The sequence below is a fragment of the Streptococcus caprae genome (assembly GCF_042649745.1).
Lineage (GTDB): Bacteria > Bacillota > Bacilli > Lactobacillales > Streptococcaceae > Streptococcus > Streptococcus caprae.
This window is the reverse complement of record NZ_JBHRZV010000004.1, coordinates 1-50,463: the sequence shown is the minus strand read 5'-3', so window position 1 is coordinate 50,463 and position 50,463 is coordinate 1. Positions and strand designations below refer to the sequence as shown.

The following is a 50,463-nucleotide window of genomic DNA, read 5'->3' as shown; positions in this document are numbered from 1 at the left end:
TCAGAACCTTCCCCTTGAAAGCGTCAAATCCTCCAAGTTATGTTATATTATAAGTATATTAGACGGCTAGTATCTTTATAAGATGACATAAGGAGGTCCCCATGACAAAGCAGAAATTCCTCAACCTATCCATATTAAGTCTTCTGGTTCTAGCCTTGCTAGGCGGATGCAGTATTTTAGGAGGAAAAAAAGCGATGGAAGCCAAACGTGAAGCAGAAAAGCAGGAAATGATTGAGATTGTCGAGAGTGAGGAGGTCCAAGCTCTTATTCAGAAAAAAATTGACTACTACAATAATCTCGTGGAAGGTGAGGAAAAACCTATAACGAGCTATGAAGTTGATTATGACAGTCTAGAATATCATCCAATGGGAGGGATTATCATTAAGATAATTATGAATGATATTCCTGAACAATATGTAAGCATAGATGTCTATATAGACAAAGATGGGAATTATCATCATTCAGGGTCGGTGGTTTCAGAAGGCTTACGAAAGCTTCTATTATCTTATTCACAAGAGGAAACTGATGAAAGTAAACAGTGATAAAATTAATGTAGAAATTATAAGAAAAGAATATCACATTTATGATTTAAACCAATACATTGGTTTAGAAGAAATTCCAGGCTCTCCCTACATCGGCACGGTTTCCCATATCTATGAAAATTCAGGAGCCGGTGAGCAGATTTATGTCCTGACCAATCAAACGGGCGATACAACAATCAAAGAATCAGATGTGTTAGCAGACCCCGTTCCCTACACCGCCTCTGAGTCAGAATCTTCCCCTCTAAAGTGTCAAATCCTCCAAGTTATGTTATATTATAAGTATATTAGACGCCTAGTATCTTTATAAGATGACATAAGGAGGTCCACATGACAAAGCAGAAATTCCTCAACCTATCCATATTAAGTCTTCTGGTCCTAGCCTTGCTAGGCGGATGCAGTATTTTAGGAGGAAAAAAAGCGATGGCAGCAAAACGCGAAGCTGAGAAGCAGGAAATGATTGAGATTGTCGAGAGCGAGGAAGCGAAGGCAATTTTTGAAGATAATTTGAGGGGGCTAGAAGAGGGAGCTTTATCGAATGGCGCAAAAATTCAGAACTATGAAATTGATTATGATAGTTTAGAGTTTATTCCTTCAGGAGGTCTGGCTGTGGAATTAAAAGTGAATAACTCTAAAGATTTAAAAATGTCGATTATTTTAGTAAAAGACAGTGATTCAAGCTTGCGAGGTAGTAGTAGTATGACGTCTAGAGCCCTTATTGATTATATAAGAGGAGAGTAGTCGATGTATACCGATAAAGAAATTATAGATATTATTGATGCTGAATACAATAAAAATATTGGATTGGGTGAAGTGACTAGAATCAATAATAAGTCATACATCGGCACGGTTTCCCATATCTATGAAAATTCAGGGGCCGGTGAGCAGATTTATGTCCTGACCAATCAAACGGACGATACAACAATCAAAGAATCAGATGTGTTAGCAGACCCCGTTCCCTACACCGCCTCTGAGTCTGAGAGAGGAGCCGTGGAAGAGGTTACTGTCTTGATGCGGGGTTCCACAGCCCCTATGGCCGGGGACGATTGGATGCTGGACTGGTTTCAAAATGATATCCCTGCAGCTATTGATACCTTAGGGGTAGATTTGACGACCTTTGTAGGGAAACAGTTGGCCTATCAAGCCTCCAAGGAGACCAAGGTTCAACTTGGTCGTAAGGTCGAAAAAGAGATGGGCAAGCACTTCAGTCCAACTGTCGCAAAAATCTCAGGAAACATGGCTGGAACAGGTGTTGGATCCCTGAGTTATGGGTTGTCCACTCTTGCCTATTATGGCACACCAACTAATGAGATTGTAGGTGCGATTGGAGTTATCGGTGACGAACATATTGATATTCCAACCCCTCAAATGAAAGAAGCCTCTCGGAGTCTGAAAGAAACCATCGCCATGTATCCCAATGCTCCGATTGATATCTACGCTCACTCGCTAGGTTCTATGGATGTTCAGTATGCCTTTGCCAGCCTGACTGAAGAAGAAATGGCCAATATCCGTTCGGTCCATGTCGCAAACGGCCCTAATATCACATCGGCCCTGCCTGCAGACATGCGAGCCCTAGCTTCCAAGTATGGTTATAAAGTAACCCATTACGTTGACCATAAGGACTTGATCAGTCTAGGCTATCCCAAGGAGGGAAGCGAGGGCGTCATAGGAGTGGTCCGCCACCTTAAGACCTCAGAGGTTAGTTTTGTGGACCAGCATATGATGGACGGCTACCAGTACCAGGGGGATCGACTCCTTGAGGAGGACCCTAGTCGTGCCATCAAGGACAGGATGGCGGCCTATAAAACCTATTATGAATACCTTAAGGTTCAAAGGCAAACTGATGGTAAAGGCTTATCATCCACTGAAATCTTCTTTTTGGACAGTGTGCAAGCCAGTATGCTAGCAGATACCCTTGTGGCTACGGCGCAACTAGCCTATAATGAGATTGAAGTTGAGCATGCCAAAGCTCTTGAAATAGCAGAGAACCTCCATCAGATGACCAATCAAATCCCTTGGGGAATTGTGGAACTGAGTGCTGATGAAGTTCGCGCCACCTATCAAGAGGGGGGAGTCGATTACCAGACCATAGTGGGCGATATGACTCTTCATTTTGACGGAAAACTTTCCAAGGCTAAGATAGCCCTAGAGAAATTTCAAACCTTACAAACCCAAATCGAGTCTGGGATTTCACAGGCCTTGGAAGCGGATAGTCAACTAGCAAGGAACTTTGGCTTATGGATGAGTTAGAAAGACTAGAGGATACCATCTTCCAGCAAAGGCTAGAATTAGAATGGCTGGAAGACGACTTTAACCGAGAAAAACGGCAGTATGAGGACGACTGTAATCAGCTTGATGGTAGACAAAGGGATTTATCTTTTTTGGTAGATGAATTTTCAGAGCTCGTTTTTTATCAACAACGTCAGAATCCGTCCAGTGAGGTAAGAGCGTTTACGAACCTGTTGACGGACTATAATCAGGTAACTGAGATTAGCTTTAAAGAAGAGTTGGATCGTCTGGATGCTGCCTTTGAGGAAAAGGAAGCTAATTTTCGGAAAAAATATCGCCAGTTGGATCAGGCCATTGAGGATAATGACCAGCTCAAGCGTCAGCTTTATAACAAGAAGTAGGAGATAGGACATGGATATCTATAGCAGCATTGGAAGTTACCTCTCGGGGGATATGGATCTTCGAGAAATTCGGCGTGACCTTGAAAAACAGATGATCCTTCTCTACTATGCTCCCGTGATTAAGATGAGTAAGAAGACGGCCAAGGAAAAGCATACAAAGGCTATAGATAGTCTAGGAAAAACTGCTCACGCCGACTTGCTTGGTTTTCTTGGTCAGTTAGATAGTACTATAAAGGGGAAATCAAGCGATGTTATAAAAGGTAGTGTTGAAGGCTATTCGAAAATTTTTGATGACCTATAGTCATCGGCATAAGATAAGTTAGGTAGCTGGCGAACCCTGATTTTCTTCGCTTTATTAACACTCTCCCCAAATCTCATAAGAGGGACATAGGTCTATCACCCCCCTAAAAAAAGATCGATAGTTTGATTGTGGAAGAGTATTAACAGATAAGACAAAACCAGCCTTGATTTGGCTGGCTTTTTCTATATCTGAGTTTAGGGATGCTGGGTAGCTGATCGCTGTCATCTATTTGGCTCTGCTATCTTTCCAAAAGAGGATGAGGGCAAGGATCAAGCTGAGGGTGGCATAAAACCCAAGGGCACCAAGCGTGGTTGGTAGGAGTTGGTCTAGCCAGTTGGGAAGGAGGGATGAGGTGCCACCACCCAGGTTACAGCCGATGAGGACGATGGTGGTAACGGTGTTAAGGAGAGCTGCAGGAGTGCGTTCGGATGCTGTGCTGAAGACTAGATTGAGCATGAGGCTATAGAAAAAGCCTGACAGCAAGCCTCCCAGGGCCAGCGTCCAGATGCTAGTGGCGATGTGGACTAGGAAAATAGCCAGAGCAAAAATCAGCAGGGAAGCCGGCAATAATTTTCCCTTGAGCTTGGCCAGCAAGGGACCAAAGAACACACCGGAGACGATTCCCATCAGCTGCATGGCACTGAGGACATAGCTGGCCTGGCTGGCTGACCCCAAGCTGTGGTTGACCACGATTTGAGGAATCCGCAGGGTGATGGCGGAGTTGACATTGATCACGAAGAAGGCAACCAGGGCTAGACCTAAGCTATAGTAAACTTGGGTTCTGGTCAGGGATGGCTTGGTCTCCTTGGAATCAGCTGTGGCTGAAACTGCCTCTGGCGTATCGGGAACAAAGAGCAAGAAGACCAGGAGGATGACCAGTCCACAGAGGTAGACCAGAAAGGCAGCCTGCCAACCCAGCGGCAAGAGAAGTCCGACAATAGCTGTCATGATAGCTGACCCCAGAACCTCAGCAGATCCCCGCAAGCCCAGGGTCTGAATCCGTTCCTTGCCCTGATAGTGGGCAGAAATGATGTTAATCGCTCGGGCGTTGATCATCCCCAGACCAAATCCCAGCCCCAGACGCAGCAGGAAAATGATGGGATAAGCATGAAGAAAGGCTGGACCAGCTCCGCAGAGACTGATCAATATGAGCCCAAGCACGATAATTTGACGTTCGCTCAGAAAACGACTATACCAAGCGTTGAGCAGGAGGCTGGCCATGATGGTAAAGGAGGGCAGGGTCGCTAAAAGTTCGACTTGACTAGCAGAGATTCCCTGGCCAGCAAAGTGGTCAATCATGTCTGGCATGGCCGACGAGATGGCAAAGGCCGAGACTAGGATAAGCGAGAGCGACAGGATGGCGATTTTTTCGAGTAAGGCTTTCATAGGGTCTTTCTATCAGGGTGACGAGGGGCAAGGGTTACCGTTTCATTGTAAAGGTTTTGCGGTTGACCGTCAACTCTGGCGGACCTCCAATCTTGCGGCAGGCCTTGTTTGGGTTAGCTTTGCTATGGACCATAGCAGAGCAGGCCAGAGGACCAGTGCTTCCAAGGCTGATAGCCCAGGGTTATCAAGTTTGGGTTGTCCGCCCCAGGTCTAAGTCTCAGCCAGAGTCTTTGCCCACATTCTGCCCCTCTAGCTTTAAATGTTGTCGGGTTTGTGATAAGATGGAGAGTGATAAAACTGACTTAGAAAAGAGTGTATTCCCAATGTCTGTACAAGAACGTTTGATTAAACCAGCCCATCTGATTGATATGGATGACATTATCCGTGAGGGCAACCCAACCCTGCGTGAGGTGGCTGAAGAAGTGACCCTTCCCCTGTCTGATGAAGACATCATTCTAGGTGAAAAAATGTTGCAGTTCCTCAAGAACTCCCAGGATCCTGTCATGGCTGAAAAGCTGGGTCTTCGTGGTGGTGTCGGTCTAGCAGCTCCGCAATTGGACATCAAAAAACGCATCATTGCTGTCCTGGTGCCTAATCCTGAGGACGCCGAGGGCAATCCTCCGACTGAGGCCTATAGCATCCAAGAGATTATGTACAACCCCAAAATCGTTGCCCACTCTGTGCAAAATGCGGCCCTGGCTGACGGTGAGGGCTGCCTATCGGTTGACCGTCCTGTCGAAGGCTATGTTATCCGCCACTCGCGCGTGACTGTGGAATACTTTGATAAGAATGGCCAAGCCCAAAAAATCAAGCTCAAGGGCTACAATTCAATCGTTGTTCAACATGAAATCGACCACATCAACGGTGTCATGTTCTACGACCGCATCAACATCGCCGAGCCTTTTAAGGTCGAAGATGGACTGATTTTGTTGGATTAGTCCATAGAATAAGTAGCGCTGTTTACATTTAGGATACCTTTAAATTCGCTTTAGTTTTCTTTAAGGAAAGCTCGTTATACTATAATCATCCTAAAACTTTTACCGACTTTGTCGGTGTTGTCCTCCTTTTTGGAAGGCAAATCTTTTTCATAAATCTCCTGAGAAGACCTAGCTTGATGCTAGGTCTTTTCGCTTGGCCATGCAGTTGTGTTTAAAATGAAAATTTCAAAGATGTATCGATTTTTTTAGCTTTAAACGCTTGTCGTTATTTCGTTTGAAAAATCAGGTAAAATTGACTAACTGGCAATTTCTGATATACTTAAAGTATGCTTTTTGAGGCTGGATTACCGTCTGGCCTTGTGAAATGATTTGGTCGGAAAAGTACTTGCCCTTGCTTGGGGAGGTGACTTTTATAGTTGTTGGACTAATCTGAACAGAGGTTCCTAGCTCTGCTATGACTTCAAATCAAAAAATGCCCCTGCTTTTGTAGGGAATAATAAGGAGTTCATCGTGAACGAAACGCAAGAAATTCATAACGTGCAAGTTGAGGAGACAAGTGTTACTTCCTCCTTGAGTCGGTTGCATCGCGAACATGAGGTCGCAGATAATGGGACAGAGTTCCCTGGTGAGAAATTCAAGTTGGTAGTTCCTTGGTTTCATAAGCTCTACCTTGTCCTTTTTAGTATTATTCTAGCAGGCTTGAGTGTAACTGTTCCTACTTTCTTTGACTTTGCAAGTCCTTTACAGATGCAAGGGCTTTATATGGGACAGGCATTTTTGAATGGACAGGTTCCCTATGCGGATTTATTCGCCTCTGGGGGGATACTCTATTATGCTGCACTTGCCTTGGCGACGTTCTTAGGCTCTTCTATGTGGCTAATTTTCCTAGAGTTTGTCTTCTATTTCATCTCTGGAATCTACTTTTTCAAGCTGGTCTACTTCCTGACAAATAGGGTTGAGACGGCTGCAGCCTTTACTCCTGTCTTTTACCTTTTGAATTTTGGGCTTGGTTTAGGTGGGTTATACGCTATCCAATGGGCAAATGCTTTCGTCCTTATGGGGCTATGGTTGTTGTTGACCTACTTTATGGGATTCCGTAAGGATGAATGGTTCATCGCCTATGGCTTTGTAGCAGCTGTCGCTATCTTTATCGATGTAAGGACCTTGGTTTTCTGGGTCCTGGCCTTTCTCGTTTTATCGCTTCATAATATTGCTAAAAAACGGTGGAAACGCGGATTTTACCAAAATCTTTGTATCCTATGGGGCTTGATAATTGTTATCTTTACGGTAGGATACTTTGCCCTCAATTTGCAGTTGATTAAACCTTATATCGAGCAGACAATTGTTTACGGATTGACGCATTTCACGGTCGATAATCAGAATCTGACTTATGGGTTAGGGGCTCAGTTGGTCCTTCTGCTGGGTTCAGGCTTGGCCTACGGGATTATTTTCTTCTTTGGCCATCTTGGAGATGATAAGGAATTGCAGAGCTTCAAGTGGTTACTTTTGCTAACTAGTTTAGTTTATGCGGTTATGGCAGTTCTTTCACAGACCTTCCAAACCTATCCACTCCTGATCTTATTGCCGTTCGGCTTGATCTTGACTGCCCTAGCGACGAATCATGGATATGATAAGAAGCTCCGAAAATCGGAAAAGGTATTTGAAGAACCGATCAGTCGAGACATTTGGGGATTCTTTATTAAACGTCATATCTTCCTACCCTTCTTAGTGGTAATTGCAGGAGTGGGTCTGGCGACCTATCGCTATGTCACCCATTTGGGTCTTGACTCTGAGCGCTCTGTTATTGCTCAATACATTGAGGAAAACTCGAGCACATCTGACAAAATCTACGTTTGGGATACCAGTACGGCTCTCTACTTAGAGACGGGGCGTCTATCTGCTACTCAGTTTGTTTTGCCTGTAGAAGGGACTAGTTCGACCACCAACCAACAGTTACTGGAAGATCAACTCTTACAAAATAGTGCAACTTTTATCGTCGTCAACAAGAGTCTCAGTTTACCGGCAACAGTTCAAGCTAACCTAGACAGTCACTATGAAGAAATTGTGTCCGAGAGTGTCTCACACTTTAAAATTTATCACTTAAATTAACAAGAAAAAGTCAGTTTTCCTGGCTTTTTTGTACTTTATAGAGGATTTATAAGGATTTGTTAATTTTTTCAAAAAAACAATAAAACCCAATATATTGTGCTCGATTAAAAAAATGCACACAAGATATTGATTTTTGAGATTTGAGTGCTATAATGGAATGTGTTGATGACAGAAAAATAAAAAAAGAGGTCAGTCAGATGAATGTAGTCGAAAAAGAAGAGGTTAGAACGAAGAGACAGCCGATGTGGGTCATTAAGCGTGACGGTCGTCAGGTGGCCTTTAATCGTGAAAAAATTGTTCAGGCTATTCGCAAAGCCAATCAAGAGGTAGTCGAAACCGATCGTATGACGGAGACAGAGATTGATGATTTAGTCGCTCGCGTACTCGCAGAAGTCATCGACCGCTTTCACGAGAATATCAAAATCTATGAAATCCAAAGCATTGTAGAGCATGAGCTGATGGAATCGGGCCATTCTACTGTTGCCAAGGCCTATATTTATTACCGCACTCAACGGGATTTGGAGCGGGCCCAGGCCGTGGACATTAACGTGACCATTGACAAGCTCTTGTCCAAGGACCAGGCTGTGGTTCATGAAAATGCCAATAAGGATAGTGAGGTGTTCAACACCCAGCGAGATCTAACAGCGGGAATTGTTGGCAAGTCGATTGGGCTTAAAATGTTACCACCTCATGTTGCTAATGCCCATCAAAAAGGGGACATCCACTACCATGATTTGGATTATAGCCCCTATACACCTATGACCAACTGTTGTCTGATTGACTTTGAGGGCATGTTGTCCAAGGGATTTAAGATTGGCAATGCCGAGGTTGAGAGTCCCAAGTCGATTCAGACAGCAACAGCTCAGATTTCACAGATTATTGCTAATGTGGCCTCCAGCCAGTACGGTGGCTGTACTGCAGACCGTATCGACGAGGTCTTGGCTCCTTATGCCAAATTAAACTACGAGAAACATTTACGCGATGCCCAGGAATGGGTTCTTGAAGATAAGCGGGAAGATTATGCACGACAAAAAACGCAAAAAGACATCTACGACGCCATGCAATCCTTGGAATACGAAATCAACACCCTCTTTACCTCGAATGGTCAAACCCCCTTTACCTCACTTGGTTTTGGGTTGGGAACCGACTGGTTCGAGCGGGAAATCCAAAAGGCCATTTTAAATATCCGGATCAAGGGCCTTGGAAGCGAAGAGCGGACAGCGATTTTTCCGAAATTGATTTTCACCCTCAAGCGAGGGCTTAACTTGGAGCCCGGTACGCCAAACTATGATATTAAGGAACTGGCGCTAGAGTGCGCGACGAAACGGATGTACCCTGATGTCTTGTCCTACGATAAGATTATCGCCTTGACAGGTTCCTTCAAGGCACCGATGGGCTGTCGCTCCTTCCTACAGGGCTGGAAAAATGCGGATGGAGAAGAAGTGAATTCTGGCCGGATGAACCTGGGTGTGGTCACCGTTAATCTCCCGCGGATTGCTCTGGAGAGCCGAGGTGACGTGGGCAAATTCTGGGACCTCTTTGCTGAACGGATGGCAATTGTAAAGGATGCTCTGGTTTACCGAATCAATCGTGTTAAGGAAGCGACTCCTGCCAATGCTCCTATTCTTTATCAGTATGGGGCTTTTGGGGAGCGCTTGGCCAAGGATGCGGCTGTCGATAGGCTCTTCAACAATCGCAGAGCGACTATTTCGCTGGGTTATATCGGCCTTTATGAGGTGGCGACCGTCTTTTACGGTCCTGACTGGGAGACCAATCCTGTTGCCAAGGATTTTACCATTGACATCATTCGTCAGATGAAAGCCCTTTGTGAGGACTGGTCAGAGGCCTACGGCTACCATTTCTCTGTTTACTCAACGCCATCCGAGAGCCTGACTGATCGTTTTTGTCGCATGGACAAGGAGAAATTTGGCTCAGTCACAGATATCACAGACAAGGACTACTACACCAATTCCTTCCATTACGATGTGCGCAAGAATCCGACGCCGTTTGAGAAGTTGGATTTCGAGAAGATTTATCCCGAAGCGGGTGCCAGTGGCGGCTTTATCCACTACTGTGAATACCCTGTCCTCCAGCAAAATCCCAAGGCGCTTGAAGCGGTCTGGGACTATGCCTATGACCGTGTCGGTTATCTGGGGACCAATACACCGATTGACAGATGCTATGAGTGTCAGTTTGAGGGGGATTTTGAGCCGACAGAGCGAGGCTTTAAGTGTCCAAACTGTGGCAACCAAGACCCCAAAACCGTTGATGTGGTCAAACGGACCTGTGGATATCTAGGCAATCCGCAAGCTCGGCCTATGGTCCACGGTCGTCACCAGGAAATCGCTGCCCGTGTCAAGCATATGAATGGCTCTGCTATTGCCTTTCAAGGTCTATCCCATTAGCCAAATGGCCTAAAATAGGGTAAAATAGAACTTCACAGACGACAGAAAGGACGTAGACATGGGTAAATATCAACTAGACTACAAGGGCATGCAGCAAGTGGAGAAATTCCACGAGAAACACTCGACGGCAAAAAATGACAAAAAAGCACGCGTGCAGGCTTTGCTGAAACAGGCCAAGACTAAGAAGAAATAAGGGTGAGACAAAAATCGACAGCAGCTGCCGTCGGTTTTTGACTAATACTCACTTAAAACCTTACTAGACGAGGTCTAGTCAAATAAAATAGCTTTGAGAAAAGGCGTTGAGACGCAGACAGTACTTTAGTTCGGCAAGTCGAAAATAAGGATGTATCAAGGTTAATTCAAATGACTATGGCTCGACGCAGACCTAAGAGGGTTAAGCAAGGCAACCTAACGGCGTGTCGTTTTGGTTTTTGAAGAGTACAAGGAGACAGTATGAAACACATTGCAATCGTAGGTATCGGAGGCATCAGTCAGAAGGCCTACCTGCCCTACCTCCGTCAGCTGACGGGGATTCAGTGGCACCTGTTTACCCGAAATCAGGCGGTGCTGGAAGAAACAGCCAGCCTCTTTCACAGGGTGACGACTTACCAGAGTATGGAAGATTTACTTGTTGCACCGCTCGATGGGGTGCTCATTCATGCAGCGACGGTGGCCCATGTGGAATTGGCTATTCATTTTCTGTCCCGTGGCATTCCTGTTTACATGGACAAGCCCCTGGCGGAGACCTATACCGAGGCCAAGAGCCTGTACGACCTGGCTGCGGCACACGACACCTTTCTCATGACTGGCTTTAACCGCCGCTTTGCCCCACGAGTGGCTGAGCTGAAAGCCGTCGCTGACAAGACTAAGATTCGTGTTGAGAAAAACGATACCAATCGCACGGGTGACAAGACCTTCAAGCTATTTGACTTCTTCATTCATCCGCTGGATACGGCTCTCTTTTTGGCCAATGGCAGAGCGGTGGAGGGAGACTTCCGTTACCAGTTGACAGCGGATGGACAACTCCGTCAGGTTGCGGTTACCCTCACGACAGACCAAGATGAACTGGTACAGGTGGGGATGAATTTCCAATCAGGCTCCCGCTATGAAATCATGGAAGTCCAAAGTCCGTCAGGCACCTACCAGCTGGAAAATCTAGATAGCCTGCGGATTTGGCAGGGAGAAGATGTGTTGAATAAGAACTTTGGCTCCTGGGACACAACCCTTTACAAACGTGGATTTGAAACGACTGTAGACCAGTTCTTGCAGGCCCTTGAGACAGGACAAAATCCTGTAGACCCTACTAGCAGCCTGCTCAGCCATTTTTTCATCGACCAAATCAACCAAAGCACAACCACCAGCGGCAAGCTCGTGGTGACCTTACCAGAATAGGAGAAAGCGATGCAGCTACGACGACCAACCCTGGCCGACCAAGCAGCCGTTGAGGACATGATGGCGGAATTTATCGCCACAGGTTCGGCAACTGATGGCGGTTTCTGGGAACCCGAAAATTTTAACTATGCCGACTGGCTTCAGTACAATGCCGATGCGGAGATGGGGCTCAATATTCCAGACGAGTTTGTCCCGGCTGTCCAGTTCATGTCCTTTGACGAGGAGGGGCGGGCTCTGGGCTTCTTGCACCTGCGTTTGCGGCTCAATGACTTTTTGCTCAACAAGGGTGGGCATATTGGGTACTCCATTCGCCCGAGCGAGCGGGGCAAGGGCTACGCCAAGGAGCAGCTGCGTCTCGGATTATTGGAATGCCCGCAGAAAAACATCACCAAAGCCCTGATTACCTGCTCCACCGAAAACCTAGCCAGTCGGGCGACCATTGTCGCCAATGGCGGTGTGCTGGAAGACATTCGAGAGGGTGTCGAGCGGTATTGGGTAGAAGTGGGGCAATAAGATGGAGTTGCGTCAACCCCAAGCGGGAGATGAACAAGTTTTTTTGGAGATGGCTCAGGAATTTGAACAAGCAGGTTCTCGCATGAGTGGTGCGATTGCCATTTGGTCCGCTGCGAAAGGCGATTTTCAAAGGATGCTGGCTCTGTTGGAGTTGCAAGCTGACCAAGACACCATCGCAAGTGGCTTGGGTCCTTTTCGTATCTTTCTCTCTTGGGAAGACGAAAAACTAACAGGACTACTCGCTCTTCGGACCGCGACAACGCCAGCTGTCTTGAGAGAATATGGACATATTGGTTATTGCCTTCGTCCTAGTCAGCGTGGTAAGGGGCTGGCCAAAGAACAACTGCGCTTAGGTTTGTTAGAGGCTAAAGAACTGGGCATGGACCGCCTGTTAGTAACCTGCCACCAGGAAAACGAGGCCAGCAGACGCACCATTTTGGCTAATGGCGGACAGTATGAAAAAACCGTTGACACGGATGAATTTTACTGGATAAGAGTAAATGAGAGATAGACAGACGAAAGGAGGCCACCATGAACAATCCCAAACCCCAAGAATGGAAGGCAGAAGAGCTGAGTTGTGGGCGAATTATGGACTACAAGGCCTTCAATTTTGTGGATGGCGAGGGCGTGCGGTGCTCGCTCTACGTCAGCGGCTGTCTCTTTCACTGCGAAGGTTGTTACAATGTTGCTACTTGGAACTTTCGGGCAGGCATTCCCTACACAGTGGAGCTGGAGGAGCAAATCATGGCTGACTTAGCCCAGCCCTATGTGCAGGGCCTGACCTTGCTGGGCGGCGAGCCCTTTCTCAATACGGGCATTCTCATTCCTCTGGTCAAGCGGATTCGCAAGGAGTTGCCAGACAAGGACATCTGGTCCTGGACGGGCTATACCTGGGAGGAAATGCTACTAGAAACCGAGGACAAGCTGGAATTGCTGTCCATGATTGATATCCTGGTAGATGGGCGTTTTGACCGAACCAAACGCAATCTTATGCTCCAATTTCGTGGGTCGTCCAACCAACGCATCATCGATGTCCAGCAATCCCTTGCCCAGGGCAAGGTCGTCATATGGGAGAAACTCAATGACGGCAAGGCTGTCTATGAGCCAGTTGACCGTAGAAAAAAGATATAAGTATAGCCTGTGGAAAACTTTACCACAGGCTTTTTTCTATTAGGAGAGAGGTTGGCAGTGGAATTTATTGTCGTAGAAACGAGCTCATCCACAGAAATACACAAAGTTATCCACAGGATGTGGAAAGCTGTGGATGTTTACACAAAAGAAACTTGTGGAATGGCAGGATACATTTTTGGATTTTAACAGGTGCAATAGATTTTTTGAGGTTGGACATCTAACGAACGCTCTTAGTTTCACTGGATCCTTTGTTCTATGGCGTTGGAGGAGGGGATTGGCTTTGTTGAGTATATTCCCCCGAACCTCAGTAGCTAGGTATATCTGTTTCGCTCTCTAAATATTGGATAACTTATAATACCTAAATATAAGAGCCCTGTAGAGGAGAATTCTATTATTAGTCTTCTTTGCTCCTTATACTCTTCCGCAATCAAAACTATAGGTCGTTAGATTTCCTTGCCTAACTTTCTTATATCTGCGTCAACCTGCCTCATCTATTAAGACTTTGGTGAGTTTTAAATCTTAAAAAGCTAAAGAATGCCCTAAATTTTATGTTATACTTTAAGGGAATAGTACTCTTTCAAAATCAAAACTACAGGTCGTTAGGTTTCCTTGCTGAGTTCTCTTATGTCTATGTCAACCTGCCTTGGCTATTGAGATTTTGAGTGATTATAAGACAATAAAGGAGTGGTCAGATGAGTAAGATGATTTTTTCAGATATTGATGGGACTTTGATTACCAGTGAGTTGATCATTAGCGAAAAGACGCAGCAGGCTATTCGTAGGCGTGTGCAAGCGGGAGACTGGTTTGTGCCTATTTCGGCTCGGATGCCGGAGGCAATCCATCCCATTCTCGATGGCTTAGCGCTTGCCTACCCTCTTGTGTCTTTTAACGGGGCCCTGGTTCAAGACCATGAAGGCAAGGTGCTTTTTTCTCATCCTTTTTCTGCTGACCTGGCTCATGATATTTGCGTTTATATTGAGGGAGAATGGCAGAGCATTGCTTGGAATGCCTACAGTTATGGCCACTGGTATTCTCAGAATCGAGAAAATTACTGGGTCAATCGCGAGGAAGAGGTCGTGGGACTGGAATCAAGGACTTTAGCTCTGTCCGATCTGCCTAAAATCAAGGAAGTACACAAGTTATTAATCATGGGAGAACCCAGTGAGATTGATCAGCTGGAACAGGTTTTGGTAGAACGCTATCCTGCCCTGTCGATTGCCAAGTCCTTCCCTTCTTATATTGAAATCATGGCCCAGGGAATTGACAAGGGTCAAGCAGTCGGTCTACTAGCTGACCATTATGGAATACCGATTGAGGAGACGCTAGCTTTTGGGGATAATTTCAACGACCTGCCCATGCTCCTAGCTGTTGGCCAAGGTTACGCTATGGGTAACGCTCCTGAAGCTGTCAAGGCTCAGGTGGGCCTGGTAACAGCAGACCATAATCACAATGGGATTGCCCAGGTGCTGGAGAAACTGTCATAAGTCTAGGGAGTTGAAATGATTGGTTTTAAGAAATTAGCATTGGGATCTGTGCTTCTGATTATACTAATTTTGGGAGTAGTCTATAGCTTTAATGAGCATCTCGTTGGCCTAGATGATCAGCGCTTTAAGGTCGGCACAACCTATATGACCATGAACAATCGCTTTTATCAAGCTCTGCATGCGGAGATTGAAAAGAAGGTCAACGCAGAAGATGGGGTCCTCTATACGCGTGATCCAGCCCTAGATATTGATAAACAGATTGAACAAATCAACAGCTTCATTGCTAAGGGAGTTGATGTTATTATCCTTAATCCTGTCGATAGCAGAGACCAAGGCCTCATTGAGGTTGTTCAGAAGGCCAAACATCAGGGTATTGCCATTATTGTTGTGGACAGTGAACTGAAAGATTCCTCCATGGTGGATTCGACCATTGTGTCGGACAATTATCAGGCGGGGGTTTTAGCAGCAGAAGACATGATGGCGACCAAAGAGAGTGCTCGTATTTTGTTGCTGGAGCATAGTGATACCCAATCTGGAACGCAGAGAATTCAGGGGTTTGTGGACACCATTTCAGGCCATGACTCTTATCAGGTAGTTGCTAGACGAGAGAGTTTGGGACAAACCGAGGTCGCCATGCCCCAGGTTGAAGAATTACTGAGTGGGGGCCTTAATTTTGATGTCATCATGGCCTTGAATGACCAGGCTGCAATTGGCGCCTTGGCAGCCCTGAAAAAACATCAGGTAACAAGTCCTGTTTTAATCTACGGTGTCGATGGGTCACCTGATATGAAGCAGATTTTAGCCTCTTCATCAGACGTTCAGGGAACCGTCGCTCAATCACCGATTGCTATGGGGCAAAAGGCAGTAGAGATTGCGAACAAGCTCCACCAAGGACAAATAGTGGACAAGCATATCACCATACCTGTTCAACTATTGACCAAGAGTATGGCAGACCAAATTGATAAGAATGGGTGGCAGTGATGAAGACCTTACGGACAGTTCAATACACCAAGTACGCCCTTCTCTTGATTAATTTTGTGGCCATTGTCTTTTATGCTTCTGTGTATCTTTTTTCAGCGCGCTATGTGAGTAATCAGGATCTAGGCTACGCTCTCCTAGAGAAAATCAATACCCTGCCTTTGTCGCCTAATACCATGTTTTTCAGCAGTATCGGCCTTTTTCTGCTCCTCTTTATCATCATGATTTTTAGCGACCAAATTACGCATGATCCGGACGGGTCAGTCATGGAAAATATGACAGCCTTCAAGTTTATCATCATGGTGCTGATTTTGTTGTCCTTGCAGTTTTCCTTCAATGGGATTATTCTCTTGGTTTTTGCGGATGTTTTCTATAGTTCAAGAAAGGCCTACTTATTCACGGAAAAGCACTATTGGTTTACCTTTATATTCCTGAGTTTTGGTATTATGTTGGTGTCTAATTATGATTGGCTTTCCCTGCTTTTCAAGATTCCGCTGATGGATACCTATGTGTCCTTCTATCCGAGTTATATCCAGATTGGGATTCGTTTTGTCAAGAATCTATTGGTCTCACTCAATAACGTCGTCTTTATTGTTTCTCTGGTCAATTATGTCATGTATGCCATCAAGGAGCACCACAATATTGAGACAGAATTGCAGATGGTCTCTCGGGTCAATGTCGAGCTCAACAGTTACATTCAGCTGACTGAAAAAATTGTCGAAGACCGAGAACGCAAGCGGATTGCGCGTGAGATTCATGATACCTTGGGCCATGCCTTGACGGGGATTTCGGCTGGGATTGATGCGGTTAAAGTCTTGGTTGACCTTGATGCTAACCGGGCCAAGTTCCAGCTCAATAAGATGTCAGAAGTGGTGCGTGAGGGTATTGTGGATGTCAGACGCTCCTTGGAAAAATTAAGGCCTGATGCCCTGGAGAATCAGACCTTGCGGGATGCCCTTCAAAAAATGATTGATGAGTACCAGGCCATTTCCCCTGTTCAAATTGAGTTTGATTATCAATGGGATGTGGACCTCAAAAATACAACAGAGGACATCATCTTTCGGGTGGTTCAGGAATCTATTACCAATTCCATTAGGCATGGACATGCCCGACACCTCAGCATTCAGATGGTGGAGCAGGAGGCTTATGTTCTTCGCATTCAAGACGATGGTGTTGGTTGCGAGGAAATCCACTATGGGTATGGACTCAAGCAGATGCAGGAACGCCTGGCCATGATTGGTGGACGGATTCGTTTTGAAGGGACCAACGGCTTCTTAACTGAAATGACCTTACCTAAGTTAGAAAGGACAATGTGATGGTAAAAGTATTGATTGCAGATGATCAGGCTCTAATTCGGGAGTCCTTGCAGATTATCCTCTCCTCCCGACCTGATATTGAGATTACCGGCTCTGTGGAGGATGGTTTTGCCGTCCTTGAGGCGATTGCGGCTGAGAAACCTGATGTGATTCTGATGGACATCCGCATGCCTAGGATGGATGGTGTGATGTGCACCAAGCGGGTCAAGGAAAGCCACCCCGAGATTAAGATTATTATTTTAACGACCTTCGATGATGATGAATTCATCTTTTCGGCCCTCAAATTCGGGGCATCGGGCTATCTCCTCAAGGGGGTTTCGATGGATGAACTCCACCAAGCTATCTTAACGGTCCACAATGGCGGAGCTATGATTAACCCAGACATTGCTACCAAGGTCTTCAAGCTCTTTTCACAGATTGCCCAGTCAGACTATCGGATTCCAGTTGATCAAGATCAGGCCCAGGATTTCTCCAAGGTGGAATGGCGGTTGATTCAATGTGTTGGCTTTGGCCTATCCAATAAAGAAATTGCCCAGAAGCTCTTTTTGTCAGAGGGGACCGTTCGCAATTACCTGTCGGCTATTTTGAGCAAGTTAGAACTGCGCGATCGGACGCAGTTGGCGATTTGGGCGGTTCAAACAGGTGTTACCACACGAGATTTTGAGGGTGATGATGCTTAAGCTATTTAAAAATCATATGGCTCCTGTAGGCCTGGTTCTAATCATTGTAGCCTTACTTGGCTCTGCCTATTTTGCCGATACGCGGGAGCATGTTGTCTTGGAGCTTGGGCTCTATGCGGACAGTAGTTGGGATGTTCCCCAGGGTCAGCAGTATCAGTGGATTGACCGCGTAATTGCGGATTTTGAAAACCAGCATCCTGGTGTTGAGGTGGTCTACGAGAGTGGTATCCTCAAGAAAGACTATTCGAATTGGCTGGCCAACAAGATTGTGTCGGGGAAGGCTCCGGATGCCTTTATGATTTTGGAAAAGGATTTTAACGTCCTGGCTTCCACAGATGCCCTCGTTAATTTGAACAACAGGGTGGCCAGCGATTTAGACACGTCCCTCTTCTTCCCAGTAGCCTTAGAAGCAGGACGTTTTGGATCTCAACAATTTGGGCTACCTGTCGAGAGCAATCCTGTTATGATTTGTGTCAATACCGATTTATTGGCCAAAGAGGGCATCTCCGTTCCTCAATCTGGTTGGACTCTGCAGGAATTTTACAAGATTTGTCAGCAAGTTACCAAGGATACCGATGGTAATGGGGTTCTAGACCAGTTTGGGTTTACAGATTATACCTGGCAGCAGGCCTTGCTGGCCTACGGACAACCGCTCTTTGACCGTTCCGGACAATCAGTCTTTCTCAATACGGACCAGTCCAAAGAAGCCTTAGATTTTATGACCAAGTTGCAGGAGCTGAATGGGAATTACAAGGTGACGACCGAGGATTTCGATGCTGGTAAGGTAGCCTTCTTCCCGATGACCTTGGCCCAGTACCGAACCTATCGGCCCTACCCCTATCATATCTCTAAGTATTCCAGTTTTGCTTGGACCTGCATCAAGATGCCAGCTCAGACCAGCAATATCAATGCGACACCTGTAGAGACCTCTCTGGTCGGCATATCTTCTAAAACCAGTCACCGCCAGTTGGCTTGGGAGTTGATGATGCTCTTGTCAAGCAATACAAAAAGTCAGCAAACCTTGGTCCAACAGTCTCAGGGCATTTCAGTCCTTCAGTCTGTCATGGCTAGCGATGAAACTGCTCAGATTTTAAATACGGATAATGTTGTCTCAGAAGCCTTGACGACAGCGACTATCCAATCCATGATGGCAGATGCAGTTGCAGAACCTAGGTTCAAAAATTACCAGGCCTTACTGAAAAAGGCAGATTATCTTATTAGCCAAAGTCTGGAACAAGGAACAATCGAAACCGACCTTATCCGTATCCAAAAAGAATTAGAACAAGAATAAAAAAGCCAGGTAACCTTGGCTTTTTTGCATTTACATAGGTAAATCCAAGGAATGCTCACTCATACTCACTCAAAATCTCAATAGACAAAGCAGGTTGACGTAGACATAAGAGAGTTAGAGAGAAGACCTCCCTTGACATAAGATCCGATTAATGACATTTTTAACCTCAAAATTTTCCCCAAACCTTTTGAGCTGTAGGCTGCCAGTCAAGTACGGTTAAGGCCGATTATGGCAGGTTTGAATTCTGCTAAAACGGCTAGATTTCTGGGGATAATACGAATATTACTCTGTATCTGTTAGTCTAGACTAGCTCTATTTGACGGACTCTCAACTGAAGGGTTTGGCAAGTAAGATTTTTGGAGAAGGGAATATGACATTTGTCATCTAAGACTTCACATTTGTCACCTGGCATCTATGACAAATTGCCATTTTGTAAGGGCTTTTATTCTGATAAAATAGCGGTAACAAGTAAGGAGGACTATATGAAATATGTGTTATTAGTCAGCCATGGTGGCCTGTCTCAGGGTTTGAAATCAACCCTGTCCATGTTTGCTGGTGACAAGATTGCGGAAGTCAGGGCCCTGTCCCTAGAGCCAGACCAGTCAGTCGATGAGTTTGGTAAGGTTTGTCGAGAAAGTTTGGCAGACCTAGGAGTAGACGATTCCGTAGTAGTTTTGGCAGATATTGTTGGTGGAAGTCCCTTGACGACGCTTTGCGGAGTCTTGGATGACCTAGGTAAGCTGGATACAGCAACGGTTTTGGGAGGAATGAACCTGCCAATGGCCTTAACAACCCTGGTGATGAAGGATGCCCTCCAAGGTTCCGACTTGGCGTCAGCAGTACTTGCTGAGGCAGGCAGTGCCCTTCAGGAATTTGTAATTGAATCGTCTGATGCAGACGATGAAGATGATGATATTTAATAAAGGAGATTCGAAATGACAGTATCATTTGTTCGTATTGATGACCGTATGATTCACGGTCAAACCGTAACGCGTTGGGCTAAGGAATACCCTTGTGATGGCTTGATTGCCGTTAATGATGCCGCAGCCAGCAACAAGGTCCTCATCCAGGCCTACAAGGGTGCTTCTGACAAGAAAACCTTTGTTTGGACTAAGGAAGCCTTTATCGAAAAATCTCCAAAGGTTTTAGAATCCGACACCAAATACTTCGTGATTACCAAAAACCCAGTGGACATGAAAGAACTCCTTGTAGACAAGGGATTTGTCCCAGGTGATGTGAAAGAAATCATCGTTGGTCCATGTAATGACCGTCCAGGGGCTGTGAAATTGGGGAACAACCAATCCATCACCCAGGAAGAAGCTGAAGCCATCGAGGCTATTGAAAAAGCTGGTTACCGTGTGAAATTCCAACTTCTCCCAGATGTTTCTATCGGCTACTGGGAAACCTTTAAAGGGAAGTTTGGCTTCTAAGGTTCTTCACAATCAAGAGGATAGGGCTTTAATAGAAACCCTTAATTTCCATTAAACTCATCTTGATTGACTGCTTATCCATTATTTTATGAAGGAGAAAAGATTATGACAATATCTTGGTTTCAAGCAGCATTGTTAGGCTTGTTTGCGAGCTTGTCTTCAATGCCAGGTATGGGTGGTTCCAGTATCGGGAACTACACCCTCGGTCGTCCGCTTGTCGGAGGTTTTATTTGTGGATTGATTCTGGGAGACATCAAAACAGGTGTCATCTGCGGGATTGCCATGCAGTTGGTTTATATCGCCCTGGTAACACCTGGTGGTACAGTATCTGCTGACGTTCGTGCCGTTTCTTATATCGGTATTCCTTTGGCAATGGTCGCTATCCATGCTCAAGGCCTCAATGTTGATTCTGCTGAAGCAGCTGACTTGGCTAAATCAATGGGTACCCTTGTAGGTACAGTTGGTACAGTTTTGTTCTACGGAACAGCAACCATGAACTTGCTCTGGCAACATATCGGTTGGAAGGCTGTTGAAAAAGGGGACTTCAAGAAACTCTACGCAGTTGACTGGTACTACCCTTGGATTTCTCACTTGCTCTTCTCATTTATTCCGACATTGATTATGTGTAAATTGGGAGCTGAGGCTGTTACAGCCCTTAAAGATGCCCTTCCAATGGATGGTATCCCAATGAAAACTCTCTTTACAGTTGGTGCCCTGCTTCCATGTGTGGGGATTGCGATTCTCTTGAAACAAATTGTTGAAAAAGCAACAGACTTTATCCCATTTTTTGTCGGCTTTACCTTGGCTGCTTCATTGGGCTTGAACTTGGTAGCCTGTGCTGTAATCTCTCTCATCTTTGCAGCAATTTTCTATGAAATCGACATGGTACGTAATACGCGGGTCGCTGCGGTAGTTGCAGACTTTGAGGACGAAGAGGAGGACATTTAAGATGACAGAAAAGAAAAAAATCTCTCAGAAAACCCTAACTAAGTCCTTCCATAACTGGTACTATGGACACTTGACTTGTTTCTCTCAAGAGCACATGCAGACATTTGGTTACTTGACCTCTATGCTGCCAATCATTGAAGAGTTGTACCCTAATAAAGAGGATCAGCAAAAGGCTATGCAAACCTATACAGCCTTCTTCAATACTGAGCCTCAATTAGGAACTATCGTTGTCGGAATTACGGCTGGTTTGGAAGAAGCACGTGCCAATGGTTCTGATGAAGTGACTGATGAAACCATCAATGGTTTGCGTGCGGGTCTGATGGGACCAGTTGCTGGTATCGGTGACTCTCTGGTTGTTGGAACTCTGATTCCAGTTATCTTGGGGATTGCCCTTGGTTTGTCCACAGGTGGTTCACCGATCGGTGCAATCTTCTACATCATTGTGTGGAACTTGTTGGCTTACTTTGGAATGCGCTTTGCCTACTTTAAGGGTTATGAACTTGGGGACAAGGCTGTAGAATTCTTGGTAGGTCCTCAAGGTAAGGCTATCCGTCGTGCCGTTGGTATTGTCGGTGGTATGGTTATCGGTGCGGTTGCAGCGACTTGGGTTTCTGTTAAAACAGCCTTCCAATTGAAAGATGCAGCAGGCGAACCTTATTTGGTACTCCAAGATAAATTGGATGGCGTTTATCCAGGCCTCCTTACAGCAATTGTGATTTACATTTGCTGGTGGTTGATGGCTAAGAAGAACCTCTCACCAATCAAGGTTATGTTGCTCTTGGTTGTCGTAGCCTTTGTTGGTGTCGTCCTCGGCTTCTTCGATCCAGGCTTGTCTTACTAAGATGGACAGGACAGAATTTCTCAAGGGCTATGAGCAAGAAATAGCCTACCAAAAACATATGCTGGAAAATATCGGTCGCTGGTTCCAAGTCGCCTTTCTTCTAGCTACGGTCAGTCTGGTCTTGCTCTATTATTTTCATAGTCACCTATGGATGAAACTACTCTTTGGACTCTTCTTAATCCTTGGTGTTCTTGGCATGACTCTCCTAGGCCAAGTCATCTACAGAGGACGGAAAAACTTGCTCAAAGTCCAGTTGGATTTAGAAAAAAAGTTAGCTCAATAATGCTAACATCCCAATTGCTCCTGCAATTGGGATGTTTTTATACCTTTTTCACAAAGACTAGTTTGGACTCCTTAGATAAATCAGCTCGGTAGCTAAAGCCTGCAAAATCCAAGGACTTTAAGTCTTCCAAGCATTGAGCTTGTTGTTCCACAGCTGCTGTTAAGAACTGTCCTCGGGCCTTTTTAGAGATGGTGGAGTGGATCTTGAGTTGTCCCTCCTTCTCTTCCATGAAGACCAGGCTAATCAGTCGCTCCCGTTGGCTCGGTGAAAAGACGTCCTCAAATTCGCTGGAGAGGAGGGAGATGATTGGTCCATCTGCCTGGTTGAGGAAAGCGTCGTAATTAGGACGCCAAAGGTTTTTGAGTGATTGGCCATCCACCTTGAGAGCCAGGTTGAAGTCGAGACGATGCTCTGCGATGGGATAGAGGGCAGGGATAATGCCATAGAGAGAAGAGATAATGTAGACAGACTTTTCAAGATAGGCTTGTTCTGCCTGAGACCAGCCATCCCGTTTGATGTTGCGGTACATGAGTCCATTGAAGAGTTGAAGGGCAGGATAGGTATCGGCACTCGCTAATGCTTGGAGTCTATCCCACTCTTTCTGGGCGGGACCTTCCTTGATTTTATAGAGCTTACCCAGCTCCTCGGGGGTATAGGTCAGGAGTTGATTGAGAATAGCTTGGCTGAGGTTGCCTAAGGGCTTGCTTGGTAGAGTTTGGCCAGGTTTCATTTCCTTGGCGGTTGGGATGAGAAATAGCATAGCAGGGTCCTTTGTAGAGTTTGACATTAGGTGTTTGAGGTGCAGACTTGGTTGGGTCAGCGCTCTGCTATCGCCAAAACCAAGAAGTTAAATAAAAAGCAGGAGGCTGATGGCCATGAGAATCATGCCTGAAATGAGTCCGTAAAGGGAGAGGTGGTGCTCACCATACTCATGAGCAGCGGGCAGGAGTTCATCCATGGAGATGAAGACCATGATCCCGGCAACGCTGGCAAAGATTAGGCCAAAGACCATATCGTTCATGAAGGGCATGAGGAGGAACCAGCCGATGAGGGCACCGATGGGTTCCGCAAGTCCTGAAGCAAAGGAGTAGAAGAAGGCTTTCTTTTTAGAGCCTGTCGCCTGGTAGATGGGGACGGACACAGCAATGCCTTCTGGAATATTATGAATGGCAATAGCAACGACGATGGGGAGGGCCACAGTTGGATCTTCCAGAGCGGAGACAAAGGTCGCCAATCCCTCTGGGAAGTTATGGATAGCCAAGGCCAAGGCAGTCATCAGGCCCATTCGCATCAGCTTTTGGGGAACCTCATTCTCCTCTTCAACAGAGCGGAGCTCGTGGGGATTTTCCTCAGAAGGGACCAGCTTGTCTATGACAGCAATCAGCAACATGCCACCGAAGAAACCAAGGACAGTTGCCCAAGCCCCTGCTCGTTCACCCAAGGCTGTGGTTAATTTGTCTTGAGCTTGAGGAAAAATTTCAATCATGGAAACATAAATCATGACTCCAGCGGAAAATCCGAGACTGACAGAGAGGAACTGTTTGTTAGTGGATTTAGCCACAAAGGCGATAAGGCTGCCGATACCCGTAGAGAGGCCAGCGATGGCTGTTAGGATAAAGGCAGGGAGAAGATTTTCGTGCATGGGTTACTTTCTAGAGGAGCTAATACATATATTCACTCAAAATCTGACAGGTTGAGATAGGTTACCGTCAACACGACCGAAGTAGGTCAAGGTAGCTTAATAACCTGTTGTTTTGAAATAATAGTTGCATGCCTCACAACAAATAATACCAGTCTATTATAGCATGTTTACGCCTGTTTAAGCAGATCAAGCTACTCTAGTTGGTAAGAAAATTGAGATGGACGTTAGGAGTATATCCTAAAAAATATCAGAGTAGTTGAAATAGTACGAAAAGATGACTAAAATGAGGTTTTTATGTAGCCCGCTGTTAATGGTCACTAGCAATTACTTGGAGAATTTAAACCTCGGGTCTTGAGAAATTGATTGGACAAAATCGTTAAGAGTTTTGTTAAAAAGATGACAAAATATTAGGATTAGATGACAGAAATCAGCGATTATTACAGGGAGTAAACAAATGCTTAAAAGGGGTTGTTAAGACTTTTTTATGGTTCAGTTTTATGGTAAGATTATCATCAGAATACAAACAAAAAAGGATTAAAAACACATGAAAAAGAAAATGACTAAGCAGGTACTTGCGGCCTCGACATTATTGGTAACATTTGTTCCAGCGACAAGTCAAGCTATTACTTGGACTGCACGTTCTATTGCAGACATTAAGGCAGATATTGCTAGCCAAACATCTAACCAGCAAACATCTGTGCAAGAGAATGATCAGACTACTAGTTCTGGTCAAACTCAAATTCAAACCTATACTGTTAAATATGGAGATACCTTGAGTACGATTGCTGAAGCACTTGGTATTGACCTTGTAACCTTGGCTCATATCAACGATATTGCAGATATGGATTTGATTTATCCTGATACGGTTTTAAAGCTCAGCTATGATCAGAAGCAACAATTGGCAGGGGTTGAAATCCAAGCACCAGCTGCTTCAACTAGTCAAGAAGCGATTGCGCCTGAGCAAGCGGCAACTCCAGTAGTACCGCAATCTGAAACAATCCAAGTTGAAACAACAGTTGCCGAAACAGTTACCGAAGCTCCTGTTACCGAAGCTGAAACAACAGTTGCAGAAGAAGTGACTGAGGCAGTTTCTGAGGAGACCATTCAAGCAGCAACGGAAGCTCCAGTTGAAACGGCAGTTGCTGAAACAGTTACTGAAGCTCCTGTTACCGAAGTTGAAACGACAGTTGCAGAAGAAGTAACTGAGGCAGTTTCTGAGGAGACAACTCAAGCAGCAACAGAAGCTCCAGTTGAAACAACAGTTGCCGAAACAGTTACCGAAGTTGAAACGACAGTTGCAGAAGAAGTGACTGAGGCAGTTTCTGAGGAGACTACCCAAGCAGCAACGGAAGCTCCAGTTGAAACAACAGTTGCCGAAACAGTCACCGAAGCTCCAACCACTCTTGCACCTGAGACGACAGAAGCTCCTGTTACTGAAGCTGAAACAACAACGACAGCCACCTATACCGCAGCAGCAGGTGAAGATTACGGTCTTCAACCACAAACCATTGCGCTTAAAAATGAAATTGCTGGTCTCTACGGCATCACTAACTTTAGTCTCTACCGTCCAGGAGACTCTGGTGACCACGGCAAGGGCTTAGCCGTTGACTTTATGGTTTACAGTAATTCTGCTCTTGGAGATGTGGTAGCCAATTATGCGGCTGAAAATATGGGTAGCAAAGGGATTGCCTATATTATCTGGAAGCAACGTTTCTATTCACCATATCCAAGTAAGTATGGTCCAGCCTACACTTGGAACCTTATGGAAGACCGTGGTAGTGTGACAGAAAACCATTACGACCATGTTCACGTTTCCTTGAACCCTTAATCATAACTAAGCAGAGGTTTGAAAGAACTTCTGTTTTTTTGAGCCTATTTTTATATTTTTTCTGAAAATTTCACAAAAACTTCCGATTTTCCAACATGACACATATGTCATGTTCAAAAACTATAAAAATTGTTAGACTAGACTCATCAAACAAAAGGAGTCAATGATGACAGACACTAACTATCCCAACATCTCATTCAACAACGGTGGCGATTCGATGCCCTTCGGTGATTGGTGGACCATTTAAGGGCTATCCAATTCCTATAACTCCGTCCTTACAATCTAGGCCGGCTTTAGGAGAGAAAAAGCAGTTAAAGCGCATTATAAACTATTCAGATAGTTGTAATATCATTCTCTTTAGGGACTGGTGGATTATCTAGACTTGCTACCAATCATCTTTAAGTTCTATGGCTTAAAGGTATTTTTGGGGGAAGCGCTGGAGAACAGATATATGACAGTTTAATCAAGAAGGCCTCAAGAGCTTTCAGGTGCTAATGGACAGTCACTGGAAGCTATCCGTTGTAATCACGGCTAATCAGCACTTTCCTTTCTAGCTTGAAGGCTTCTTTTTTGCTATAATGAAATCATGACTAGAATTTTAGATAATGAACTCATGGGGGATGAAGAAGTTATTGAACGGACACTTCGACCTCAATATTTAAGAGAATATATTGGCCAGGATAAGGTCAAGGATCAACTTAGTATTTTTATCGAAGCTGCCAAGCTACGTGACGAGGCTTTGGATCATGTTTTACTCTTTGGCCCTCCGGGCTTAGGGAAGACGACCATGGCTTTTGTCATTGCCAATGAATTAGGGGTTAATCTCAAGCAAACCTCAGGACCAGCCATTGAGAAGGCCGGTGATTTGGTTGCCATCCTAAACGATTTGGAGCCAGGCGACGTGCTTTTTATTGATGAAATTCATCGTATGCCCATGCAGATCGAAGAAGTACTTTATTCAGCAATGGAAGATTTCTACATTGATATTATGATCGGTCAGGGAGAAACCAGTCGAGCAGTCCATCTAGACCTCCCGCCGTTTACACTGATTGGGGCAACGACCCGAGCTGGCATGCTTTCTAATCCACTGAGAGCTCGCTTCGGAATTACGAGCCATATGGAATACTATGGGGAGGCCGACTTGACAGAGATTGTTGAACGGACTGCAGAAATCTTTGAGATGGACATTGTTCACGAAGCAGCGGTAGAGTTGGCGCGTCGCTCCCGTGGAACCCCTCGGATCGCCAATCGCTTGCTCAAACGTGTTCGTGACTTTGCCCAAATCAAGGGAGATGGTCAGATCACCCGTGATATTGCTGACATGGCGCTCTCCATGCTGGATGTGGATCATGAAGGGTTGGACTATGTTGATCAGAAGATACTCAGAACCATGATCGAGATGTATCAAGGGGGGCCCGTCGGTCTGGGGACCTTGTCTGTTAACATCGCTGAGGAAAGAGATACGGTTGAGGATATGTACGAGCCTTATCTGATTCAAAAAGGCTTTATCATGCGGACTAGGACTGGCCGTGTGGTCACAGCCAAGGCCTATGAGCATCTTGGTTATCCACAACATCAGGATTAGCCTTAGAAGATAAATATTACTGTCACCATGCTTGGCTGTAAATGGAATCGGGAAACAACTGGACAACGTCAATAGGAGTTCGATTGTCTTCGATTTTGTCACCAATCACGGCTTTAAATGGTCAAATAATGACCTAAAGTCTATATCTCGCGACGAGATAAGAGAACAGCAATGAGAGTTTTGCTATGTCCCAAAAAAGAGATTTTCTTAATTTATCATTTTAGAAATCATGCTATAATAGATGAAGGAGTTAACCATGAAAAAAGTTGTGTTTGTTTGTCTAGGAAATATCTGTCGAAGTCCGATGGCAGAATTTGTGATGAAGGACACTGTTGGGGGAGACGAGTTTCACATTGAAAGTCGAGCGACCTCTGGCTGGGAGCATGGTAATCCTGTCCATTCAGGGACACAGACTGTTCTACGTAAAAACGGTCATGTTTGCGACCCACAGAAACACTCCCAACAAATCACATCTGATGACCTTGAATTTTTTGATGTTGTCATCGGAATGGATGAGCAAAATGTACGAGATTTGCAAGGGATGTCACAGGGCCAATACGATCATAAAATTTATCTCTTTGGGGAGACTGGTGTCCCAGACCCTTGGTATACTGGTGATTTTGACGAAACCTATAGGTTGGTGAGACAAGGTTGTCAGGAGTGGTATGAAAGATTAAAGTAAACGAGAGATTATGGAAAAACTAAAGGAATTAACCCGAAAAGACTGGGAGCGTATTGCTCTCCTTATTATTGTTCTTTTTGGATTGTCAGTTTTGCTAGTGCCTATCAGAAGTAAAGGGACCTTGACCTATCAAGATGGGGCCTTGACCTATACTGGTAGTATCGCAAACCATCGCATGAATGGAAAGGGCAAGCTTACCTATGCCAATGGCGATGTCTACGAAGGTAACTTTAAAAACGGTGTCTTTAGCGGGAAGGGAACCTTTACTTCGGCCAATGGCTGGTCTTATACTGGTGATTTTAAAAATGGTCAAGCCGATGGACAAGGAACTCTAAAAGCAATCGATGGTAAGGTCTATAAAGGCAAGTTTGTACAGGGGATTTATCAAAAATGAGGATAAAATGGTTTTCAGCAGTCCGAGTGATGGGTCTGCTTTTGGTGTTGACATACCATTTCTTTAAGCAATTCTTTCCAGGTGGCTTTATCGGTGTCGACGTATTTTTCACCTTTTCTGGTTACTTGATTACAGCCCTGCTCTTGGATGAATATCAGACCAAGCAGTCCTTTGATTTGGTTTCTTTTTTAAGACGGAGATTCTACCGTATCGTTCCTCCGCTTGTTTTAATGGTACTAGTGACCATGCCCTTCACCTTGTTGGTGAGTCGGGACTATCTGGCTAGCATTGGCCAGCAGATTATGGCGGCGATTGGTTTCACGACGAACTTCTATGAGCAGTTCATTGGAGCCAGTTACGAGAGTCAGTTTTATCCCCATCTCTTCCTCCATACCTGGAGCTTAGCGATTGAAGTTCACTTTTATGTTTTCTGGGGTGTTTTGGTGTGGTTCTTGTCTAAGCGCGGTTGGAAGGCAGAACAGTTCAGAGGAGCAGTGTTTATCAGTTCTGTAGGCCTCTTTCTGATTAGTTTCTTGAGCTTGTTTATCCGCTCATTCTTTGTGGATAATCTTTCCATGCTCTATTTTTCAACTGTGTCACGTGCCTTTCCTTTCTTTCTTGGCGCAATCTTTGCGACCATGTCTGGCATTAAGGAAACAACCAAGCGCTACCGCCGCAACGCCAAAAATTGGCCTCTTCACTACCCTTTATTGGGTGCGATTGGTTCCGGTTTAATGTTGATTCTGCTTGGTTTCACCCTAAACTTCGACCATCTTTTGACCTATCTGTTTGGCTTTATCTTGGCTAGTTTTTTCACGGCGGTTATGATTTATTGCTGTCGGGTCTTGAGCGATCGGACGCCGGAGGCAATAGCAGAGCCAGGTCTGCTGACAGTTCTTGCTGACATAAGCTACGGTGTCTACCTTTTCCACTGGCCGTTTTATACGATTTTTAAGCAGGTATCCGGTAATCTGGTAGCGGTCTTTCTGACTCTTGTCTTTTCGATCTTGTTTTCGGGCCTTTCCTTCTATATTATCGAGCCAAGTTTACAAGGTAAGGTTCCTAAAATCTTCGATATTGAGCTTGAGACCCAAGAATACCGCAAGCCTTTCTTGATTACCATTGGTATACTATCACTGCTAACCTTAGGCTTATCAGTGACAGCACCCAAGGTTGGGGCTTTTGAAACAGGTCTCTTGGCCGATAGTCTAAACCAAGCAGAGCGAAATCTCAATCGGACACATACCCTACTTGCTGGCGATGCAGAAGCGGTGACTAATGTTATGGTGATTGGAGACTCGGTAGCCCTTCGTGCAAGTACAGCTCTGCAATCCACCCTACCAGATGCACAAATTGATGCTGCGGTTAGTCGAAACTTTACTGCGGCTTATGAAATTTTTGAGAATGCCATTCAGACCGGTACTTTATCTAAAACAGTCGTGCTGGCAGTGGGAGTTAACTCACTTTATAATTATGAAGAAGATATACAAAAATTTATTGATGGACTTCCGGATGGTTATCGTCTTATCCTAGTATCTCCATATAATACTGGTGATGCACGTCCTGTCAAAGCTAGAGATTATGAATTAACTCTAGCTAAAAAGTATACTTATGTTACTGTAGCAGATTGGTATGAGACAGCCAGCGACCATCCAGAAATTTGGGCTGGAACAGATGGCGTACATTTTTCAGAAGAAGGTGGAGTTGGTGCCCAACTCTATGCTGATACCGTCAATGCAGCTATCAAAGAGGCTTCTAAGAAGGCTGCTAAAGGTGAAACAGAATAATAAAAACTCAGGTCAATAAATATCTACGATTGACCTGAGTTTTTATATCAAATTAAGGAAAGATAGCAAAATCAGGCGAGGACTGTTGAGCCCTCGCCTGATTTTTTATGTAAGACTAACGATTAGCATCTTCACTGCCAATAGTATCATTGGTAGATTTTTTTGTCTTCAACTCATCAATATGCTTTTCAACACCGTCAACGAGTCCTTCAACAGATTCTTTAGCATCTGCAAAACCTTCTTTAAGTTTACCGACCAATTGATCTACTTTGCCTTCAACTTCAACTTTTTTGTCGTCGGTTAACTTGCCAAAACCTTCTTTGACAGAGCCAACAACTTGATCCAATTTAGCTGAGAATTTTTCTTCTGACATATGTGTATCCTCCTTGATATTGTCCTAAAAGTCTCAAAAGATTATGACAACATTTAATTTTTACTATAGTGTCATTGTATCAAAAAATAGAAAAATGTCAACTGAAAACCTATTACTGACAATAAAAAAATATAATGAACTTGTCACTAATCAAGTGCTAAAAAGAAAGTCGTAGAATAAAAAAGGAGGACTTGTTGACCGTCGTGATCCTTCGCGGGATGCCCTAAAATGAGAGTGGGATAAAAATCGGTAATTCGTTGGAACTTCGATTACTTCGCTTTTGTTTTTTAGGCTCAGACTGAAACGGTCTTTTCCCAGACTGTTTCACTCCCACCTCCGCATGTTGATTAGGAGTCTAAAAGCTTATAACATCAGTGTATTAGAGTCCACTCAGCCACTGCGTCTTGCAAGTAAAACTCTATAAATATTGCAGCTGGGAACTTTTGTCCCAGCTTCAGTTTTGATTTATTTAATATTGAAGATTTTTGCCATGCGAGCGTAGCTAGGTTCCTCGCCAATAAAGTAGATAATGTCGTCCTTCTGGAAAGTCTGATAGGGACTAGGTGAAAGGAGAAGTTCATTTTTCCGCTCGATAGCGACAATGGTGCCACCTGTTTTATGCCAAACTTGAGCCTCTTGGAGTTCCATACCGATTAAGTCAGAATCGGATGTTAACTTGAGTCCATATGGATCTAAAGGATATTTCTTGTTTACTAATTTGGTTTGTTCTAAGTAGACAGCGACTAAACCTTTTAATTCTCGTAAGTGAAGTTCTTGCTCATCAATTTTTTTAAGAATTCTATTTTTTTGAGTCTCGATATCATTGGTGCTTTCAAAATCTTCAAGGAATTCGATAGCCTTTTCTTTTGAGATAACGACTGCACCGCTACCATGCTTTAAATTGACGATATGAAGATCTGCCAGAATATTGAGAGCACGGCGCGTAGTCTCTGGTGATACACCAAAGGTAGCTGCAAGTGTCGAGCGGGATTTAATTTTTTCACCGACTGGGTATTCTCCAATGGCAATCTTTTTAGCTACCTCAACGGCTATTTGTTGAAATTTTGATGTTTTGATAATTTTACGATTAGGCATAGGTGTCTCCATTTCTAATATGTGTCTAAGAAAATAATTTGACTCAACATACTTTCTTTTATTTTATTATAGCACTTTTTTTAAAAACAAACTAAAAGTTGAATGTTTTATTAAAAAATATGTTGTCAATTTATTTGTAAATTTAAAAACCACCTTATCAAATTGTATATTTTAGAAAAATACATTCTAAAAAACCTTTAGCTAATAGGCTTTTTAAGAATGTGACTACTTAAACATAAAAAGTTATTGTCATTTGAGTTAAATCATTGACAACTGAAAACGTTTTGTCTATAATGACAATATAAACAAAAACAAAAGTTGTCATAAAAAAGACATCTTCCGGGAAAGTAGGAGTTGTCTGTGGCACATGTAGACATACAAAGGAGGAAATCGTATGTTATGGTCAATTATTGTCGGAGCCTTGATTGGTGTTGTTGCAGGAGCTATTACTAAGAAAGGTGGCTCAATGGGATGGATTGCTAATATATTGGCTGGTTTGGTTGGATCATCCGTAGGTCAGTCACTGTTTGGGACCTGGGGTCCAAGTTTAGCAGGTATGGCTTTGATTCCATCTATCATCGGAGCTGTTATTGTAGTAGTTGTTGTCTCTTATGTTTTGAGTCGATTACATTCTTAATGTAAAGTGTACATATTCAAAAATAATATTAAATAGGAGGAACTTATTATGTTATGGTCAATTATTATTGGAGCCTTGATTGGTGTTGTCGCAGGAGCTATTACTAAGAAAGGTGGCTCAATGGGATGGATTGCTAATATTTTAGCGGGTCTAGTTGGATCAGCTGTTGGTCAAGGGATCTTTGGTTACTGGGGACCTACATTGGCAGATATGGCACTTATCCCATCTATTCTAGGAGCGGTTATCGTTGTTGCGGTGGTTTCTTTCTTCTTAGAGAAATCACACTAAGAGGAGGTTTCCTATGAATAAGTTTACGAAAACTCTAATCGTTCTAGGGAGTTTGGTCATGGTTGTTTTGTTTGGTGTTTTGGCATTGACATATGCTGATCAAGCTTTTCTTCCACCAGAGCTCGAGGTGTTTATGAGCCACTTGCGATTGGCTCCAATAGCCCAGTTGGCTATAGCACCTTATGTCTTCTGGTTAGCAGTGGCGATGATTGCCATATTCCTTATCCTTATCTTGGTAACGATTTTCTTTCCAAGATTGTACACAGAGGTGGAATTAGAAGATGGTCACTCAGGGACGCTTAATCTTAAGAAATCCGCTTTAGAAGGATTTGTCAAGACCATCGTCCAAGAAGAGGGGTTGATGGCTTCTCCAAATGTAACAGCCAAAGTTTACAAGCATAAGTTTAAAATAAACGTTGCAGGAAAGGTTATCCCCCGTGTGGGTATTCCTGAGAAGGTTGAACGCATTGAGCAAGATATTCGGACTGGATTGGAGCATTTCTTCGGAGTGACTAAGAATGTGGAGTATAGCGTGTCTGTTAAACACATTGAACCTAAGAAGACATCGACCTCTAGTCGCGTAGAATAGGAGTAGATATGGATTGGAAAACACTGATTAGCCAATATCGCTATCCCATTGTAGGAGGTTTGATAGGACTACTTGTAGCACTCTTTCTCATCACATTTGGGATTATTAAAACGTTTATTATCCTGCTCTGTGTAGCTGGAGGGATTTACCTTGCTAGCTATCTGAAGCAAACAGGATTCATTGATCGTCTATTTAAATAAAAACTAAAAAAAGAGGTAAATATTATGACTGATACAAAAACAACAAAGGCTATCGTAACATCAGACGTTATTCGTGGCGAATTGACCTATGCAGATAAGGTCATTGAAAAAATTATTGGTATCGCTCTTGAGACTGTGGATGGTCTGCTCGGCGTTGACGGTGGCTTTCTCTCTAATATGAAGGACAAGCTGGTCAACACTGATACAACTCGTGATGGTGTCAATGTTGAAGTTGGTAAAAAACAAGTGGCGGTAGATCTTGATATCGTTGCTGAATATCAAAAACACGTGCCAACAATCTTTAAGGCTATCAAGGAAGTTATTGAGACAGAAGTGAAACGCATGACAGACCTTGATGTGGTGGAAGTAAACGTTAATGTCGTTGATATCAAGACCCGTGCACAATATGAAGCTGATAAGGTCAGCCTTCAAGATCGCGTAACAGATGCGGCACAGACTACGGGTGAATTTGCTTCAACCCAGTACAACAAGGCTGCAAAAGGCATTAACGACTTGACAGAAAGCGACGAACCACGCGTGATTTAAGCACGCTGGAATAAAAACTAGGAATTAAAATTGGAGGAAATCATCATGACTGATAAATTAGATGCAAAATTGGACCAAGCAAAAGGCTCTGTCAAAGAAGCCTATGGAAAACTAACAGATGACAAAAAAGTTGAAGCTGAAGGCCTCGTGGACAAAGTAACAGGAAAAGTCAAAGAGGCAGCTGTTGATGCTAAAGATGCCGTCGAAGGATTTGTTGAAGGACTGAAAAAATAGTCTGTATTCGTAAGGTCTTCTATTAGCTTAACTAGTAGGAGTCCAAGGATGAAACAATATTTTAAAGAAAGTTTTTAAAACGCATAGAAATAGAGGAAAAGAATATGACAAATACAACTCATTTGACACAAACACATGAAAGTTCAGACCTTAAAGGTCGCATTACTTACAGCGATAAAGTGGTTGAGAAGATTATCGGGAAGTCTCTTGAGATGGTTCCTGGGCTCCTAGCTGTTAGCGGTGGTTTCTTCACCGATATGAAAAACAAGGTGGTCAACAGTGATAATCCTGCAGAAGGTGTCAATGTTGAAGTTGGAACTAAGCAGGTTGCAACAGATCTTCGTATCGTGGTTGAGTACGGTCGTGACATTCCAGAAATCGTTGACAATATCAAGGCTATCATCAGTGAAGAAGTTGCTCGTATGACACACCTTGAAGTTGTCGAAGTGAATGTTGATGTCGTAGATATTAAGACTCGCGGTGAGTTTGAAGCAGACTCTGTAACGGTACAAGACCGTGTCACAGAAGCAGCTCAAACAACAGGTGAATTTGTCTCTGAACAGGCTAGCAAGGCTGGAGAAGCTATCTCAAACACAACTGAAAAGGTTAAGGCATCTGTAGAAGACAGTCGCGTACAATAAGACTAGCAGAGGGGGACCCTACAAGGTTCCCTCTTGTTACAAGCGTTGTAAGGTCCCGATAATAGAGTGACAGGGGTTAAAAAGATAAAAGATTTCTCTGCTCTGCTATGGGACAAACGAAGCTATTGACCGAAAAGGTGGTGAGAGAGATGCATGGTAAACCTAAGCAAGCTAGTTATGAAACAGTGGCGGTATCCATCGCAAGCCTCATCCGAAATCAATCGATAGTTGTCGGCCAGCAATTGGAGCCTATGGTTGCTCTCGGTAACCGGTTTGGTGTCTCTCGTGAGACAGTTAGACATGGGCTGAAAATCCTGGATGAGAGGGGTGTTTTGTCCCTTCGTCATGGTAAGGGAGCTGTGATTCTTTCTAAGAAAAAGGCTGAGAACTATTTAGCAGAACATCAGCAACAGGTAGAAATCCAAGAGATTTATCATGAGATAAGTCAGATGATTGGTCAACAAGAATCTGACCTGGATAAGCTGAAACGCCTAGTGGGAGACTTGAGAGAAAAGGTTCTTATCCCACTTGAGGAGAGCTAGAGCGGGTGATTTTATTTCGCATGCGATAGTCGTATATAAATGGAGGAGTTTCTTATGGCAAAATCAACACAGAGAACTAGTAAATTGATGCGCTTAGTCCAATTTGTCACAGTTGTACTACCAGCTATTCAAGTGGTACGCGGAATGATTAAGGACTACAAGGCCGAAAAGAACGAAAAGAGGTAGTTTATGGCACAAGTGACTAAAAAAGGTCCTAATTTCCTTCAGGGTCTGCTGGCTGCTGCAACAGTAGCAGGTATCGTTTATAATTGGACGAGCAAGGAAGATCGTCAAGACCTTTTGAAAAAAGGTAAAGATTTGGTTAACAAATTTACGTCTAAGGATATTTTGGATGCAACATTTAATGTTGTAACGCCAGAGTCAGATGAGACCGTAGTTTCTAGTGAAGATGCTAATCGTTAAGCTTAAAATTAAGCCACTCAGGCAAAGCTGAGTGGTTTTTGTGTATTACTAGGGTTGATTTTTTCTTTGAATCTGCTACAATAGTAAAAATTTAAGTGGAGGCCTTGCTATGATTAAAACAGTTGGAATTGTCAGCCTATCGAGCGGTACCTTGGGAGAGGACTTTGTCAAGCATGAGTTGGATTTAGGGATCCAGCGTCTAGAGGATATGGGGTTAACCGTGAGCTTTATGCCACATGCCTTGGAAGGGATTGAGGAATTAAAAGCTCACCCTGAAAAGCGGGCTAAGGATTTACTTCAAGCCTTTCAAGATGATGCTGTGGATATGATTTTATGTGCGATTGGTGGCGATGATACCTATCGCTTGTTGCCCTATTTGTTTGAGGATGACCAATTGAAACAAGTTTTGACGAGTAAGGTATTTCTAGGTTTTTCGGATACGACCATGAACCACCTGATGCTGCATAAGCTTGGGTTGAAGACCTTCTACGGTCAGTCTTTTTTGGCCGATGTCTGTGAATTAGATGAGGAGATGTTGCCTTATAGCGCAGCTTATTTTCAAGAGCTGGTAGACACTAGATGCATTCGGGAGATTAGACCCAGCCAGGTCTGGTATGAGGCGCGTGAAGACTACAGTGAGCAGGCCTTGGGAACCAAGCGAGTCAGTCACCGTGACAGAGGGTTTGAATTGCTCCAGGGGCCAGCTCAATTTTCGGGTCCAATTTTAGGAGGATGCCTAGAGTCGCTTTTTGATATCTTTGACAACAGTCGTTATGCAGACTCGATTGATCTCTGCCAGCCCAATCAGCTTTTTCCTAGTTTGGAGGATTGGCAGGGGAAAATCTTACTACTGGAAACTAGTGAGGAGAGACCTGAACCTGAGCTTTATCGCAAGATGCTAGAGGCACTCAAGCAAACAGGCATCTTTGAAGTTCTAAATGGTGTCCTTGTGGGCAAGCCTGAGGATGAAATCTATGATGCAGAATATAAGAAAATCCTACAAGAAGTGATCGATACAGATATTCCCATTCTCTATAATCTCAATGTTGGCCATGCAACACCGAGAGCCATCGTTCCATTTGGGGTCATAGCCCATGTGGATGCAGACGAGCAGGTGATTCGGTTTGAGGAGTAGTTATTTTCATATTATTTTTTACATTATTTTCATCGTTAAACATCTTTTTCTTTACTATTTCTATTCCAAAATGGTTATTCTTTACTCACGTTGTTCGTAGAATAACCATTTTTATTACCGTATAATTCTCTGACAAGTCAATGACACCTTGAAAGAGAGAAGAGAGAAAAGGAAGAGAGTTAAACCGTGACCAGTTTCTCCGTCTTTTCTTTCTTCATTCCTCCAGCAGTAAATTGCTTGCTGCGTTATTAGCTCCTTTCTTCAATTTATCATCTTTAGTATGTTTGTTTTTTCTGCAAATAAAAAAGCTAAAAATTCTAGCTTATTCGACAATTTATCTATTCATTTCCAATCCATTCAATTCCACTTTTGTTTGTTGCATCTATGAGTATTTCATCAGGTAGCTTATCAGAAATAATGATTTTGAATTGCTTAAGGTTATTGATTTCTAAGAAACTAGAATGATAGAATTTTAAGTAATTATTAAGTAGGATTGTTTTTGTAATTAATAACAATCTTTGTTATTAAAATCACTATATATTTGTTCTATCAAACAAATTGCTTTTTCTAAAAATATGCTATTATCTTGGTAACGATTACAAAAGGAGGTCTACGGATGACTACTCTCAAAGATGGAACATTTATTGGAACTGGTGAAGGTCAACACGGAAATTATGATGTTGAAGTTCAAATTCTGGATGGGAAATTGCTATCTGTAAAGGTACTTGGAGACCATGGTTCCCCAGCTTATCCTGATAATGCAGCTAGTCTCATTCCAGGTAGAATTGTAGCTGCTCAGTCGACAGAGGTTGATGCTGTTAGTGGAGCAACGGTGTCTTCCCATGCTATTATGGATGCTGTAAAAGATGCTATGAAAAAAGCAGGCCTTCAAGAAGAGCAAGATTTATCTGATAGAGAAATTTTAGTTGATGTGGCAATTGTAGCCGCTGGTCCTGCAGGACTTGCTGCAGCAGTTACAGCGGCAGAAGCAGGGCTATCTGTGGTGGTATTTGAGAAACAATCTATCACCGGTGGAACTGCCAACATGGGTATGGGACCTCTGGGTATTAATACAAAAATCCAAAAGGCAATGTTCAATGATCTGTCCGTGAAAGATGCATTGACTAAGCAAATGGAATACACTCATTATCGCGTAGATAGTGATTTAGTACAAACTTATTTCAATCTCTCTGCAGATACGATTGAATGGCTTGAAGAAATGGGAGTGAAATTCGCAGGTGCTTTCCGTTATTTCAAAGAGTCTGAAGCAACTTGGCACATTGTTGATAACGAAGGAAAAATTGGACCAGGGGCTGCAGCTTCTATGAACAAAGCCATGACTGAACGAGCAAAATCTCTAGGAGTTACCTTCTATTTGAACACACCTGTTGAAGAGTTACTTGTCGAGAATAACGAGGTCGTTGGTCTTCGGGCCCAAACCAAGGAAGGGCAAGTGATAACAGCACGAGCTAAGGCTATCGTGGTGGCCACAGGTGGATTTGGTTCTAATCCACAAATGATTCAAGACGAATTTGGTTATGAATTGAATAAGGATTTTTATACTTTTAATGTGCCAGGAATCACTGGGGATGGTCTGAAAATGATGTGGGAAGCAGGTGCTCAAAAATTCGGACTTGCTACTGAAGCTATTTTTGTCTTGCCACATAATCTTCAATATATGATTGCGGATGGGGTTCTTCGGCAACCAAATCTTCTGATTAATCAACATGGAGACCGGTTTATGAATGAAGGCTTCATGGGGAACACAACCTTTGCAGGTAATGCAATTGACCTTCAGCCTGGACACTATGCATATTGTATTATGGATCGGGCCATCCTAAAAGAGTACCAAGAGAATGGACCGGATATTGTAGATTTTGTTCATCCGGTTCAAGGGTTCCACATTATTGATCAAGACATCCAAAAAGCTAAAGAGAATAACTATGAAGGTATTATTACAGCAGATACTTTAGATGAGTTGGCAGACAAACTAAGCATTCCTGTCCAAAAGTTGTCTGAAACGATTGAACAATACAATCATTACTGCGAGACAGGTGTAGATGAATTGTTCTATAAAGATGTGAAGTATCTTCATCCATTAACTGGAGAAGGTGGCTATTTAGTAGGTAAATACTACGTTGGTGCATATGGAACGATGGGTGGCGTGCGTATTGATTCTCGCTGTCAAGTTCTGGATAAAGACGGTAAGTGGATTCAAGGACTTTATAGTGCAGGTTCAGATGCGAACACCATTTATGGGGATAGTTACAACTTTACTCTTCCAGGGAATTCAATGGGATTTGCTATTAATTCGGGAAGAATGGCTGGAAAGGCAATTATTGATTCGTTTAAAGGATAGAAAAAGGCTGATTATTTCAGCCTTTTATTTTCGTCTATAAAAAATAACGATCATTTCGAATGATTAAATCTTGATTGGAAATTTCTCCTAGTTGGAAGAGTTGAACAAGCGAATCATAATACGTTTTTAAAAGAAGCCAATCTGTTAAATCATTTTGTAGTATTGTTTTTATTTTTTTGATGCGATAGCGAAGGGTATTGGGATGCACATATAAATAATTTGAAATTTCTTCAATATCTTGATTAAAGAGAATGTAGGTTGCTAGTGTGATAAGTAGCTGATTATTTTTTTGTTTATCGTATTCCAACAACTCTAATATATCAGGGTGAATAAAAGAAGTTTGGTGTGTAAGATGGGAATCCAGCATGATGAGGCTGTCCATATAGCGATAAGAAAAAAGAGAACCATTTAACTGGTATTTTTGTACGAGTTGTTCTACTTGTAATGCTTGATGATACAGTTGTCGAAACTGTGAAAAATCATAAAAGATATGGCTTGTACTCAGGCGAATCTGTGATATTTGACAGAAATCTAGCAACTCACAAACCTTTGCTTGTAGAAAATCTTTTTGAAGACCAGAAGCTAAGAAAATAAGCCGATTTTCATGAAACATGAAAAGTGCATTTCCTAACAGTTTTTTTAATTGTTGTGCAATAACGAGACGATTGCTTTCTGTTATATCAGGATTCAAAAAATGAACAGACAAAACTCGTTTGTAATGTTGAACATGCAATCCTAACTCTTCTAATTGGGTATTTCCCATCACTGGAGTATTGTATTCCCTATTAAGTAGTGATTGTAAGAAGTAGGAGTAGGGTGCATCCTTGTTCATGAGATAGTTTTTATCTTGGCTAAAAGCTAATGCAACAATACGTGCAAAGTGCATAAAGACAATACGGTCACCTTCTGTTAAAGGTTTGTTCTTATCATATGTCATTAGGCGACCCAAAACAGAACCGTTTAATCGAATAAAATCAACCAAAGTCTGATGATTTAAAATGGGATTTTCAAAAAGATAGGCTTTTTCTGTTTCTTGTAAAATCTGATCTACTTTTAATCGTTTTAATTCGGATAAGTCACTTGCTAATATGTATCCTCGTTGGCGTTCTTGCTGGAGAATAGTCTCTTCATCTTGTTGAAAAGGTGGAAAAGCAATATAGTTTCCCAAGTTATCTAATATAAAAATAGGATTTCCGAAAATAGCACTACCAATTTCAGATAATTTTTGAAAATTAGCACCTGAAAAAACGGCATGATAGGCCTCAGATAGGCGTTCTAAGGCAACATAGTTCATATGCAAAGAATCTCTAATAACTTGTTGAATTTCTTCAAATTGCTGTAATGTCGCTGCTAGAATAATCGTTGCATTAGGGTAGCAACGACGAATTGGCTCGACTTTTGTTTCTTTTATGCACAGAATCGTGACAGGCTCAAAATGTACCAGAGTAGGTTTAACAAAGGGCTCTGATATAAACCAAAAAATGGAATGTTCGAGATTACCCTCTAAGGTAGTCCATGTAGTCTCTTGACAATCTATAATATTGATAGAACTATCAGCCAATTGAGCAATCGTAATAGATTGTGAAGAGATAGCAGTTAAAATATCATCTAGACGCATTATTTTTACCCATTGTAATATTTTACAAATATTATACCACTTTTAAAATATTTTTTGTAAGGGCTTACGATTAAATGCCCTCATCAATTCAGTATAATTTTAGTTAAGAAAGGAGCTTATATGACAAAATTACAGTTTGCGATTCTAATGAATGGAACTGTCTCTATTGCACTTAGTATTGTTAACTTGATACTAATCAATGAAGGACCGACAATAGAAAATTTTATGGTTCCCACAGCAGAAGGATTTCTCATTGCCATGATATTAGTGAGTGTTTTGCCGATTGATAAGTGGAGTTCAATCTTATCTGAACGAAGTAAAATTTCTTCTGCTAGGTTAGTATTAGTGATAACTGCCTTTATAAACGTAACCGTTATTACGTTTATTTTATCTGTACAAGCGATGTCATTCAGTAAAGAAACACTTAGTATTTGGCTAAAGCAATTACCTACTTTTTACCTCACAGCTTTGCTGGTTTCTTTTTTCACAGATAGAATGATAGAAAGTCTAACAAAATAAAATGTTAAAGAGAGGAAAATATATGGAACATCAAGGAGTATTAAATCGCACAACACTTAAGCCGTATGGTCGTAGTGTATCAATTATCGGAGTTGGGTGTACCCCATTTATGGAAATTCTTGGTAGTCCTGAAACAGAAGGTCTAACAGAAGGAGAACTTTTTGGCTACGCTGCCATTGAAGCAATGAAGGATGCAGGTGTTCAGCCTAAGGATATTGATTATTATTTCCATGGACAGGCAAACGCTGGCTTTGTTTCTGAGTATATTACACCAAACATGCAAGTGGCAAACTGGTTTGGTATGAAGGGAAAAGGTTCCATGCATCACTCAGAAGCTTGCTGTACAGGATATTTAGCTTTGGAGATTGCTGTTATGGCAGTAGCTTCTGGTAAATATGACATAGTATTAACGGGTGCAGCAGATATGGGAGCTAGCCTTCCGGTTGACGGACAACCAGCCCATAAACGTCGAGGTTTTAGTATAGAGGAATTTAATTCATCTCTAAAATTTATCTATGATCGTGCTTATACACGTGGCATGCAGGCTGGTATGTATACCGTATTTGATGACCTAGCATCTTTGTATGCAAGAGATCATCAGCTGGATGCCAAAACGATGGATGAAGTTCTCTGCGCTATGGCTATCAATAATCGCTACAATGCTTCTAAAAATCCATTAGCTAAATTACAAACAACATATGATGCTATTGCTAAAGAAAAAGGATTTGCTTCAGCAATGGAATTTTTACAATCTCCATTTAACCCTAAGATTGGAGATCATATGCGTGTTAGTGGTTTAGAAGAGCGTAGCGAAGGTGCAGCAGCAATCATCGTTTGTCCAACAGAAATGGCCTATAAATACACGGATCATCCCATTGAAATTTTAGGTACAGGATCGTCAGCCTTGGAAGCATCTAATCCACACTTGGAACGTCGTGCTACACGTGAAGCTTGTCGCCAAGTATATGAAGTTACTGGGGTAAAACCAGAAGAAATTGACTTGTTTTATGCTAATGATTTTATTATTACTTCCCATTTAGATGCTGCGGAAATAGCTGGTTATTTGCCTGAAAATGAAGGTTATCAGTATGTGCTAGACGGCCGAACACGATTTGATGGAGACAAACCAATTAATACTAATGGTGGGCGAACATCATTTGGACATGCTCATGCTGCCTCAGGTCTTGCAGATATTTACGAAGCCGTAAAACAGATGCGTGGGGAATGTGGTGAACGTCAAGTGAAGCGATTACCAAAAACAACCATGTTGCGTGGTTTTGGTGGTGGACAAAATGTTTCTGCTACTATTTTGAGAACCTTATAAAGGAAGAGGATTTTCATGGAAAAAATTGTAAAAACATACTATGATGGGTTGGATGAAGGTCGTTTACTCGGTCGTAAGTGTACAGGCTGTCAAGCAGTTGAATTCCCACCAGTTTTAACGTGTAATACTTGCGGTGAATTACATGATATGGAATGGGTTGAAATCTCAGGGAAAGGGAAGATGATTGACTTTTTCCTTCCTGGGATGATGACGCATCAGCCAGTGAATGATGATATGAAACCTTATGTGTATGGCTCTGTTGAAATTGAAGAAGGTGCTTACTTTAATTGCATGATAAAAGGAATTAAGAAAAAGCATCGTGACTTTGTAGAAAAGCATTTGCCAGAAGTACCTGTACATGCGATTATAGTTCCACGTGATGGCTACAAAATGGTCGCATTTGAGGTTGATGAAGACTTTATGGAAGAATAGAAAGGTAGAAAAAATGTCAGAAGTAAAACAAACTATTATGGAACTTACAGCTCAAGCCTTTAATGTAGCAGTTGAGGAGTTGTCTTTAGAAACATCGTTTAAAGATGAACTTGCAGCTTCATCTTTAGGAATGGTGAGTTTGATTGCCAATATTGAAGATGAGTTAGATGTTATGATTCCGCTTTCAGAAGCGGGAAAATTTAATACAGTTGGTGATGTTGTGGCTTTTGTAGAAGCAGAGATGTAGGTGTGTTTATGGCGATGATGGATAGGATTTATCAAAAAGCACAAGAAAGACCGGCGCGCATGGTTTTCCCTGAGGCAGAGGAAGAGAAGATACTTCTTGCTGCATCTAAAGCTGCTCAGGCAGGCTACATTATACCTGTTTTGGTTGGAAAACTAGCCTCTATGACTTCGGAATGTCAACGCTTAGGGATAGACCGTGATATTTTTGAGTTTTATGATATTGAGGATGAAGAAACAGTGGAGGAGCTCGCTCTTTCTTATGAGACATATCCTTACGCCCTGTTTAAAGGAAAATCTCTCAGACGTCGTCTTTCAGATTCACTTTATTATGCGATGGTTCTGACAGCGATTGATAAGGTTGATGCAGTATTTGCAGGCTTATCACACCCTACTGGTGAAGTAATCTTGGCAGGTCAAAGCATACTTGGCTTACAAAAAAATATTGAAACAGTTTCTAGCTGTGGTATTTTAGACATTCCTGGATTTGAAGGGGCACAAAGTTCTCTGATAGCTTTTGGCGATGCAGCGGTCTGTCAGAATCCGACTTCTGAAAACCTTTCTGATATTGCTATCGCGACTTGTGATACGGTGAAATCTTTACTAGACTGGGAACCACGCTGTGCTTTTTTGTCCTATTCAACGCAAGGAAGTGGAACAGGAGAATTAGTCGATAAGGTTGTTAAAGCAGTGAAAATTGCTCAAGAGAAGCGTCCAGATTTGCTAATTGAAGGTGAATTTCAGTTGGATACAGCAATGAATCCTATGGTAGCGAAGAAAAAAGTCCTTACAGATAGTAAAGTGGCAGGTCAAGCTAATGTATTAATCTTCCCAGACTTAAATGCAGGAAATATTGGTGTAAAACTTTTACAACAATTTGCCCATGCTGATGCCTATGGACCGATGATTACTGGAATGAATAAGGTTATCAGTGATTGTTCGCGTAGTGCACCAGTATCAGAATTAGTAGGAAATATCGCCTTGACAGCTGTGCGAGCAATGTATTAGGAGAAATTCTATGAAGGAATACCGTGTGTTAACGATAAACCCTGGCTCAACCTCCACTAAGATTGCCTATTTTGTAGGAAAAGAGTGTTTATTGAGTGAAAATGTCGCCCATCAATCAGATGAATTAGCAACCTTTTCTCATATTAGCGAACAATTCTCTTATCGAAAAAAAGTTATTGAAGATTTTTTGCAACAACAAGCAATCGATGCTACTACGTTTGATGCAGTTGTTGGACGTGGTGGTGGTTTATTAGCTGTTGGAGGTGGTGTTTACAAAATAGATAATTGCTTACTGACAGATGCGAAAAACTGCGCAAATGGTGTAGAACATCCAGCTTGTTTAGGACCTCAATTGGCAGCTTATTTTGCTGAACAATCTTCTTGTTCAGCCTATGTAGTCAATCCACCGGATACAGATGAGTACCAAGATTTAGCAAGATTGACGGGCATAAAAGGTCATTATCGGACGAGTCATCTGCATGCTTTGAATCTTAAAGAGACAGCACTTCATCATGCTCAATTGATGGGTGAAGCGTATAGAAATAAAAACTATATCGTCTGTCATATTGGAGGGGGAATATCTGTCTCTGCACATAGAAAAGGGAGAATAGTAGATGGCATTGATATTGTAGGTGGAGAAGGTCCTTTTGCTCCAACGCGTTCGGGAAGTCTAGCCTTATCCACTGTTATTGAACTCATTCAGGAAGGTTACACCTCTGAAGACCTTAAAAAGTTCTGTACGCAAACAGGAGGTCTAGTGAGTTTACTGGGAACCTCAGATGCGAGGGAGATTTCTGAACAGGCAAATCAAGGAGATGAGCCGAGTAAACTTGTTTGGGACACCATGTTATATCAAATTAGTAAGACGATTGGGCAAATGGCTACCGTTTTAAAAGGGAATGTGTCAGCAATCTTGTTAAGTGGTGGCATGGTTTACAACGAAAATTTGGTCCTACAAATAAAGGATTATTGTGAGTGGATTGCTCCTATTGTTGCTTATCCCGGGGAGTTTGAAATGGAAGCAATGGCTAATGGCGCTCTCCGTGTTCTGTCGGGTAAGGAAGAATTAAAGTACTATAAGGGTGTCCCAATCTGGCAACCCAGTGATTTCCCTCTTTAGATAGTTAAAGGATAAGCCTAAGCATAAAAAACAAGCACTTTATTATTGAAAGTGCTTGTTTTTACATTCATCACAAAAGAGAAATGGGGAGCAGTATAATTTGTGAGGGTTGTCCTTCTATCTTTAAAGCAGCTTATCCATATCTCTTTTTCGATATAAGATTCGTCGAACTTCCATAGTCTTGCCAATTAAAACATAGAAAATCATAAAATTTTTGACGGTAATGGTGTAGTATGGATGTGGTCGATTTTTTAAGGATTGAAAAGGATCGTACCCATCAAGATACTGTAATCGCTCAAAGATAGCTTGCTCTACATCATTTGGTGGAGGTTATTGTTGCTATTTTTGAAAAATATATAGATATAGATAAGGAAACATCAGAGTTTAACCGATATATCAGAAATTTGAAGATAATATTAGCATTATCAGAGGATGATAATAAAGAATTAGAGAGCATTTTTGATTTAATATTTAGCAGTGAACATCTTAGTATGACCTGTGACGAGTGTAGCAAACAATTTGAATTCAATATAGCTTTAGTAAATGAAATAAGAGAAGATTATCTTTATACTTGTCAGAAATGTGGGTTTGTAGAACGATTAGGACAATATTTTGTGAGCGACGAATTGTTAAATCATCGTAGAAAAATTATGATTGATAATTCAGATGCTAAGAATTGGAAATTAGTTAAGTAAAAGAAGGAGGATTATTTATGGTTAAAGGAATATTAACACCGACTCTACTGTATTTGCAGACCATCATGACCCAGCGACGGTTGAATTATTAGCAGGATTTGTCGGAAAATCCTACTAATTGTCTGCTCTTGTCAAGCCGAACTCCTGATTCATGAACCATCCTACCTAATCAGAGGAGAACTGTTATTAGAGAACACAAAAGGAACACTTCGTATGAAGTGTTCCTTTCATTATCTGCATGCTTCCCTTTTGGGCATTTTTTTCAACTTGGCTGAGAAACGCTAATAGTCTATACCTGATCCTGCAAGGCTGCCAGTTGGGAGACCAGTTCACTCTGGGATTCGAGTAAATCAGATAAAATGGCCTTAATCTGACCCAGTTGCGCAATCTGCTGGTCAATTTCCACCAAGCGGTCACGGAGGTTGGCCTTGGCCACATCGGTCAGGTCTTGTTTTTGTCGCAAGTCCTCTAAAAAGACCCCGATGTCCTTGAGGGAAAAGCCACTCAGGCTCATGTTTTTGATAAAGCGGGCAAGGAGCAGGTGCCGGTCTTCATAGGAACGGTAGTTGTTATCTCCACGGACAGGGGCTGGCAGGAGGCCGATTTTTTCATAATAACGGACGGTGGAAATGGCAAGACCACTACGGGCGACAAATTCTTTGCTGTTCATGGAACTTTCTCCTTGACTATAAAGTTACTTCATAGTTTATACTAAAAAAGTCCAAAACACAAGAAGGAGAAAAACCATGAAAAAACACCTAAAACGAGCAGGCCTAATCCTGCTCACCATCACCGCTCTGCTATGGGGCTATGCCCGACTTGTCGAACAACGTTCCGTCGCCAGTTGGGGGATTGAACGTGTCTTATGGCTCAGTGGCATGAAAAAAAGTCAGCAAGATTATCCAGAAGAAAAATATGCTGCTTACCTTTCAGAACTACAAGCCATCAGCGATCAGCCCTTTGCCAAACCCAAGCTTTCCCAAGAAGTGACGGAAACCAGGGTGGACGGCATGCAAGTTTTCACTTGGAACGACAAGCAGGACCCTAACCAAAAGGTGCTCTTCTATATCCACGGTGGGGGCTATGTCGGACAACCTAAAAGTCTGCACTTTTCTACCGTTGAGCGTATCGCTAAAGAGCTAGACGCCAAGGTCGTCTTCCCAATCTACCCCAAGGTTCCAGCTTACACCTATGAGGATGCTTTTCCCAAGATGGAAGCCCTCTACAAGCAGATTCTATCCGAAACGGCTGATCCTCAAAACATCACCCTTATGGGCGACTCGGCTGGTGGCGGCTTTAGTTTGGGCTTTGCCATGTACGCCCGTGACCACGAGCTTCCGCAACCCAAGGACATCATCCTGCTCTCGCCTTGGTTAGATGTGGCGACCGACAATCCAGAGGTAGCAGACTATGAGGCACTTGACCCTATGTTGTCAGCTTGGGAACTCTCCCGTACTGGTGAGCTTTGGGCCAATGGCAGAGCCAACATGGACAATCCCTATGTTAGCCCCATTTACGGAGATTTTGACGGTCTCGGTAAGATTTCCATGTTTGTTGGCACCCATGAGCTTTTTCTGCCAGATAACCAGAAACTCCATGACCTCCTGACCCAGCAAGGCATAGACCACAACTATATTGAAGCTGACAAGATGAACCACGTCTACGCTATCTACCCCATCCCTGAAGCCAAGGAAGCCCAGGAGCAGATGGTGGACATTATCCAGCAGTAAGCGACTGCTAGTTAAGCGAGAACAGGATGACAAAACAGAAATTTAGAAAACGACTACTAGCGACCCTCCTCAGCCTGCTGGCTCTTCTTGCCATCGGTTTTGGGGGCAGTTACCTCTACTATTCGACAGGCCACCAGACAGAGGACCCCAAGGGATTGACCTCTATTCAAGGCCTCAATAATGCCGAAGACATGGTCCAGCTGGGCGACAGCCAGTGGGTCCTGACCGGCAACCTGGGAGACAAGAGCTGGGAAAAGGGCGGTTTCTATCTGATTGATGCTAAGACCATGACCTGGGAGGAGGCTGAGATTGATTTCTCAGCTACCCCTGCGGCGGGCTACGAGACTATCGAAGAGCCTGAACTCTTTTCCGCCCACGGCATCGCCATGAAGCAACTCAATGACACCAGCTTTGAAATCTATGCCGTCAATCATGGCGGCCGAGAATCCGTTGAGGTGTTTGACTTGTCCATAGCAGGTGATAAGCCGCAGATTCGCTGGAAGGGCTCGGTACCGACACCTGATGGCATGGTGGGCAATTCCGTTGCTCCCTTGTCAGATGGTTTTCTGGTGACCATCCCCATGATAGAGACTGATGCTGGAACCTTCACCGATTTTCTGGCTGGGAAAGCTACCGGCACTGTCTATAAATGGACTGCTGAGGCTGGTTATCAGGAGCTTCCCCAGGCCCGATTAGCTGGCAACAACGGCATCGCCGTCTCTCCTGATGAAAAATGGGCCTTTATCAATGGCTATTCGGATAAGACCGTCACTAGGATTAGCCTGGTCGATGACACGGCCAAGCCAGTGACTGTCCCTGTCTCGTTCTTGCCAGATAACATCCGATACAGTAGCGATGGGAGCTTGTTGGTAACGGGCCAGGACACCCATATTCTGACCGTGGTCCTCTTGACCAATGGAACGGATATTGGGGTGTCGCCATCCGATACAGCCGTGGCAGAGCTGGACCCTGACACTATGACAGTAACAGAGGTCTTGGATTTGCCAACCTTTCGAGCCTTCGGTGGCGGAACAACGGCCCTCTATGTTGGAGACGACCTCTGGGTATCGTCCTTCAGAGCCCAGCGGATTATGGTCGTCCCTGACGCCAAATAACCTCACCATCACGACATAAAACTCATAGAAACTAGAAAGAGGAACAATTATGGAAAAATTAACACCTGAAAAAGCCCTATGGCTGGCAGAACGCTATTATAAGGGCATGGAAAAACGTGACGCCTCTATGGCCAGAGAATTTTATACTGAGGATTTTGTCCTCCAAGATGACGGGGCTGTGGATTTAATTCGAGGCATTGACGAGGCAGAAGCCTTCTTGCAAAACATGTACAACACCTGGCCTGACCTCAAGTTTGAGCTGATTAAAGAGCCCGCCATCGGCATTGACGGCGTGACCGTTGCCTTTTTGGTCCGAGCCACCTCATCACGCAAGAGCCGTCGGAAATTGACAGGTCCTACCGCCCAGTGGGAATTTGCCAGCTTTTACACGATTGATTTGGAGCAGGAAAAATTCAGCGCTGGACGTTGCTGCTTCAACATGCTGGACCTCTACGAACAGCTCCTACCTGTACCAAAACGGGGCAGCAAATGGTTCCGCAAACTGGAAGCCATCTTCACAGGTCAACAGGTCAAATAAGGCCGGTCACAAAATTTCCCCGTCCGCTACCCTTCCTTTTGGGAGTAATAGTTGGCGCTGATAACCTTCCCTCCCTGATTGGAGGTTTTTTAGCTTTTCTAGCGAGAACTTGCCAGCCCCCACCTATTTTGTTATACTGGTCAAAAAAATTTGAAGGGAACCTCATGAACCTCCTCTTTTCCATTGATGATGGCTACGTTCGTCAGTTTCAAGTCACCCTATATTCCCTGATTAAAAACAGCAGCAGTCGCGATGTCCAGGTCTATGTCCTGCAGAAGACTCGGCTGAGTGCCTTACAGGATTAGTTGTAGGCTATTAGTGTTTCTTAGCCAAGTTGAACGCTTGGTGTCATTGAAAACAAAAACAGACATCCATAAGTAAAAAAAAGGAACACTTCAATCAGAGTGTTCCTTTTCATATCTGCATGTTCTACTTAAATTTTATTATGATAAATTGCAAGAAAAAGTGCAACATTTATTTAAACTCGTTCAAGAGAGCTTCAACAGCTGTTCTGTAAGCTAAACATTTTCGCGGTCGATGATTGAT

59 protein-coding genes and 1 pseudogene are annotated in these 50,463 nt (G+C 43.3%); 53 read left to right on the top strand and 7 right to left on the bottom strand.

The genetic code is table 11. The features are described from left to right. The first annotated feature begins 101 nt into the window (after positions 1 to 101). The 6 genes from ACFORF_RS01200 to ACFORF_RS01175 are packed head-to-tail and all read left to right on the top strand — an operon-like array spanning position 102 to position 3,470. Positions 102 to 542 (top strand): DUF1310 family protein, encoded by a 441-nt coding sequence (locus ACFORF_RS01200; protein WP_380424554.1) that lies wholly within the window; start codon positions 102 to 104, stop codon positions 540 to 542. After that, a complete protein-coding gene (locus ACFORF_RS01195; protein WP_380424552.1) occupies positions 526 to 849 on the top strand; it encodes a hypothetical protein in 324 nt (107 codons plus the stop codon). The genes ACFORF_RS01200 and ACFORF_RS01195 overlap by 17 nt, the downstream gene beginning before the upstream one ends. 20 nt (positions 850 to 869) lie before the next feature. Continuing rightward, positions 870 to 1,280 (top strand): DUF1310 family protein, encoded by a 411-nt coding sequence (locus tag ACFORF_RS01190; protein ID WP_380424550.1) that lies wholly within the window; start codon positions 870 to 872, stop codon positions 1,278 to 1,280. A gap of 3 nt (positions 1,281 to 1,283) precedes the next feature. Continuing rightward, a complete protein-coding gene (locus ACFORF_RS01185) occupies positions 1,284 to 2,789 on the top strand; it encodes a hypothetical protein (RefSeq protein WP_380424547.1) in 1,506 nt (501 codons plus the stop codon). Next, positions 2,777 to 3,169: a hypothetical protein gene (locus tag ACFORF_RS01180; protein WP_380424545.1), complete on the top strand. Its 393-nt coding sequence runs from the start codon at positions 2,777 to 2,779 to the stop codon at positions 3,167 to 3,169. The genes ACFORF_RS01185 and ACFORF_RS01180 overlap by 13 nt, the downstream gene beginning before the upstream one ends. A gap of 10 nt (positions 3,170 to 3,179) precedes the next feature. Beyond that, complete coding sequence (locus tag ACFORF_RS01175) at positions 3,180 to 3,470, top strand: hypothetical protein (protein WP_380424543.1); 291 nt, start codon at positions 3,180 to 3,182, stop codon at positions 3,468 to 3,470. Between the two features lie 225 nt (positions 3,471 to 3,695). Here the strand turns inward: ACFORF_RS01175 and ACFORF_RS01170 are convergent, their stop codons facing one another. After that, positions 3,696 to 4,856, bottom strand: a complete 1,161-nt coding sequence (locus tag ACFORF_RS01170; protein WP_380424541.1) for an MFS transporter — start codon at positions 4,854 to 4,856, stop codon at positions 3,696 to 3,698. Here ACFORF_RS01170 and ACFORF_RS01165 point away from each other — a divergent pair. From ACFORF_RS01165 to ACFORF_RS01075, 19 genes are all read left to right on the top strand, one after another. Further along, positions 4,828 to 5,070 carry a hypothetical protein gene (locus tag ACFORF_RS01165; RefSeq protein WP_380424539.1) on the top strand — a complete coding sequence of 81 codons (243 nt, stop codon included), beginning with the start codon at positions 4,828 to 4,830 and terminating at the stop codon, positions 5,068 to 5,070. The two genes, ACFORF_RS01170 and ACFORF_RS01165, sit on opposite strands and share 29 nt — an antisense overlap. Positions 5,071 to 5,179: 109 nt before the next feature. Continuing rightward, on the top strand, positions 5,180 to 5,794 hold the full coding sequence (gene def / locus ACFORF_RS01160) for a peptide deformylase (protein ID WP_380424537.1): 615 nt from the start codon (positions 5,180 to 5,182) through the stop codon (positions 5,792 to 5,794). Between the two features lie 510 nt (positions 5,795 to 6,304). Then, a complete protein-coding gene (locus tag ACFORF_RS01155) occupies positions 6,305 to 7,903 on the top strand; it encodes a DUF2079 domain-containing protein (protein WP_380424535.1) in 1,599 nt (532 codons plus the stop codon). Positions 7,904 to 8,100: 197 nt separating this feature from the next. Further along, positions 8,101 to 10,308 carry an anaerobic ribonucleoside-triphosphate reductase gene (nrdD, locus tag ACFORF_RS01150; protein ID WP_380424534.1) on the top strand — a complete coding sequence of 736 codons (2,208 nt, stop codon included), beginning with the start codon at positions 8,101 to 8,103 and terminating at the stop codon, positions 10,306 to 10,308. Between the two features lie 58 nt (positions 10,309 to 10,366). After that, entirely contained in the window at positions 10,367 to 10,501 is a 135-nt protein-coding gene (locus ACFORF_RS01145) for a hypothetical protein (protein WP_380424531.1), read from the top strand. Between the two features lie 260 nt (positions 10,502 to 10,761). After that, positions 10,762 to 11,700, top strand: coding sequence for a Gfo/Idh/MocA family protein (locus tag ACFORF_RS01140; protein ID WP_380424528.1), 939 nt, complete (start codon positions 10,762 to 10,764; stop codon positions 11,698 to 11,700). Positions 11,701 to 11,709: 9 nt separating this feature from the next. Beyond that, positions 11,710 to 12,213 carry a GNAT family N-acetyltransferase gene (locus ACFORF_RS01135; RefSeq protein WP_380424525.1) on the top strand — a complete coding sequence of 168 codons (504 nt, stop codon included), beginning with the start codon at positions 11,710 to 11,712 and terminating at the stop codon, positions 12,211 to 12,213. A 1-nt stretch (position 12,214) separates the two neighbouring features. Further along, positions 12,215 to 12,724 (top strand): GNAT family N-acetyltransferase, encoded by a 510-nt coding sequence (locus ACFORF_RS01130; protein WP_380424523.1) that lies wholly within the window; start codon positions 12,215 to 12,217, stop codon positions 12,722 to 12,724. A gap of 20 nt (positions 12,725 to 12,744) precedes the next feature. Continuing rightward, a complete protein-coding gene (nrdG, locus tag ACFORF_RS01125) occupies positions 12,745 to 13,344 on the top strand; it encodes an anaerobic ribonucleoside-triphosphate reductase activating protein (RefSeq protein WP_380424520.1) in 600 nt (199 codons plus the stop codon). Between the two features lie 692 nt (positions 13,345 to 14,036). Next, positions 14,037 to 14,828, top strand: coding sequence for a Cof-type HAD-IIB family hydrolase (locus tag ACFORF_RS01120; protein WP_380424518.1), 792 nt, complete (start codon positions 14,037 to 14,039; stop codon positions 14,826 to 14,828). Positions 14,829 to 14,843: 15 nt separating this feature from the next. Next, the gene (locus tag ACFORF_RS01115; protein WP_380424516.1) at positions 14,844 to 15,809 is read left to right on the top strand and encodes a sugar ABC transporter substrate-binding protein; all 966 of its coding nucleotides are present in this window, start codon (positions 14,844 to 14,846) and stop codon (positions 15,807 to 15,809) included. Continuing rightward, entirely contained in the window at positions 15,809 to 17,122 is a 1,314-nt protein-coding gene (locus ACFORF_RS01110) for a sensor histidine kinase (protein ID WP_380424514.1), read from the top strand. Before ACFORF_RS01115 ends, ACFORF_RS01110 begins: the two co-directional genes overlap by 1 nt. Next, positions 17,122 to 17,802 carry a response regulator transcription factor gene (locus tag ACFORF_RS01105; protein WP_380424512.1) on the top strand — a complete coding sequence of 227 codons (681 nt, stop codon included), beginning with the start codon at positions 17,122 to 17,124 and terminating at the stop codon, positions 17,800 to 17,802. The genes ACFORF_RS01110 and ACFORF_RS01105 overlap by 1 nt, the downstream gene beginning before the upstream one ends. Continuing rightward, entirely contained in the window at positions 17,795 to 19,093 is a 1,299-nt protein-coding gene (locus ACFORF_RS01100; RefSeq protein ID WP_380424510.1) for an ABC transporter substrate-binding protein, read from the top strand. Before ACFORF_RS01105 ends, ACFORF_RS01100 begins: the two co-directional genes overlap by 8 nt. A 482-nt stretch (positions 19,094 to 19,575) precedes the next feature. Beyond that, positions 19,576 to 20,013, top strand: a complete 438-nt coding sequence (locus tag ACFORF_RS01095; RefSeq protein ID WP_380424508.1) for a PTS sugar transporter subunit IIA — start codon at positions 19,576 to 19,578, stop codon at positions 20,011 to 20,013. 15 nt (positions 20,014 to 20,028) lie between these two features. Then, positions 20,029 to 20,523, top strand: a complete 495-nt coding sequence (locus ACFORF_RS01090) for a PTS system mannose/fructose/N-acetylgalactosamine-transporter subunit IIB (protein ID WP_380424505.1) — start codon at positions 20,029 to 20,031, stop codon at positions 20,521 to 20,523. A gap of 105 nt (positions 20,524 to 20,628) precedes the next feature. Then, positions 20,629 to 21,471, top strand: coding sequence for a PTS mannose/fructose/sorbose/N-acetylgalactosamine transporter subunit IIC (locus ACFORF_RS01085; RefSeq protein WP_380424503.1), 843 nt, complete (start codon positions 20,629 to 20,631; stop codon positions 21,469 to 21,471). A gap of 1 nt (position 21,472) precedes the next feature. Beyond that, on the top strand, positions 21,473 to 22,312 hold the full coding sequence (locus tag ACFORF_RS01080; RefSeq protein WP_380424501.1) for a PTS system mannose/fructose/sorbose family transporter subunit IID: 840 nt from the start codon (positions 21,473 to 21,475) through the stop codon (positions 22,310 to 22,312). A 1-nt stretch (position 22,313) separates the two neighbouring features. Then, complete coding sequence (locus tag ACFORF_RS01075; RefSeq protein ID WP_380424499.1) at positions 22,314 to 22,595, top strand: DUF202 domain-containing protein; 282 nt, start codon at positions 22,314 to 22,316, stop codon at positions 22,593 to 22,595. 37 nt (positions 22,596 to 22,632) lie between these two features. On the opposite strand, the gene yaaA is transcribed toward ACFORF_RS01075, so the two are convergent. After that, positions 22,633 to 23,382 (bottom strand): peroxide stress protein YaaA, encoded by a 750-nt coding sequence (gene yaaA, locus ACFORF_RS01070; RefSeq protein WP_380424497.1) that lies wholly within the window; start codon positions 23,380 to 23,382, stop codon positions 22,633 to 22,635. A 60-nt stretch (positions 23,383 to 23,442) separates the two neighbouring features. Further along, a complete protein-coding gene (gene zupT, locus ACFORF_RS01065) occupies positions 23,443 to 24,237 on the bottom strand; it encodes a zinc transporter ZupT (RefSeq protein ID WP_380424495.1) in 795 nt (264 codons plus the stop codon). Between the two features lie 556 nt (positions 24,238 to 24,793). Between zupT and ACFORF_RS01060 the strand changes: the two genes are divergently transcribed. The 5 genes from ACFORF_RS01060 (at position 24,794) to ACFORF_RS01040 (ending at position 30,513) form a co-directional block, all read left to right on the top strand. Next, complete coding sequence (locus ACFORF_RS01060) at positions 24,794 to 26,065, top strand: LysM peptidoglycan-binding domain-containing protein (RefSeq protein ID WP_447449992.1); 1,272 nt, start codon at positions 24,794 to 24,796, stop codon at positions 26,063 to 26,065. A gap of 586 nt (positions 26,066 to 26,651) precedes the next feature. After that, positions 26,652 to 27,650: a Holliday junction branch migration DNA helicase RuvB gene (gene ruvB / locus ACFORF_RS01055; RefSeq protein WP_380424490.1), complete on the top strand. Its 999-nt coding sequence runs from the start codon at positions 26,652 to 26,654 to the stop codon at positions 27,648 to 27,650. Between the two features lie 256 nt (positions 27,651 to 27,906). Then, positions 27,907 to 28,332 (top strand): low molecular weight protein-tyrosine-phosphatase, encoded by a 426-nt coding sequence (locus ACFORF_RS01050; RefSeq protein WP_380424487.1) that lies wholly within the window; start codon positions 27,907 to 27,909, stop codon positions 28,330 to 28,332. A gap of 10 nt (positions 28,333 to 28,342) precedes the next feature. After that, positions 28,343 to 28,726, top strand: coding sequence for an MORN repeat-containing protein (locus ACFORF_RS01045; RefSeq protein ID WP_380424484.1), 384 nt, complete (start codon positions 28,343 to 28,345; stop codon positions 28,724 to 28,726). After that, on the top strand, positions 28,723 to 30,513 hold the full coding sequence (locus tag ACFORF_RS01040; protein ID WP_380424481.1) for an acyltransferase family protein: 1,791 nt from the start codon (positions 28,723 to 28,725) through the stop codon (positions 30,511 to 30,513). Before ACFORF_RS01045 ends, ACFORF_RS01040 begins: the two co-directional genes overlap by 4 nt. Before the next feature lie 115 nt (positions 30,514 to 30,628). Here ACFORF_RS01040 and ACFORF_RS01035 read toward each other — a convergent pair whose 3' ends face one another. Together ACFORF_RS01035 and ACFORF_RS01030 are read right to left on the bottom strand one after the other, a co-directional pair. Next, positions 30,629 to 30,886, bottom strand: a complete 258-nt coding sequence (locus tag ACFORF_RS01035; protein ID WP_380424479.1) for a CsbD family protein — start codon at positions 30,884 to 30,886, stop codon at positions 30,629 to 30,631. A 465-nt stretch (positions 30,887 to 31,351) separates the two neighbouring features. Next, positions 31,352 to 31,981: a TrkA C-terminal domain-containing protein gene (locus tag ACFORF_RS01030; protein WP_380424476.1), complete on the bottom strand. Its 630-nt coding sequence runs from the start codon at positions 31,979 to 31,981 to the stop codon at positions 31,352 to 31,354. Positions 31,982 to 32,375: 394 nt separating this feature from the next. Here ACFORF_RS01030 and ACFORF_RS01025 point away from each other — a divergent pair, with 394 nt between their 5' ends. The 12 genes from ACFORF_RS01025 to ACFORF_RS00970 all read left to right on the top strand — a co-directional run bounded on the left by ACFORF_RS01025 (position 32,376) and on the right by ACFORF_RS00970 (position 39,575). Beyond that, positions 32,376 to 32,618 (top strand): GlsB/YeaQ/YmgE family stress response membrane protein, encoded by a 243-nt coding sequence (locus ACFORF_RS01025; RefSeq protein WP_380424474.1) that lies wholly within the window; start codon positions 32,376 to 32,378, stop codon positions 32,616 to 32,618. Positions 32,619 to 32,666: 48 nt separating this feature from the next. Continuing rightward, positions 32,667 to 32,906 (top strand): GlsB/YeaQ/YmgE family stress response membrane protein, encoded by a 240-nt coding sequence (locus ACFORF_RS01020; protein ID WP_380424472.1) that lies wholly within the window; start codon positions 32,667 to 32,669, stop codon positions 32,904 to 32,906. Between the two features lie 13 nt (positions 32,907 to 32,919). Further along, the gene (amaP, locus tag ACFORF_RS01015; protein ID WP_380424470.1) at positions 32,920 to 33,495 is read left to right on the top strand and encodes an alkaline shock response membrane anchor protein AmaP; all 576 of its coding nucleotides are present in this window, start codon (positions 32,920 to 32,922) and stop codon (positions 33,493 to 33,495) included. An 8-nt stretch (positions 33,496 to 33,503) separates the two neighbouring features. After that, positions 33,504 to 33,695: a DUF2273 domain-containing protein gene (locus ACFORF_RS01010; protein WP_380424468.1), complete on the top strand. Its 192-nt coding sequence runs from the start codon at positions 33,504 to 33,506 to the stop codon at positions 33,693 to 33,695. Positions 33,696 to 33,719: 24 nt separating this feature from the next. Next, complete coding sequence (locus tag ACFORF_RS01005; RefSeq protein ID WP_380424466.1) at positions 33,720 to 34,241, top strand: Asp23/Gls24 family envelope stress response protein; 522 nt, start codon at positions 33,720 to 33,722, stop codon at positions 34,239 to 34,241. A gap of 45 nt (positions 34,242 to 34,286) precedes the next feature. Further along, the gene (locus ACFORF_RS01000; protein WP_380424464.1) at positions 34,287 to 34,475 is read left to right on the top strand and encodes a CsbD family protein; all 189 of its coding nucleotides are present in this window, start codon (positions 34,287 to 34,289) and stop codon (positions 34,473 to 34,475) included. 104 nt (positions 34,476 to 34,579) lie between these two features. Beyond that, positions 34,580 to 35,116 carry an Asp23/Gls24 family envelope stress response protein gene (locus ACFORF_RS00995; protein ID WP_380424462.1) on the top strand — a complete coding sequence of 179 codons (537 nt, stop codon included), beginning with the start codon at positions 34,580 to 34,582 and terminating at the stop codon, positions 35,114 to 35,116. A 107-nt stretch (positions 35,117 to 35,223) separates the two neighbouring features. After that, positions 35,224 to 35,658, top strand: a complete 435-nt coding sequence (locus tag ACFORF_RS00990; protein ID WP_380424460.1) for a GntR family transcriptional regulator — start codon at positions 35,224 to 35,226, stop codon at positions 35,656 to 35,658. Positions 35,659 to 35,712: 54 nt separating this feature from the next. Beyond that, on the top strand, positions 35,713 to 35,844 hold the full coding sequence (locus tag ACFORF_RS00985; RefSeq protein WP_380424458.1) for a hypothetical protein: 132 nt from the start codon (positions 35,713 to 35,715) through the stop codon (positions 35,842 to 35,844). 3 nt (positions 35,845 to 35,847) lie between these two features. Then, on the top strand, positions 35,848 to 36,081 hold the full coding sequence (locus ACFORF_RS00980; protein WP_380424456.1) for a hypothetical protein: 234 nt from the start codon (positions 35,848 to 35,850) through the stop codon (positions 36,079 to 36,081). Between the two features lie 109 nt (positions 36,082 to 36,190). Beyond that, entirely contained in the window at positions 36,191 to 37,216 is a 1,026-nt protein-coding gene (locus ACFORF_RS00975; protein ID WP_380424454.1) for a S66 family peptidase, read from the top strand. Between the two features lie 586 nt (positions 37,217 to 37,802). Next, positions 37,803 to 39,575 carry an FAD-dependent oxidoreductase gene (locus ACFORF_RS00970; protein ID WP_380424452.1) on the top strand — a complete coding sequence of 591 codons (1,773 nt, stop codon included), beginning with the start codon at positions 37,803 to 37,805 and terminating at the stop codon, positions 39,573 to 39,575. Between the two features lie 34 nt (positions 39,576 to 39,609). Here ACFORF_RS00970 and ACFORF_RS00965 read toward each other — a convergent pair whose 3' ends face one another. Then, positions 39,610 to 41,193, bottom strand: a complete 1,584-nt coding sequence (locus tag ACFORF_RS00965; protein WP_380424450.1) for a PucR family transcriptional regulator — start codon at positions 41,191 to 41,193, stop codon at positions 39,610 to 39,612. 120 nt (positions 41,194 to 41,313) lie between these two features. Between ACFORF_RS00965 and ACFORF_RS00960 the strand changes: the two genes are divergently transcribed. The 7 genes from ACFORF_RS00960 to ACFORF_RS00930 all read left to right on the top strand — a co-directional run bounded on the left by ACFORF_RS00960 (position 41,314) and on the right by ACFORF_RS00930 (position 46,534). Next, positions 41,314 to 41,712, top strand: a complete 399-nt coding sequence (locus tag ACFORF_RS00960) for a hypothetical protein (RefSeq protein WP_380424448.1) — start codon at positions 41,314 to 41,316, stop codon at positions 41,710 to 41,712. Between the two features lie 22 nt (positions 41,713 to 41,734). Further along, a complete protein-coding gene (locus ACFORF_RS00955; protein ID WP_380424446.1) occupies positions 41,735 to 43,036 on the top strand; it encodes a thiolase C-terminal domain-containing protein in 1,302 nt (433 codons plus the stop codon). Positions 43,037 to 43,051: 15 nt separating this feature from the next. Beyond that, a complete protein-coding gene (locus ACFORF_RS00950) occupies positions 43,052 to 43,468 on the top strand; it encodes a Zn-ribbon domain-containing OB-fold protein (protein WP_380424444.1) in 417 nt (138 codons plus the stop codon). 13 nt (positions 43,469 to 43,481) lie between these two features. Next, the gene (locus tag ACFORF_RS00945) at positions 43,482 to 43,715 is read left to right on the top strand and encodes an acyl carrier protein (RefSeq protein ID WP_380424442.1); all 234 of its coding nucleotides are present in this window, start codon (positions 43,482 to 43,484) and stop codon (positions 43,713 to 43,715) included. A gap of 8 nt (positions 43,716 to 43,723) precedes the next feature. Continuing rightward, a complete protein-coding gene (locus ACFORF_RS00940; RefSeq protein WP_380424440.1) occupies positions 43,724 to 44,719 on the top strand; it encodes a phosphate acyltransferase in 996 nt (331 codons plus the stop codon). A 10-nt stretch (positions 44,720 to 44,729) separates the two neighbouring features. Further along, complete coding sequence (gene buk / locus ACFORF_RS00935; RefSeq protein ID WP_380424438.1) at positions 44,730 to 45,839, top strand: butyrate kinase; 1,110 nt, start codon at positions 44,730 to 44,732, stop codon at positions 45,837 to 45,839. Positions 45,840 to 46,162: 323 nt separating this feature from the next. Continuing rightward, positions 46,163 to 46,534, top strand: coding sequence for a hypothetical protein (locus tag ACFORF_RS00930; protein WP_380424436.1), 372 nt, complete (start codon positions 46,163 to 46,165; stop codon positions 46,532 to 46,534). 289 nt (positions 46,535 to 46,823) lie between these two features. Here the strand turns inward: ACFORF_RS00930 and ACFORF_RS00925 are convergent, their stop codons facing one another. Continuing rightward, a complete protein-coding gene (locus tag ACFORF_RS00925) occupies positions 46,824 to 47,204 on the bottom strand; it encodes a MerR family DNA-binding transcriptional regulator (RefSeq protein WP_380424434.1) in 381 nt (126 codons plus the stop codon). Positions 47,205 to 47,280: 76 nt separating this feature from the next. Between ACFORF_RS00925 and ACFORF_RS00920 the strand changes: the two genes are divergently transcribed. The 4 genes and pseudogenes from ACFORF_RS00920 to ACFORF_RS00905 form a co-directional block, all read left to right on the top strand. Then, on the top strand, positions 47,281 to 48,264 hold the full coding sequence (locus ACFORF_RS00920; protein WP_380424432.1) for an alpha/beta hydrolase: 984 nt from the start codon (positions 47,281 to 47,283) through the stop codon (positions 48,262 to 48,264). A 26-nt stretch (positions 48,265 to 48,290) separates the two neighbouring features. Next, the gene (locus ACFORF_RS00915; protein ID WP_380424430.1) at positions 48,291 to 49,379 is read left to right on the top strand and encodes a YncE family protein; all 1,089 of its coding nucleotides are present in this window, start codon (positions 48,291 to 48,293) and stop codon (positions 49,377 to 49,379) included. Positions 49,380 to 49,428: 49 nt separating this feature from the next. Further along, positions 49,429 to 49,917, top strand: coding sequence for a nuclear transport factor 2 family protein (locus ACFORF_RS00910; protein ID WP_380424428.1), 489 nt, complete (start codon positions 49,429 to 49,431; stop codon positions 49,915 to 49,917). A gap of 164 nt (positions 49,918 to 50,081) precedes the next feature. After that, a pseudogene (locus ACFORF_RS00905) lies at positions 50,082 to 50,204 on the top strand (glycosyltransferase family 8 protein); the annotation flags it as partial. Between the last annotated feature and the right edge of the window lie 259 nt (positions 50,205 to 50,463).

Excerpts from the sequence above, each read along its gene's own strand:
- ACFORF_RS01200 (WP_380424554.1), top strand. The coding sequence starts at position 102 with ATGACAAAGCAGAAATTCCTCAACCTATCCATATTAAGTCTTCTGGTT.
- ACFORF_RS01195 (WP_380424552.1), top strand. The coding sequence starts at position 526 with ATGAAAGTAAACAGTGATAAAATTAATGTAGAAATTATAAGAAAAGAA.
- ACFORF_RS01190 (WP_380424550.1), top strand. The coding sequence starts at position 870 with ATGACAAAGCAGAAATTCCTCAACCTATCCATATTAAGTCTTCTGGTC.
- ACFORF_RS01185 (WP_380424547.1), top strand. The coding sequence starts at position 1,284 with ATGTATACCGATAAAGAAATTATAGATATTATTGATGCTGAATACAAT.
- ACFORF_RS01180 (WP_380424545.1), top strand. The coding sequence starts at position 2,777 with ATGGATGAGTTAGAAAGACTAGAGGATACCATCTTCCAGCAAAGGCTA.
- ACFORF_RS01175 (WP_380424543.1), top strand. The coding sequence starts at position 3,180 with ATGGATATCTATAGCAGCATTGGAAGTTACCTCTCGGGGGATATGGAT.
- ACFORF_RS01165 (WP_380424539.1), top strand. The coding sequence starts at position 4,828 with ATGGCGATTTTTTCGAGTAAGGCTTTCATAGGGTCTTTCTATCAGGGT.
- ACFORF_RS01170 (WP_380424541.1), bottom strand. The coding sequence starts at position 4,856 with ATGAAAGCCTTACTCGAAAAAATCGCCATCCTGTCGCTCTCGCTTATC.
- def (WP_380424537.1), top strand. The coding sequence starts at position 5,180 with ATGTCTGTACAAGAACGTTTGATTAAACCAGCCCATCTGATTGATATG.
- nrdD (WP_380424534.1), top strand. The coding sequence starts at position 8,101 with ATGAATGTAGTCGAAAAAGAAGAGGTTAGAACGAAGAGACAGCCGATG.
- ACFORF_RS01145 (WP_380424531.1), top strand. The coding sequence starts at position 10,367 with ATGGGTAAATATCAACTAGACTACAAGGGCATGCAGCAAGTGGAGAAA.
- ACFORF_RS01140 (WP_380424528.1), top strand. The coding sequence starts at position 10,762 with ATGAAACACATTGCAATCGTAGGTATCGGAGGCATCAGTCAGAAGGCC.
- ACFORF_RS01135 (WP_380424525.1), top strand. The coding sequence starts at position 11,710 with ATGCAGCTACGACGACCAACCCTGGCCGACCAAGCAGCCGTTGAGGAC.
- ACFORF_RS01130 (WP_380424523.1), top strand. The coding sequence starts at position 12,215 with ATGGAGTTGCGTCAACCCCAAGCGGGAGATGAACAAGTTTTTTTGGAG.
- nrdG (WP_380424520.1), top strand. The coding sequence starts at position 12,745 with ATGAACAATCCCAAACCCCAAGAATGGAAGGCAGAAGAGCTGAGTTGT.
- ACFORF_RS01120 (WP_380424518.1), top strand. The coding sequence starts at position 14,037 with ATGAGTAAGATGATTTTTTCAGATATTGATGGGACTTTGATTACCAGT.
- ACFORF_RS01115 (WP_380424516.1), top strand. The coding sequence starts at position 14,844 with ATGATTGGTTTTAAGAAATTAGCATTGGGATCTGTGCTTCTGATTATA.
- ACFORF_RS01110 (WP_380424514.1), top strand. The coding sequence starts at position 15,809 with ATGAAGACCTTACGGACAGTTCAATACACCAAGTACGCCCTTCTCTTG.
- ACFORF_RS01105 (WP_380424512.1), top strand. The coding sequence starts at position 17,122 with ATGGTAAAAGTATTGATTGCAGATGATCAGGCTCTAATTCGGGAGTCC.
- ACFORF_RS01100 (WP_380424510.1), top strand. The coding sequence starts at position 17,795 with ATGCTTAAGCTATTTAAAAATCATATGGCTCCTGTAGGCCTGGTTCTA.
- ACFORF_RS01095 (WP_380424508.1), top strand. The coding sequence starts at position 19,576 with ATGAAATATGTGTTATTAGTCAGCCATGGTGGCCTGTCTCAGGGTTTG.
- ACFORF_RS01090 (WP_380424505.1), top strand. The coding sequence starts at position 20,029 with ATGACAGTATCATTTGTTCGTATTGATGACCGTATGATTCACGGTCAA.
- ACFORF_RS01085 (WP_380424503.1), top strand. The coding sequence starts at position 20,629 with ATGACAATATCTTGGTTTCAAGCAGCATTGTTAGGCTTGTTTGCGAGC.
- ACFORF_RS01080 (WP_380424501.1), top strand. The coding sequence starts at position 21,473 with ATGACAGAAAAGAAAAAAATCTCTCAGAAAACCCTAACTAAGTCCTTC.
- ACFORF_RS01075 (WP_380424499.1), top strand. The coding sequence starts at position 22,314 with ATGGACAGGACAGAATTTCTCAAGGGCTATGAGCAAGAAATAGCCTAC.
- yaaA (WP_380424497.1), bottom strand. The coding sequence starts at position 23,382 with ATGTCAAACTCTACAAAGGACCCTGCTATGCTATTTCTCATCCCAACC.
- zupT (WP_380424495.1), bottom strand. The coding sequence starts at position 24,237 with ATGCACGAAAATCTTCTCCCTGCCTTTATCCTAACAGCCATCGCTGGC.
- ACFORF_RS01060 (WP_447449992.1), top strand. The coding sequence starts at position 24,794 with ATGACTAAGCAGGTACTTGCGGCCTCGACATTATTGGTAACATTTGTT.
- ruvB (WP_380424490.1), top strand. The coding sequence starts at position 26,652 with ATGACTAGAATTTTAGATAATGAACTCATGGGGGATGAAGAAGTTATT.
- ACFORF_RS01050 (WP_380424487.1), top strand. The coding sequence starts at position 27,907 with ATGAAAAAAGTTGTGTTTGTTTGTCTAGGAAATATCTGTCGAAGTCCG.
- ACFORF_RS01045 (WP_380424484.1), top strand. The coding sequence starts at position 28,343 with ATGGAAAAACTAAAGGAATTAACCCGAAAAGACTGGGAGCGTATTGCT.
- ACFORF_RS01040 (WP_380424481.1), top strand. The coding sequence starts at position 28,723 with ATGAGGATAAAATGGTTTTCAGCAGTCCGAGTGATGGGTCTGCTTTTG.
- ACFORF_RS01035 (WP_380424479.1), bottom strand. The coding sequence starts at position 30,886 with ATGTCAGAAGAAAAATTCTCAGCTAAATTGGATCAAGTTGTTGGCTCT.
- ACFORF_RS01030 (WP_380424476.1), bottom strand. The coding sequence starts at position 31,981 with ATGCCTAATCGTAAAATTATCAAAACATCAAAATTTCAACAAATAGCC.
- ACFORF_RS01025 (WP_380424474.1), top strand. The coding sequence starts at position 32,376 with ATGTTATGGTCAATTATTGTCGGAGCCTTGATTGGTGTTGTTGCAGGA.
- ACFORF_RS01020 (WP_380424472.1), top strand. The coding sequence starts at position 32,667 with ATGTTATGGTCAATTATTATTGGAGCCTTGATTGGTGTTGTCGCAGGA.
- amaP (WP_380424470.1), top strand. The coding sequence starts at position 32,920 with ATGAATAAGTTTACGAAAACTCTAATCGTTCTAGGGAGTTTGGTCATG.
- ACFORF_RS01010 (WP_380424468.1), top strand. The coding sequence starts at position 33,504 with ATGGATTGGAAAACACTGATTAGCCAATATCGCTATCCCATTGTAGGA.
- ACFORF_RS01005 (WP_380424466.1), top strand. The coding sequence starts at position 33,720 with ATGACTGATACAAAAACAACAAAGGCTATCGTAACATCAGACGTTATT.
- ACFORF_RS01000 (WP_380424464.1), top strand. The coding sequence starts at position 34,287 with ATGACTGATAAATTAGATGCAAAATTGGACCAAGCAAAAGGCTCTGTC.
- ACFORF_RS00995 (WP_380424462.1), top strand. The coding sequence starts at position 34,580 with ATGACAAATACAACTCATTTGACACAAACACATGAAAGTTCAGACCTT.
- ACFORF_RS00990 (WP_380424460.1), top strand. The coding sequence starts at position 35,224 with ATGGGACAAACGAAGCTATTGACCGAAAAGGTGGTGAGAGAGATGCAT.
- ACFORF_RS00985 (WP_380424458.1), top strand. The coding sequence starts at position 35,713 with ATGGCAAAATCAACACAGAGAACTAGTAAATTGATGCGCTTAGTCCAA.
- ACFORF_RS00980 (WP_380424456.1), top strand. The coding sequence starts at position 35,848 with ATGGCACAAGTGACTAAAAAAGGTCCTAATTTCCTTCAGGGTCTGCTG.
- ACFORF_RS00975 (WP_380424454.1), top strand. The coding sequence starts at position 36,191 with ATGATTAAAACAGTTGGAATTGTCAGCCTATCGAGCGGTACCTTGGGA.
- ACFORF_RS00965 (WP_380424450.1), bottom strand. The coding sequence starts at position 41,193 with ATGCGTCTAGATGATATTTTAACTGCTATCTCTTCACAATCTATTACG.
- ACFORF_RS00960 (WP_380424448.1), top strand. The coding sequence starts at position 41,314 with ATGACAAAATTACAGTTTGCGATTCTAATGAATGGAACTGTCTCTATT.
- ACFORF_RS00955 (WP_380424446.1), top strand. The coding sequence starts at position 41,735 with ATGGAACATCAAGGAGTATTAAATCGCACAACACTTAAGCCGTATGGT.
- ACFORF_RS00950 (WP_380424444.1), top strand. The coding sequence starts at position 43,052 with ATGGAAAAAATTGTAAAAACATACTATGATGGGTTGGATGAAGGTCGT.
- ACFORF_RS00945 (WP_380424442.1), top strand. The coding sequence starts at position 43,482 with ATGTCAGAAGTAAAACAAACTATTATGGAACTTACAGCTCAAGCCTTT.
- ACFORF_RS00940 (WP_380424440.1), top strand. The coding sequence starts at position 43,724 with ATGGCGATGATGGATAGGATTTATCAAAAAGCACAAGAAAGACCGGCG.
- buk (WP_380424438.1), top strand. The coding sequence starts at position 44,730 with ATGAAGGAATACCGTGTGTTAACGATAAACCCTGGCTCAACCTCCACT.
- ACFORF_RS00925 (WP_380424434.1), bottom strand. The coding sequence starts at position 47,204 with ATGAACAGCAAAGAATTTGTCGCCCGTAGTGGTCTTGCCATTTCCACC.
- ACFORF_RS00920 (WP_380424432.1), top strand. The coding sequence starts at position 47,281 with ATGAAAAAACACCTAAAACGAGCAGGCCTAATCCTGCTCACCATCACC.
- ACFORF_RS00915 (WP_380424430.1), top strand. The coding sequence starts at position 48,291 with ATGACAAAACAGAAATTTAGAAAACGACTACTAGCGACCCTCCTCAGC.
- ACFORF_RS00910 (WP_380424428.1), top strand. The coding sequence starts at position 49,429 with ATGGAAAAATTAACACCTGAAAAAGCCCTATGGCTGGCAGAACGCTAT.